This is a genomic window from Chelatococcus reniformis, assembly GCF_014640075.1.
In the GTDB taxonomy this organism is placed as follows: Bacteria; Pseudomonadota; Alphaproteobacteria; order Rhizobiales; family Beijerinckiaceae; genus Camelimonas; species Camelimonas reniformis.
Map to the genome: position 1 here is coordinate 334,614 of NZ_BMGG01000008.1, position 57,671 is coordinate 392,284.

Genomic DNA, 57,671 nt, shown 5'->3' on the forward strand with positions numbered 1-57,671 from the left:
GGCCACCGCCCGCCGATTGCGCGCCTATTTCACCAAGGAACGTGGCCTTGCCCCCGCTCAGCGCTCGATCGCCGCCTACTGGCGCCGTGGGCACGAGGGCGTGGACGTGCGGGACTGATCGCCTCGGCAGCAAGCGTTTTCGAGCGAAGTGGACGCCGGTTCGCGTGAAGAAAACGCGACTAAACAGATAGATAGAGCATTTCGGCGATTCGAAGAAGCGCGGAAATGCTCTTACCCGTCGTCGGATCAGGGCGCAGCGCGGTCGACTCTCTGTTTTGAATAATTCAAAATATAAAGCGGCAAACAACGCACTACATTCGTCTTTAGAGGCCAGCTCTTCGCAGAACTACTTGGCACCGCGCGGGCGATCTTCTATTGATGCCGACCCGGCTCGGTGCCTTGCCGGCAACCGAGGCGGATCGGAGCAACCCCGGAACACCAATGTCAGTACAGCCGCGTCCCTCGTCACTCCTGGAGGCCCAGGCCGCCATCCCGCTGGCCGACCCATCCGGCCTGCTGGTGAAGCTTTGCGACATGTTCGCCGAGCGCGGCGTGGTCACGGTGGCGGACGGCACGGCGACGATCGCCAGCCCGCTGGGCCAGGTCGAGCTCACCGTCGATGGGGACAACCTGCTGGCGCGGGCGATGTGCGCGGACGAGACCAAGCTCGCCATGACCAAGGGCGTGCTGGCCGAACGCGTGTTCGCGCTCGCCGGCGAGGAGAAACCGGTCTTCAGTTGGACCGGCCACCGGGCCGACAGCTCCGATCTCCCCCATCTGCGCGAGATGACGGTGCGCGGCGCCACGCAGGTGACGCCGCGCATGCGCCGGGTGGTGCTCGCCGGCGATGCCGCCCATTTCGCCCAGGGCGGGCTGCACGTGCGCATACTGGTGCCGCCACGGGGCCGCGCGCCGGTGCATCCGCGCGCCGGCGCCGATGGCCGCATCATCTGGCCCACGGGCGAGGACGTGCTCGCGCCGCGCGTCTACACCGTGCGCAGCATCGATACGGCGCGCGGCGAGATCGCCATCGACATGGTGCTGCACGAGGGCAGCGCGCCGGGCTCGGACTGGGCGGTGAACGCCGCCCCGGGTGATCGTGTCGGCCTGCTCGGCCCGACCGGCGCGTGGCTGGCGCCGGCCGACCGCTACCTCATCGCCGGCGACGAGACGGCCCTGCCCGCCATCGCCCGCATGCTGGAGGTCTTGCCCGCGGGCGCCGAGGCGGTGGTGCGCATCGAGGTCGCCGACGCCGCCGAGGAGCAGCCGCTGCCCACCGCGGCCACCATCGACCTCGCCTGGCTGCACCGCGGCGATGCCGCGGCGGGCACCACCGACCTCCTGGAGCGAGCGGTCCGCGCCATCCCGTGGCCGGATGCGGCGACGCGCGTCTACGTCTGGGCGGCGGCCGAACAGGCGGCGGCGCGCGGCCTGCGGGCCTATCTCGGCCAGGAGCGCGGCCTGCCGCCGGCACAGCGCTACGTCGGCGCCTACTGGCGCCGCGGTCACGACGGCGAGAGCTGACGGCGAGGGCTGGCCGTCCAGCTGCCCGGTCAGCCGCCGGCCGCCCGGTCGGTGCCGAAGCGGCGCCGGTAGTCGCCGGGCGTCAGGCCGGTCACGCGGATGAACACCTTGCGGAAGGATCCGGGATCGTCGTAGCCCACGTCCCAGGCGATCTGGGCGACCGGTTGGCGCGTGCCCTCCAGCAACTCGCGCGCCCGGCCGACGCGCAGGTGCTGCCAGTATTCGGTGGGCCTGAGGCCGGTGGCCCGGCGGAAGCGGCGCAGGAACGTGCGCTCCTCCAGCCCCGCCTTCGCTGCCATGGCGTGGGTGGTGACGCCGCGCGCGCCGGCCCGCTGGAGCCAATGCTGCACCTGCAGCACCGCCGCATCGCCATGGGCGAGGCGCGGTGCGAAGGCGCTATAGGCGCGCTGCTGGCGGCCCGGGGGATCGACGAGCAGGAAGCGGGCGGTCTCCATCATCGCCGCCGGCCCGAGCAGGCGCTCGACCAGCTTGAGGCCGAGGTCGGTCCACGCCATCAGCCCACCGGCAGTGATGATGTCACCGTCGTCGATGAGCAGCTTGTCGACATCCACCCGCACGGCGCGGAAGCGCGCCGCCAGATCGTCGGCGCAGACCCAATGGGTGGTCGCGGTGCGCCCGTCGAGCAAGCCCGTCTCGGCCAGCAGGAAGGCCCCGGCGCACACCGAGGCCAGCGTCGTGCCCGCGCCATGCCGCACCCGCAGGAAATCGATCAGCCCGGCAAACGCCGGGCCCGAGGGCGCCTCGCCCAGGCTCGGCGGCAGGATGACCACGGCCGGCTCGCCACCGGCGCCCGGCAAGGTATCGAAGATGCGCGCGACGGGGCCGTCCGCCGCCCCGCAACCGAGGTGGCTCACGCGCAGCAGCGGGCCGCCGGCGCCCAGGCGCGCGCGGGCCAGCCGGTCGGCGACGGCGAACAGGTCGGTGAGGCCGTGCACCGCCGCGAGCTGCGCCTGCGGGTAGACCACCAGCCCGATCTCCGGGGGCGGCGATGACGCGGTCATTGTCGCTTCCGCCTTTGTCAGTTTTGCCCCGTTCTTTGTCGGCTCCGCCGATCCCCACCGTGCCCGCTACCGGCTAGATCTGCAACGGAAGGCCGGGAGGCCTTCGATCCCACGCGAGGAGCCCGCCGTGAGCAACCGTGCACTCATCATCGTCGACCTCCAGAACGACTATTTCCCGGGCGGCAAGTTCACGCTCTCCGGCATCGATGCGGCGGCGGCGAACGCCGGCCGCCTGCTGGAAGCCTGGCGCGCCTCGGGCGAGCCGGTGGTCCACGTCCGCCACGAATTTCCGGTTCCCGAGGCGCCCTTCTTCGCGCCCGGCTCGGAGGGCGCCCGCATCAACGCGGCCGTGGCGACCCGCGAGGGCGAGCCGGTGGTGCTCAAGCACCAGGTCAACGCCTTCCGTGACACCGACCTCAAGGACATCCTCGACGGCAAGGGCGTCGAGGACGTCGTCATCGTCGGCGCCATGAGCCACATGTGCATCGATGCCGCCACCCGCGCCGCCGCCGACCTCGGCTACAAGGCGACGGTCGTCCACGACGCGGTCGCCACCCGGGACCTGGAGTTCAACGGCACCGTGGTGCCGGCCGCGCAGGTGCACGCCGCCCTCATGGCCTCGCTCGGCTTCGCCTATGCGGCCGTGCGCTCGACCGACGAGCTGCTCGCCGAGGGTGCGGCGGCCGTCGCCTGATCTCGTCAGGGGGCGCCGCTCAGCAGCCGTGCCTCGGCCCTGGCGAGCGCCGTGACGAAGTCGATCACGGCGCGCATGGCCGGCTGGTCGACGAGATCCGGGTGGGCCAGCAGACGGATCTCGGCCAGCGCGTAGAGCTTGGTCGGCGCCACCCGCACCAGATCGGGATAGGTGTCGCCGACGAAGCAGGACAGGGCGGCGATGCCAAGCCCGGCGCGCGCCGCCGCGAGCATGTCGGCCTGGGAGGAGCAGCGCAGGGCGACCGCGGCCGGCCCGGTGACCCGATCGCTCCACCGCGCCAGCCCCGGATTCGCCGCCAGGCCGGCGAAGCCGATGACGCGGTGATGCTGCCAATCCTCCCGCCCCTCCGGGAGCGGTCCGCGGCGGCCATAGTCGCGGGAGGCATAGAGGCCGGCGCCGAGCCGCGCGATCTTGCGGCCGATCAGATTCTCGCCGCCGCTTTCCAGCCGCAGCACGAGGTCCGCCTCCCGTTTCAGGACGCTCACCGGGAAGGGATGGGTGACGAGCTCGAGCTCGATCGCCGGATACTGCTGGAGGAAGCCGCGCAAGCGCGGCATCAGCCAGTGGCTCGCGAGCGTCGGCCCGATGGAGAGCCGCACCCGGCCGCTGGGCCGCGCCCCGCCGGCAGCCATGTCCGCCTGGGCCCGCAGCGCAGCGGTTGCCATGGCCTCGGCGTGGCCGCGGAAGCGGTGGCCGGCGTCCGTCAGCTCGAGGCCGGCCCGCGAGCGGGCGAACAGGCGGACACCCAGATGCGCCTCCAGGGCTGCGATCTGGCGCCCCACCGTGGGGTGGCTGCTGCCCAATTCGCGGGCGGCGCCGAGATAGCTGCCGGCCTCCGCCACGGCGACGAAGGTGCGGCAGAGGTTCCAGTCGAGGGCGTTCATGCCTGTTTGAGCCATTGTGCAAAATTGAACATAGGCGCACGGCGATCAAGCCCTATGCTGGTGCCGCGGGCGAGGCCCGTCCCGCGCACGGGCCGCCCATCCAGGATTCATCGATGCCAGCCACCGCCCCCCTCGCCGACCGGCTCGAGCTGCCGGTCGTCGGCTCGCCTCTCTTCATCGTATCCGGGCCGGAGCTCGTCATCGCCCAGTGCAAGGCAGGCGTCGTCGGCTCGTTCCCGGCGCTCAACGCGCGGCCGGTGCACGTGCTCGACGAGTGGCTCACCCGCATCCGCGGCGAGCTCGGCGACTACGCGGCCCGCCATCCCGAGAAGAAGGTGGCGCCGTTCGCGGTCAACCAGATCTGCCACGCCTCCAACGACCGGCTGATGCAGGACATGGAGCTCTGCGTGAAGCACGAGGTGCCGATCATCATCACCTCGCTGCGGCCGCCGGCGGAGATCGTCGAGGCGGCGCACTCCTACGGCGGCGTGGTGTTCCACGACGTCATCAACGTGAAGCACGCCCGCAAGGCGGCCGAGCAGGGCGTCGACGGCCTCATCCTGGTCTGCGCCGGCGCCGGCGGCCACGCCGGCACCCTGTCGCCCTTCGCGCTGGTGCGCGAGGTGAAGCAGTGGTTCGGCGGCACGGTGCTGCTGTCGGGCGCCATCTCCGACGGCTGGGGCATCGCCGGCGCGCTGGCGCTGGGCGCCGACCTCGCCTACATGGGCACCCGCTTCGTCGCCACGGCGGAAGCCAACGCCGATGCGGCCTACAAGCAGGCGCTGATGGACTACGCTGCCCACCACATCGTCTACACGAACCTGTTCACCGGCGTGCACGGCAACTATCTCGGCCCGTCGATCGCCGCCGCCGGGCTCGACCCGGACAACCTGCCGGTGGCCGACAAGACCAAGATGAACTTCGGCTCGGGCGGCAACATGAAGTCCAAGGCCTGGCGCGACATCTGGGGCTGCGGCCAGGGCATCGGGCAGATCACCGACGCCCCGGCGGTGGCCGAGCTGGTGGAGCGGCTGAAGCGCGAGTTCGCCGAGGCGTGCGACGGCTTCACCCGCCGGGCCGGCCGCGCAGCGTAAGGGCAAGACTGCTGCGCAGGAGACCGGCGGCGCACCTCGCCCGCCAGCCGGGCGTGGGCCGCAGCCCGGCTGGCGGTAGCCGATCACCGACACAAAAGCAAGACAACCGGAGGGACTGATGAACATCCAAGCGCGGCGCCTCGGCGCCGCCGCCCTGGTCGCGGTCGGCACCGCGGGCGCAGCCGTGGCCGAGCCCACCTTCAAGGGCGAGATCCGCATCGGCCAGACGCTGCCCTACAGCGGCCCGCTGTCGGGCTTCGGCATCATCGGCCAGGCGGAGGCCGCCTATTTCAAGATGCTCAACGACAAGGGCGGCATCAACGGCCGCAAGATCGTGTTCATCAGCCTCGACGACCACTATTCGCCGCCCAAGACGGTGGAGCAGACGCGCAAGCTGGTGGAGCAGGAGAACGTTGCGCTGGTGTTCGGCTCGCTCGGCACGGCGACCAACAATGCCGTGCACCGCTACCTCAACGGCAAGAAGGTGCCGCAGCTCTTCATCCTCAGCGGCGCCAGCAAGTGGGCGGACCCGGAGAGCTATCCGTGGACCATGCCCGGCATGGCGATCTACGCTTCGGAAGGCGCGATCTACGCCAAATACATCCTGGACACCAAGCCGGATGCCAAGATCGCCATCCTGTCGCAGAACGACGACCTCGGCCGCGACTATCTGGCGGGCTTCAAGCGCGGCCTCGGCAGCAGGGCCGACAGCTTGATCGTCGCCCAGGCCACCTACGAGAGCACGGACCCCACCATCAATTCGCAGCTGGCGGCGCTGAAGGCCTCCGGCGCCGACGTGGTGTTCGGCATCACCGTGGGCAAGTTCACCACCCAGTTCATCAAGGGGCTCGCCGACCTCGGCTGGAAGCCGGACATGGTCTTCGTGCCGACATCGGCCTCGTCGCTCACCTTCCTGAAGCCGGCGGGCCTGGACAATGCCGTGGGCCTGCTGTCCGCCAGCGCGCAGAAGGACGTCAACGAGAAGCAATGGGCCGACGATCAAGGCATCAAGGACTTCCAGACCTTCATGAAGGACTACATGCCCGGGGCCGACATCACCAACTCGAACTACGCCGCCGGCTACCTCTACGCCTCGATGCTGGCCGAGGTGCTCAAGGCCTGCGGCGAGGACCTGAGCAGCGCCAACATCATGAGGCAGGCCGCGGCGATGAAGGACGTATCGCTGCCGTTGCTGCTGCCCGGCGTGCTGATCGCCACCGGGCCGGATGATTACCTCCCTTTCCAGCAGATGCAGCTGCGCCGCTTCGACGGCACCAACTGGGTGGGCCAGGGCGGGCTCCTCGACGATAAGTAGGCGGGGCCGCAGCGCCAGCGTCTGCAAGGCTTCGCGCGACGGAAGCCATCCCCTCGGCGTCATGGCCGGGCTTGACCCGGCCATCCATCCGCTGAAAACGCACCAGAGGACCGGCCCTGGCGGAATATAGACTTGACTGTTCGGACTGACAACTTACGCAAATCGATGGATGGCCGGGTCAAGCCCGGCCATGACGCGGGGTGACGGAGGATAGTCTATGAATTCGGTTGCCACCGGCAGCTCAGCGAACCCTGAACTCCCGCAAGAGCCAAGCCCATGATCATCGCCGGCGACCGCACCCTCGACTATGCCGCCCTGGAGGCGCGCGTGGCGCAGGCCGCCAGCGGCTTCGCCGCGCTCGGGCTCGGGCCGGGCGCGCCGGTGGCGCTGATGCTGCGCAACGACTTCGCCTTCTTCGAAGCATCCGCGGCCGCATCCGCCCTCGGCGCCCCGTCGGTACCGCTCAACTGGCACCTCAAGGCCGAGGAGGTGGCCTATATCCTCGCCGACAGCGGCGCCCGCGCGCTCATCTGCCATGCCGACCTGCTGCCGCAGATCCGCGCCGGCGTGCCGGCGGCGCTTCCCCTGCTGATCGTGCCGACGCCGCCCGAGATCGCCGCGGCCTTCGGGATCGACGCAGCGCTGACCCGCGTGCCCGATGGCCTCGCGGCGTGGGACGCCTGGCGCGACGGCCAGCCGGCGCGGGCGGACGCGCCGCTGCGCGCCTCGGCGATCATCTACACCTCCGGCACCACGGGAAAGCCCAAGGGCGTGGTGCGCCAGCCGATGCGGCCGGAGCAGGCCGCCGCCGCCGAGCGCGTCGGCGCCATCACCTACGGGATCGAGCCGGGCCAGGGCCAGGTCGTGCTGCTCAACGGGCCCATGTATCACTCGGCGCCCAACAGCTACGGCAACCTCGCGGCGCGGCAGCATTGCACCATCGTGCTCCAGCCGCGCTTCGACCCCGAGGACCTGCTGCGGCTGATCGAACGCCACCGGGTGACCCACATCCACATGGTGCCGACCATGTTCGTGCGGCTGCTGCGGCTCCCGGACGAGGTCAAGAGCCGCTACGACCTTTCGTCGCTGCGCTTCGTGGTGCACGGTGCCGCCCCCTGCCCGCCGGCGGTGAAGCGCGCCATGATCGAGTGGTGGGGCCCGGTCATCCACGAATACTTCGGCTCCACCGAGACCGGCATCCCGGTGTGGCACTCGGCGGCGGAGGCGCTGGCCAAGCCCGGCACCGTCGGCCGCGCCATCGAGGGCGGCATCGTCAGGATCTTCGGCCCCGGCGGCGAAGCGCTCGGCCCGAACGAGACCGGCGAGATCTTCATGCGCCAGACCGCCATCTCCGACTTCGACTACCATCATAAGCCCGATGCGCGCACCGACGCCGGCCGCGACGGCCTGATCAGCGTCGGCGACGTGGGCTACCTGGACGAGGACGGCTATCTCTTCCTGCGCGACCGCAAGCGCGACATGGTGATCTCGGGCGGCGTCAACATCTACCCGATCGAGATCGAGAACGCCCTGATCACCATGCCCGGCGTGCGCGACTGCGCCGTGTTCGGCATTCCCGACGAGGAGTTCGGCGAGCAGCTCTGCGCCGCGATCGAGGCTGAGCCGGGGGTGACGCTGGCCGCCGCCGGGGTGCAGGCCTACCTGCGCGAGCGCCTTGCCAACTACAAGGTGCCGAAGGTGATCGCCTTCCACGAGGCGTTGCCGCGCGAGGCCACCGGCAAGATCTTCAAGCGCAAGCTGCGCGAGGCCTACTGGCCCCCGGGCCGCTGACCGCGGCGGCCGCACGGCCCCGGCGGATTGGTTAGATTTTCTTGACACTCTGACAAGGAACGCGTGCCTTATCGGAACAATGCGCCCCTTCTATCTTCGTGGTGACCGCCAGCCGGCGATCAAGGGATCGACCACGGAGACGCTCATGTCCCCCGCCACAGCCGCCCTCACGGCCCGGGCCCCTCGCGGCAGCGACGAATCGATCACGGGGAAGGCGCCGGCCTCGGCGGTGTCGTTCCATGGCCTCGCCATGTGCGCCGCCGCCGTCGCGTGGCTGCTCGGCGCGGCGCCGGCCACCGCGCAGACGATGGATGAGCGCCTGGAGCGCGGCGATCAGGTGGTGCGGAGCCTGAACAACGGCAGGCCGCAACCCACCCTGGAGCGCATGCGGCAGGAATTTCCGTTCCTCGCCGAGGCGACCCAAGGCTACGCGCTCGGCGACGTCTGGTCCCGCCCGGGCCTCGATGGCCGCACGCGCCAGTTGGCCGCCGTCGCCGTGTTCGCGGCCATGGGCGAGACGGCTCTCATGAAGGTCCATGCCGGCTATGCGCTCAACATCGGCGTGCCGGAGGAGCAGCTGAAGGAAATCATCTACATGGTGACGGTTCCCGCGGGCTTTCCCCGGGCGATCGCCGCATCGCAGGCGCTGGCCGACCTGTTCGTCGAGCGCCGCGGCGCCGGGAGCGGGCAGCCCCGATGAGCCCTGCCGCGAAACGGCTGGCGAAGCCCGTCCTTGCCGCACTCCTCGCCGGGGCGAGCCTCATGCCCGTACAGGAAGGTCTCGCCCGGATGAACACCGACCGCGCACCCGCACAATCGGCGGCGCAGACCCATCCGTATGCGGGCATGTGGGTCACCGCCGACGGCCATGTCCGCCATAACCTGCTTGCCGACGGCCGCTATGACGAGGCGCGCGGACGGCGCGAGAGCGCCTACCAGGGGCGCTACGAGGTGCGGGGTGACGAGATCTTCTACTGGGACGATACCGGCTTCACCGCCGACGGGCGATTCATTGACGGCGTGCTGCACCACGGCGGCATGATCCTTCATCGGCGGGAGTAGCATCGGGACCGGTCGGAAGGCGGTGGCGTGCCGCGCCGCCGATCGCCCAGGTGTTGACGTTCAACAGGTTTGGGTGCGTCCGCGAGGTCGGATGAGCCTTGCCGGATCGTGAAACGGGCCTTGCCCGCATGCGGGACCACCCGCGCCGCGCGCGCCGGGCACGGCCGTCCAAAACCTCCCATTAACGACGACGCATTATCCCTGAGACGAAGGTTGCCGGCCGGTGCCGGTCAGTGGGGTCATGCTCGCTCATGTCGTCTTGGAATCGTCCTCCCTATCCGCTCGCCTCCGTCTTCGTGCCCGCGGCCAGTTCCGGCTCCGAGGCCCGCGTCACCGTTTCGACCTGGATGGACGCCCGCCTGGCCCAGACCTGGTTCAGCCCCTTCAGCGTCGACAAGAACACGCGCTTCACCCGCACGCCCGACGTCTTCATGCGGCCCCCGGTGCCGGAGCCGGAGGCCCTTCCGCCGCCGCCGGCGCGGATCGAGCCCGCCCACGCCGAGGAAGCCGCGGACACCGCGCCGGATGAAGCCGACGCGTTCGAGGACGACGACGTCGTGCTGCTGGCCGACGACGAGATCGAGGAAGCCTTCGCCGCACTCGCCGCCGCGGACGAGCGCTTCGGCTTCGACGAGGACACCGCCGCGGCGGCGCGCGCCGCGGAGCCGGACGCCGGAGCCCCCCCGATGACCGCCGAGGAAGGCGCCGCGCCGGACGAGCCTGCGCCGGCCGCCGCGGCGATGCTGGCCGGCCTGCTCGGACGGTTGCGGACCGAGCCGGCCGAGGAGGACGCCGCCGTGGACGCGGAGACCCGCGCGGGGCTCGACGAGGCGTGGGCGGACGAACTGCTCGAAGAGGCCGCCGCGGCTGCTGCGGACGATGGCCTCGTGGAATGGTTCGACGAGCTGTTCGGCGATCCGGCGCACGACCTGCCGGTGGCGCCGAGCGTGGCGCGCGCCGAAGAGCCCGCCGCCCAGCCGGCCGAGGCCGCGACCGTGACCGAGGAGCCTGTCGCGGTCCGGCTCGCCGGGCTGCCGCCGGCGATCCGGCGCCTGGGCAGCGTCATCATGCTCGCACCGGCCGTGCCGCCGGTCGCCGCCCCCGAGCAGGACCTGATCGCGCCGCCGGCGCAGGAGGAGCCCGATGTCGAGGCGGCCGCCCTGGAGGGCGAGGCCGCCGTATGCGGGGCCGAGGCGGAGGAGGAGCTGGACGCCGCCGTGGACGCCGCGGGCCTGATCGAGGCCGCCAGGATTGTCGAGAGCCTGTCGGACGACGCAGACGACGAGGACCGGGCCGAGGCGGCGTTCGACAGCCTGCCTGCGGTCGACGACGCGGCGGCCTGGGTGGAGGACGAGGACGAGGAGGCGGCGGAGCCCGATCAGGACGCGGCGCCGACGGCCGCTCCCTTCGCCATCGCCATCGCCTCCCCGGTGCGCGCCTCCTTCGGCTGGCCGGTCTTTGCCGTTCCGGCCGCCCTGCCCGCCGAGTGGCCTGCGGCCGCCGGCGAAGACGATGGGGCCGCGGCGCTCGAGGCGGCGGACGACGCCTGCGCCCACAACGACTCCATCGACGACGACTTCATCGCCGACGACTTGACGAGCAGCGACTTTACGACCGACGGCTCGGACGACGCCGACGAGCAGGACGAGGAACCCGGCTACCGGCTGCCGCCGCTCACGCTGCTGACCGAGCCGCCGGAGCTGGAACCCGCCTTCGAGATGTCGGAGGAGTTTCTCGACCGCAACTCCGCCACCCTCCAGCAGACGCTGTGGGACTTCGGCGTGCGCGGCGAGGTGATCGACGCCAACCCCGGCCCGGTGGTGACGCTCTACGAGTTCGAGCCGGCGCCGGGCACCAAATCGAGCCGCGTCATCGGCCTCTCCGCCGACATCGCCCGCTCCATGAGCGCCATCTCCACCCGCGTCGCGGTGGTGGAAGGCCGCAACGTCATCGGCATCGAGCTGCCCAACCAGCGGCGCGAGACCGTGTGGCTGCGCGAGCTGCTGGCCAGTCACGCCTTCACCGACGCCAGCGGCCGCCTCGGCATCTGCCTGGGCAAGACCATCGGCGGGGAGCCGGTCATCGTCGACCTCGCCCGCATGCCGCACCTCCTGGTCGCCGGCACCACCGGCTCGGGCAAGTCGGTCGCCATCAACACCATGATCCTGTCGCTGCTCTACCGGCTGTCGCCGGAGCAGTGCCGCCTGATCATGATCGATCCCAAGATGCTGGAGCTGTCGGTCTACGAGGGCATCCCGCACCTTTTGACCCCGGTCGTCACCGACCCCAAGAAGGCGATCATCGCCCTGCAATGGGCGGTGCGCGAAATGGAAGAGCGCTACCGCAAGATGTCGCGCCTCAAGGTGCGCAACATCGAGGGCTTCAACGCCCGCGTCGCCGAGGCGCGCCGCACCGGCGAGGTCATCACCACGATCGTCGACACCGGCTTCGACAAGGAGACCGGCGAGATCCTGCGCGAGGAGGTGACGCTCGACCTCACCTCGCTGCCCTACATCGTCATCATCGTCGACGAGATGGCCGACCTGATGATGGTCGCCGGCAAGGACATCGAGGGGGCCATCCAGCGCCTCGCCCAGATGGCCCGCGCCGCCGGCATCCATCTGGTGATGGCGACCCAGCGTCCTTCGGTCGACGTCATCACCGGTACCATCAAGGCCAACTTCCCGACCCGCATCTCCTTCCAGGTGACGTCGAAGATCGACAGCCGCACCATCCTGGGCGAGATGGGCGCCGAGACGCTGCTCGGCCAGGGCGACATGCTCTATATGGCCAGCGGCGGCCGCATCACCCGCGTGCACGGCCCCTTCGTCTCCGACAACGAGGTGGAGAAGGTGGTGGCGCACCTGAAGGCGCAGGGGCGCCCCGAATACCTGGAGGCGGTCACCTCGGAGGATGGCGAGGAGGAGGTCGAGGACGACACCGCGGTCTTCGACAAGAGCCCGCTCGCGGCCGAGGACGGGGCCGATCACTACGAGCAGGCGGTCGCCGTCGTGCTGCGCGACCGCAAGGCCTCCACCTCCTACATCCAGCGGCGGCTGCAGATCGGCTACAACCGCGCCGCCAGCCTGATGGAGCGCATGGAAAACGAGGGCATCGTCGGGCCGGCCAACCACGCCGGCAAGCGGGAGATCCTGGCGAACCGGGCGGGGTGAGCCCGGCCATGGGTGACGTCGGATTGCGCCTACTGGGGCCGGCCTTTGCGCCGTGCCCCCATGAGCGGCGGGCATATCCACAGCGAGAGCGCCGCACCCGGCCCTATACCATGGGCTAGCTGCTCACCAGCGCGCGGCGCTCTAGGGAGATGGGTGGTTGCGGCACCGGCCGCCGCCAGCGGCTACCCGGAGCCAACATGACCACCGAGGCGTTCGGCACGCTCCTCGCCCACCCGCTCGCCCAGCTCAACCTGGTCGGGATCGCCGGTATCGTCGTCTGGCATCTCATCCCGAGCACCCGGGCGACGACGCGGCTCGTCGTACAGATCCTGTTCTTCGCCGTGATGACGGCGATCCTCGTCGCCCACGGCGTGGCGCCGCACCACTTCGAAGGCTTCGGCGCCGGCGACGGAACCGAGCTCGCGCTGATTTCGGCCAAGCTCTTGTGGTGGCTGCATCTGGCCTGGGCCATCATCGGCTTCGTGCGGCTCTATCTCGTCATCGAGGGCCATCCGCGCGAAGCGCGGCTGCTGCAGGACCTGGTCGTCGCCGTGATCTATCTCGGCGTGGCGCTGTCGGCCCTCGCCTTCGTCTTCGGCGTGCCGGTGGCGACGCTGGTCGCGACCTCCGGCGTCGTCGCCGTGATCCTGGGCCTTGCCCTGCAAAGCACCTTGAGCGACGTGTTCTCGGGCATCGCGCTGACGCTCGGCCGACCCTACCGCCTGGGAGACTGGATCCGCCTCAACGACGGCACCGAGGGCCGCGTGGTGGAGAGCACCTGGCGCTCGACCCAGATCCAGACCTCGTCCCACAACATCGTGGTCCTCCCCAACAGCCTCCTGGCCAAGGTGGGCCTCTCCAACTACAGCCGGCCCGACGGCACCCACGCCCAGCGCGTCACCGTGCGCATCGCGCCGACGCGCATGCCCGCGGTGGTGGCCGAGGTGATGCGCACCGCGCTGGCGAGCTGCAGCTCCATCCTGCGCGAGCCGCCGCCCGGCGTCTCGCTCAAGGGGGTGGATGCCCTCGCCATCGAGCTGGAGCTTGAATACCGCGTCGAGTCCCTGGCGCAGCGGACCGCGGCGCGCAACGAGCTGCTCGATCTGGTCTATCGCCACTGCAAGGCGTCCGGGCTGCTGCTGGCGCTGCCGCGCGAGGCGACGGTGATGGTGAGCGAGCTGCCCGGCGAAGGTACCGCCCGGCCGCCGCGCGTGACCCCGCTCGAACTGATCCAGGCCATTCCCGTGTTCGCCGCCCTGACCGGCGAGGAGAAGGCGGCGCTTGCGGAAGAGACGAGCACGCGCGCCGTGCGCCCCGACGAGGTGATCGCCGAGCCGGGCGACGTTCTGCCCGCCCTGATGATGGTGCGCCACGGCATCATCGTCGTTCGCGACGGCGAGCGCGAGGTCGGCCGCCTGGCACCGGGCGACTTCTTCGGCGAGACGGGATTGCTCGCCGGCCTGGGCGAGCCCCACACCTTGCAGGCGCTGACCCGCGTCACCCTCTACGAGATCGACCAGGCGGCCCTCGCCCCCCTGCTCGAAACCCGTCCTGCTCTGGCCGAGGACCTGGCGACGGCGCTGGCGGCACGGGCCCGGGCGGGCCTGCTCGCGGAGGACCGCCACCCCCACCACCCCCGCAGCGTCGCCGCCTTCCTCAGGGCGGTCCACGGGGTATTCGGGGCGCGGAGCGTGGCGCGGTGACGGGCGTCGCCCGGCCGCCGCCGGCGCGGGCGGGACGGCCGGCTAAAGCGTTTTCGAGCGAAGTGGACGCCGGTTCGCGTGAAGAAAACGCGGTAAAACAAATAGATAGTGCATTTCGGCGATTCGAGGAAACGCGGAAATGCTCTACCGCTGATCCCAGCCGCCGATCGGCAGCGCTACGTTCGCGGCCGGGCGGGCGGACGAAGGGGTCTCCCCCGCCAGGCGCAGCGTGCGCTCGAGCAGAACCTCGTAGATCGGGCGCCCGCCCAGCGCGTCCGCGACCAGATTGGCCAGCATGCAGGTGACGAGCGTCGGCAGCAGCATCGTATAGGCGCCGGTGAGCTCCGCGATCAGCACCACGCCGACCAGCGGAGCCCGGATCGTCGACGAGAACAGGCCGCCCATGGCGGCGACGGCGAGCGCGCTCGGCGCGCCGGCGGGCAGCGGCGCCACCAGCTCCAGGCAGAGCGCGAACAGCAGCCCGAGCGCCGTCGCCAGGGCCAGGATCGGCGCGAAGATGCCGCCGGGCACGCCGGTCGCGTAGCTCGCCAGGGTCATGACGAAGCGGACCAGCACGACGATCGCGATCGTCGCCAGCGGCAGATTCTCCCGCACCAGCGTGAGCGCCAGCATGTCGCCGCCCTGCGTCGCCTCCGGCTGCACGACGAGGAGCACGCCGATCGCGCACCCCACGACCGCCGGCAGGAGATAGAACGACGTGCGCCGCCCCAGCGCGAGCGCCATGTCCAGCGCCCAGATGAGGCAGCGGTTGAACACGACGCCGGCCACCCCCAGCAAGAGCCCCAGCAGCACGAAGGCCGGCAGGAACGAGAGCTGAAGGTCGGGCACCGTCATGGCCATGAACGGGCGGCTTCCGGCGAGGAGCTCGAGGACCACGACGCTGACGACGGAGGCGATCATGACCCCCGTGTAGGTCTTCAGCGAATAGGGGAACTGCCGGCGCGTCTCCTCGATCACGAACAGCACGGAGGCGAGCGGCGCGCTGAACGCCGCGGCAAGGCCGGCGGCGGCCCCGGCGGCGAGCAGACCGCGGCTCTCCATGGTCGGCAGCTTGAAGCCCTGCGCCGCGGCCTGGGCCACCGACGCGCCCATGTGGATGGTCGGGCCCTCGCGGCCGAGCACCAGCCCGGAGCCGAGCGACAGCAGCCCGCCGACGAACTTGACCGGCAGCACGCGGGACCAGCGGATGGTCCGCCGCCCCTCCATGGCCCCTTCGACCTCCTGCACGCCGGAGCCGCCGGCCTCGGGGACGAAGGTGCGCACCAGCCAGACGGCGGCGAGCACGAGCGCCGCGGAAACGGCGGCGGTCAGCAGGAGAAAATGCGGCCCGTCGAGCCCGACATGGGCCCGCAACACGGCCGGCCACGTGAGGGCCCGGTCGACCGCCAGGTGCAGCGCGGTGCCGATGAGCCCCGTAGCCACGCCGACGAGGATCGCGGCGAGGTAGTAGAGCGCCTTGTCCGCAAAGCCCGACGGTGTCTCGCCGGCCGCCTTCAAGGCCGCCCCTCCCGGCCCGCCCATCGCGCAGGATGGCTCAGGCGGCCTGTCCGCGCCGGAGGCCGGGCGGCCGCAAGCCGCCGGACGGTGCCGCTCGCCAGCCGATCGGCAGCGCACGCGGGACAGCTCCGACCACCCAAAAGCCAGGCGGATGGCCGGGGCGCCCCCACGTGCATCACTGCGCCGTTTGCAGGGCGGCGCTCACGGCGTTGGCGATCCACGTATCCGGCGTCACGCCGACCGCCTGCGCCTTGGCATTGACCTTGTTCGCGACGCTCGGCGCCAGCGGCACGGTGAGCAGGATCGCTTCGGCATCCGGGGGCGCATAGACGATGCCGGACACCCGCATGGCGTAGCGCTGCACCTTCGTCGCCTTCTGCGCCGCGGTGAGCGCACCGTCGTCCGCGACCACGGGGCAATAAGCGGAAACGAGGCTGTCGACGATGACCGCGTCGCGGACCTTGCGCTGGCGCAGCGCGGAGACCGCATTGTTCAGGTTGTCCGCGTCGTTCAGCGCCTCGCCGCGCGGCAGCAGGGGCTTCAGGTCGGCGGCCAGCGCATCGCCGCCCTCGAGCTGCCGGAACGCACATGCGAAGCCGGCGCTGGCCGCCTGCGCCGGACCCGCCAGCAGGCCACCGAACAGGACCAGAGTGAATGCGCGGATAACGTGCTTGTGCATGCCCTTGACTCGCTCCCCGACGGATACGCCGCCCAGGGAGGCCATATCAGATCGTCCCTGGTCATCAAAGCAGGGCGCGGCACCGAAAGAGCTTCGACGCCCGTAGCGACGATCACCGATGCGGCACCGCCGACCCGGCCGGTGCCATGATCCGCATGGCTTTGCCGAGGCCCGCGCGACATGCGACGGCCAGACCCGCGCGGGCGTTGCCCGCTTTGGTGCCCGGCGCGCCCCGCGCAGCGAAGACCGAGCTTGCCAGCCGCGGCGTGGGACGGCAATCTCAGCCCCGCAAGACGCTCAGCGGGTGTGCGCCGGCATTGCCTCGTTGGGCGACAGGACATGGGAACGGCCAAATCATGATCATGGACGGTGGGACTGCCGATGCTGGAAGGGCAGATGAGGCAGCTTCGCGCGGGCTCCCGGCGGGGGGTCTCGACCGGCGGTCGTTTCTGTTCGGCTCCGCCGCCAGTCTCGGCGCGCTGGGGCTCGCCGGTTGCGTGACGCCCGACGGCATGAGCCGCGCCGAAGCGGCGCTGCATTACGCGCCGATGCCGAACGAGAAATTCCCGATCCCGGCGGTCGATGTCAGCAAGGTCGATCCGAAGTATTTTCGCAAGACGGTGCGCTACGACAGCAAGGAAGCGCCCGGCACGATTATCGTCGATCCCAGCAATTACTATGTCTACCGCATCGAAGGCGAGGGCAACGCCACCCGCTATGGCGCCAATGTCGGCCGCGCCGGCTTCCTGTGGAGCGGTGACGCCTATGTCGGGCGCAAGGCCGAATGGGCGATCTGGACACCGCCCAAGGAGATGATCGCGCGCCAGCCCGAGGCGGCCAAATACGCCCGCGGCATGCCGCCCGGCCTCGACAACCCGCTCGGCGCCCGCACGCTCTATCTCTACCAGAACGGCGCCTACACGCTCTACACGATCTACGCCACCAGCGACCCCGAATCGATCGGCACCGGCGTGACCAGCGGCTGCACCGGCCTCCTCAGCCAGGACATGATCGACCTCTATAACCAAACGCCGGTCAAGACGAAGGTGGTCGTGCTGCCGGCATAGGCTGCCGCGCCGGCCCCCGGGTGCGGGCGCTGCCGGTGCGGGCAGCGCAATGAACAGGCCCGCTTTTAGAGAGCCCGGGCGATTGTGCGGGTGGCGATCCCCGGAAGGCCGGCGACCGAGCCATCATCGTCACGCAAGACCTCGACGATGGGCGACGCCGGCCTCCAGATTGTTGACGAGGGTGCCGTGGAGCCCCCAGCGCGCAGGCTGGTCATGCGGCCCGTCCGCATCGCGGCATCTGTCAGGCCCCCGCCCATCATAGGTCTGGGGACCTATCGGGGTGGAAAATGGAGCGTCCCGACCTTGCCCGGCATTGGCTTGTCCTCCTGACGTGCTAGTAGAAGCCAGCGACGGAACGAGGAGGATTTGGCATGCCCGCGACGGAAGATGATACCGGCGAGTACACCTACGAAGAACGCGAAGCAGTCGCCATCTTCGACGACGAACGCTCGCTGAACAGTGCCGTCGACGAACTCGTGCAGTCCGGGCTCACCCAGGCCGACATGAGCCTGTTGGGCCATGCCGATCGCCTGGCGGGCAAAACATCTGTCGAACTGGCCGATAGCGCCGATGCGCCGCGCGCCGACTTCATTTCGCGCGAATCGCGCACGGAAGGGCTCGCCGCGCTGACCGCGGCACCGGCGCTCCTCGCCGGCCTGGGCGTCGCGGCGGTCGTCGGGACCGGCGGCGCCGCCCTCATTCCAACGATCGCGGCCAGCTTCGGCAGCATGGCCGCGGGTGGCGGGCTGGGCCTGGTGCTGGCGCGCGTCTTCGGCCGCCGCCATGCCAACCGGATCCAGGACGCGATCCTGCGCGGCGGCCTCGTGCTGTGGGTCCACGCGCCGGACCCCGCCAAGGATACGCTGATCCTCGGCATTCTGACCAAGCATGGCGGCCGGGACATCCATACCCACGTCGTGACCCGATCCTGGGGTATCGACGACGTGCCGCTGCACGACTTCCAGCCCGACCCGATGCTGAAGAGCTGAGGCCGCGGCGCGCTCCGGTCGGGTTGAACGGCCCGGTCGGAGAGGGGCGCTAGGTCGAATGATTGGGCGCGATGAGAAGCGATAGTCGCGCGCGGCAGATGCTACGCCCCGTGGAGGGCCCGAGCGGCCGACAAGTCGCTCAACGTCCTACGGCGCCACAGCCGTTCTCCTGTCACGAATAGGCCTCTTGCCGCGCAGCAAGTCCGAAATGCGCCGGGAGCGGACGTTGGGTGCATGCCGGAGAGCAGACCTGCGCTTCGCGTACGTCTCTGGTCTCATAGCGCCTGGCTAGTCTCTAAGCGCCAACATCTCTATGGTTCATCTGAGAGAGATGCGACATACCTCGACGTATGTGTTCGAATCCCACCCGCCCGCCGAACACCGCCGATCACCGCACTAAATGATCCATTTCTTATTTTAAAATCAAGCGGATAGCCTTACAAGAACGCGGCCATGAAATTAATGGTTCTCGCATCCTTCACCAGCGGTATAGCCCACCGAAAATAACCGCCGATTGCACTCTACAGCACGACTTTCTCTCAGGGGCATAGGTCGTCATGATTGATCGCGGTGGCATCCGGCTATCGTCAATCCGCGTTTGCACGAGCTATGATCGATATAACGGCGGTGGTCGATGCGGTCGCTTCTACGCAAAGTGCGGCGAGTTGTTGGGTTGCAGTTCGGCGGTGCTGTAGGTTTAGCGCCAAGGCCAGCGATGCGCGTGCGTGTGCCCTGACTTCCTTGTTGCTCGCGCCGGGAAATACGTGGGCGATATATCCTTCGAGCATCCGATTGGCATCAGTTTCGCTCGGCCGAATACCATCCAATGACTCGTGTATTGCGGGATTAAAAACGGCCTGTGCTAACGAAATGATGATCTCGCGACATAGTAGGCCGATCGCTTGACAGTCCTCTTCGGCTGATGTGGTTTCAAGTCGCGTGCGTGCCTTGGACAGGGCGCGATCAACGCGCTCCCAACCGGTTGGTTCGCGTGGCTCGGATGGCAACGACGATCGATTCGAAATTGCATCGATTGCAGGGCCAAATAGCTGACGAACATAGAACCGCCGATCTTTATATTGCGGCAGGTCTGCGCTCCAATGGCGATACCAATCCCATAGGTCGTCATGAGGGTTTTCATATCGGACACCTTCAGGGATGGCTTGTCGGATACGGATTTCGCGCGCCTGATAATAGTCATCGACTTCCTGAATGCGAGCACCGCCAGTCGCGACATCAATCATCATGCCCCGATGGATCAGCAATTCGGCTAACAGTGCGGCAGCGCCTCCGATCGTGGCATCGGTCGCCCTGATAACAATATCGTCTGGCGCTCTCTTCTTCGGATAGGCACTTGCAATGGCCTCAGCGATACGCTTGCGGTCTTGCGGAGGTAGCTTGTTCAACGCTTCGCCGATAGGCATCGGCGCATCAACGATTGCCTCGTCGACCAGATCGGTGAAAAAGCCATTATCAACTTCGGACTCGGCTAAGGTTGCTTGGCAATGCTTCAAGAGCATTGCCAAGTCGAACCGTTGCAGGCTTTCAAGGAATTTGCACGCCGTTGTATTCGCCATAGCTCAGCCGATCAGCACTTCAATCTCCTTCGCCTCGACAAGGGCCGTGATCTCTGAATAGAGGTCAACGTTTTGCCCAGGTGCAGAGATTGATATGATCAATGCATAGCGTGCCCTATCCGTCATGCGTTTTTGCCCTGTATGGGACTTCCACCAACCTCCAACGGGATAGACCGCGATCGCGTCATGCGAGGCGAGGTCGGCCGCATAGCCACGCCAAAGGTCACAATGCAGCGATCCGGCCTGCACTGCTTTAGGGCCGAGCAGCCAATAGCTCTGTTCACCTTCGGCTTCGGTGCCATCCTTCTCCTGGCTAGCAGAAATACGGCTGCGGAAATGCGCATCTGTTTCGTCGCGCTTCTTCATATCGAAGCGGAGCCCGAAGGACCGATAAGTGTCCGGGCGTGTGGCGGCCTTGCCGGTAAGGTTCGGTTCGACGAAGTAGGAAAGCGTCACTTTCATCGTGACGATTTCGTTTTCGAGTTGCTCCAATGCTGTCTTGGGCCAAGGCAGATCGTAGAAGTGCATCTCGTTGAACACGCCAGCGCCCGCCGCGCCGATCGCATAGGGCTGAATCTCCGCTTGCGCGATCATGGTAGCGTCGTTTCGCGCGGACATGATCGCCCGAGTAATGTCCGGCACGCCGTAGCCGACCTCGCGAAGCATTTCCTGCACCTTCGCTTTGGTGGCGTTTTTCCCCGTCTTCCAATGGGCGCCGCGTCCAATAAATTGCTTGCGGATAGGCTCCGGCCAGCGGGCGGAATCAACTGTGAGCGCGCGATGTGTCTCCGGCCAGAGATCGGATAGCGAGGTTTGCAGCCGCCCAACGAAGTTACCGGCCATGCCGACAGCCGCGCTGGTTGCCCAGAACGGCACCAAAGGTTCCGCCACGACATCCGAGCCCGGCGCTAGAAGCGAGACGGCAGGATGCCAATCGCAAAAGCCGGTAGCGTCCGAGAGCATGTTCCCGGCCTCGAACAGGACTTCCGGCTTGATCGGCGTCAGGTCGTCCGGAAGCGACTGCGATCCCCGGCTGAATGGGCTGCGATGATTCGCCGGAACGACGGGGCTGAAAGCGGGCGGCGGTGCCGGAGATTGCTCCTTGCCGGTGATGCCGCCGACAGTCAGGGCGTTCCAACTTTGGGATGGGTCTTCCAGTGGTTGGGATGGCAGCACGTCCACTGTCATGCCCTCCAACACGTTTCCGGTCGCAACGACCATCAGGCGCTTCGGCCGCTCCGATGCTGGTGTTCCTTCTGCCACTTCACCGGGCATGGCGCCGGCGGCAATCTGATCGAGGGCTCCGCTCCAGGTCGATGGCCGGCTTGGCGGGAAATCGGTGGTCGAGATTGCGAGACAAAAGCTGCGCAGAACATCCGACTGTTCGATCTCTACCATGCTGACAGCGCCCTGCGTGACAACGCCATAGCTCGGCGGTTTAGTGGGCGGGAAACCTTGCGGCGGCAGGAGTTTCATGGATTCGACGCCATGGGTCAGTTGAACGGGTTGGGCTCCGTTCATCAGCGGTTCGAGATCACCATAGAGGACGAGACCAGCCAGGGGCGTTCCATGACCGCCATTGGGGTGATGGTCATCCGCGCCCCATGCCGCGTCGTAGGCCCAGGCACCGCGAAGGCCAGGGGCAATCAGAGGATGGGCGGCGGCTACACCGGTATCGAGAGTGCAAACGACCGGAGCCTTCTCGGGCGGAACTCCGACACGCGCCGCCAACTCGCCCACCCAATCCTGCTGGTCCAAACCGCCGCCACCATCAAGAAAAATCTCGATCGTGCCGGTCGCTCGACGAATTTCCATGACGGCACCGGGAATGCGCGCTGCGAAAGCAGCAACACTCCCGGCGGCGGCATGCAGGAAGATCACCGTGGTATCGGGAAAGAGCAAACGATCCGCGTGAAAGTCGATATTTGCGTTCTGCGCGGCGACAGCGACACGATCCGCGAGCGCGACCGGCTGGCGCACCCATAGCTCCCACCACACGACAGCCGGCGCGGCCAAGTCCACGTCGCCGGTGAAGAGCGCAGTCGTATCAATGGCGTGCACTTCCTCGATCGCCTCAAAACGGTCGGCATCCGGCCTGCGTTGGTTCCCTGGATCGCGGCCATAATTTTCGATCCGCGCACGCAGGAAGTCGCGCGCATCATCCGGCACGAAGAGAAGCGCGCTCTCCGTGCGGTCATCGTTTCTTTTGGAGCGCAGGACGACGACATCTTGCGTGGGAAATTCAAGATTGGTCGGCACCTTCACGGCCTTGGTGCGTGAGCCCTCTGCCGGTGGCACCGTCTCGACCTCGACGATTGTGCCGCGTTTCAACCCTTGAATAGGCAACCGTGGATCAGCGCCGACGGCCGGCTGAGCGCCAAGCGCCTGCGCCAGTTGATCGACTAGATACTCAGCATGAGCGGCATAGTCGTTGCGCAGCGGCTTTCGCTGCTGGTCGCGTGAAGGGAATGTGTAGGCCGCTTCTTCACGGAAAACGTCGATTTTGATGTGGGGACGGCTTCTTTCGTCGTAGTTTTCTCGCTCCGCCATATGACCCTGCTTGATTCATTCGTATTCCATTCGATCCGGTCGGCGGAGCCTGCCTAACGGCTGGGCGAACGACGAAACTTGCCTTTGAGCGATTGGCGATTCTCCAATGCATCGCGTAATGCTTCCGGTGAAACCTTCGACGCTCCCTCAAGGATAGCGTCCTTGACGACAGCATCAGCGGCCCGCACCAACTCTCCCTGACTCAGACCTTCGAGAGCCTTTTCAAGCTCAAGCCAAGACTTGGTTGTGAACTTGAACTTTCCCAACCGCCGCTCGATGATCGCGCGGGCGGATGCTGTGTCGGGCAGCTTGTATTCGATCACTTCGTCAAAGCGGCGAGCCAGAGCCTCATCGAGGATTTCAACATGGTTCGTCGCCGCCAAAACGAGGCTATCGGTGGAGTTGGGTTCCTCCATGAAAGCCAAGACAGAGTTCAGCACGCGACGTATCTCGCCGACATCATTGGGATCGCCCCGGCGAGCGCCGATCGCGTCGAACTCGTCGAGTAGGTAAACGCCGCGCGTTTGGGCTATCTGGTCAAAGAGAAGACGGAGTTTGCCAGCGGTCTCCCCAAGGAAGCGGCTGAATAGGGCCTCTAGGCGCACCGTGAAGAGCGGAAGATGCAGTTCGCCAGCCAGCGCCGAGGCCGTCATGGTCTTGCCGGTTCCGGGTGGGCCGACGAGCAGCATATGGGTCGCAGGCGTCTGTCCATGTTCGCGCAGGGTCACGCGCTCCTGCTGCTGACGAACAATACGCACAAGGCGTTTGGCGATGTCGTCGGACAGCACCATGCTCGACAGCTTGACCTTTGGGTAGGAGCTTTCGACAAGCCCCTGCAACTCGCCGCGTGGACGGGCAAGTGGAATGGGCGTCTGACCGCCGGCTGGTTTGCCAAGTCGGCGCTGGTCTCTGGCCTTTTGGACGAGCCGCTTGAGCTTCTCTGCGTCGTCGGAGCGCCCCTGCCGAGCTTCTTGCGCTGCGATCTGCAAGGCGATCGACAGGAGCTGGTCTTCGTCCCCGTCGATGTGCGAATTCAGGAGTGCGAGAATATGCTTAGTGGACATGCTCGCCTCCTTTTTCCGATTCGGCCTCGCTGCGCTGTCGAATGTGTTGAGCACATTTGGATAAATTCTGCCATCTGGACACTAGCTGAGCAGCCTCCGAAATGCCATCGATTTCCTGATCGAACCCCGTCTTCCCCGCGCAACGCTCGTGGACGCCCGGCTCGTCCGAGCTATCCTATTTTAGAGGGCTATAGCGTAGACGTAGTTCTCCGTTTCATCGCTCTCGGCCCGCCGGACGGGATTCGAACTGCAACTATGTGGTTCGAACGTGCGCTGAAGTCTGCTAGCATTGCGTCACTCTCGCTGGGCCGTCAGCACACCCCGAAGCGGACGTTCCCAAAGGCCGCTAAGGGTCAAAAGCCGCCCCACGCCCAGGCCTCCCTCACCCCATCACCCTCGCAAAAAACCCCGCCACCTCCCCTCGCGCGCCCAACGGCAGCACATCCGCCACATACTGGTCCGGCCGCACGATCACGACACAGCCCGCCGCCCGATCAATAGCCCGCATGGCGAAGATGTCGCCGGCCGCGGCATCCGCGCAGAACGCCTTCTCGTAATCGATCAATCCATGGCGGCCCTTGCGCGGCAACAGCAGCGGCGGCAGCGCGCTCAAGGGGATGTCGCGGTGGCCGCGCTGGTAGACGGCGCGCACGTCGATGACGGCGTCGCTGTCGGCGCCGGCGGGGGTGTGGCGGCGCAGGGGCGAGTCCGCGGCGTCAGCGAGGAAGGCGCAGAGCGCCCGCACGCAGCAGGCGGGATCGGCCGGGTCCTTGTCGTCGGCGAAGAGGAAGAGGCGCCAGCGGCCGTCGGCCTTCACGGTGTGGCCGAGCTGCATGGGCCGGGCGTCGGCGAGGCGGATCACCGGGGCGGAGTGGAAGCGCATGCCGATGGGGAAGCCCGGGGCGAGGTGCTGGTGGCGCGGCGTCGCGGTGATCGCCGACGGCACGTAGCAGGTCGCCGTGCCGGCGGTGAAGCGGGCCTGCCTCACGAAGTAGCTCTGGAACTCGGCGGGATCGATGCCGTCGCCGCCGGCCGCGCCGCGGCGCTTGGGGGCGGCGCTGAACATCCGGGCGAAGGCGCGGTCGAAGTCGATGAGTTCCTGGGCGATGGCGCGGCGCTCGGCCGAATAGGTGGCGAGCAGGCCGGGGGCGCTCTGACCGCGCAGCACGGCGGCGAGCTTCCAGCCCAGGTTGAAGGCATCCTGCATGGAAACGTTCATGCCCTGGCCGGCCTTGGGGCTGTGGGTGTGGCAGGCATCGCCCGCAATGAACACCCGCGGCGCGCCTCCCTCCTCCGCCCTGTCGTCGAAGCGCGGGCACAGCCGCTGGCCGATCTCGTAGACCGACCACCACGCCACCTCCTTCACCTCCAGCGCATAGGGCCGGATGATGCGCTGGGCCGTCGCGATCAGCCCCTCGACGGTGATGGCGCGCGCGGCGATGCGCTCGCCGGCCTCGAGCCTGTCGAGCTCGATATAGAGCCGCACGAGATAGCCGCCCTCGCGCGGGATGACGAGCATGCTCCCGTCGCCCGCCGAATGGATCGCGGCCTTGAGGCGAATGTCGGGAAAGTCGGTGACGGCGAGCACGTCCATCACGCCCCAGGCCTGGTTGGCGGAATCGCCGTGCAGGGGGTGACCCAGCGCCGCGCGCACGGCGCTGCGGGCGCCGTCGCAGCCCACGACGTAGCGGGCCCGCACCGTCTCCATCGCGAGGTGGCCGGCGCCGTCCGGCCGTTCGAGCCGCACCGTCACGGGATGGCTCGCCGCGGCGCCGCCGGCCTCGGGCGCCGCCACCGTGAGGTCGAGCACGCGGTGGCCGTAGTGCGGCACCAGCCGGGTCGGCGCGTTGCGCATCACGTCGAGGTAGAAGTCGTGCACCCGCGCCTGGTTGAGGATGACGTGGGGGAATTCCGAGAGCCCGTCCTCGGTGTCCTGCACCTTGCCGCCGCGCGTGATGTGCTCGGGCGTCGCCTCGTCCGGCTGCCAGAAGGAGGTCTCGTTGACGAAATAAGCCTCGTTCAGCACCCGCTCGCTGAAGCCGAAGGCCTCGAACATCTCCATGGTGCGGCAGGCGACCCCGTCGGCCTGGCCGAGGCGCAGCGGGCCGCTCTTCTGTTCGACGATGCGGGGTGGTGATGTCGGGGAAGGCCGCGAGCTGGGCGGCGAGCGTCAGGCCCGCGGGGCCGCAGCCGACGATCAGCACGTCGACTTCGGTGGGCAGCGCCTCCCCCGGCTGCATGGCGCCGGGCGCGGGCGCGGCCACATGCGGGTCGCCGGGCCGGAAGCCGTCGAGATGAAACTGCATGGGCGCCTCCCCGAATGCATGCCCCGTTGCCGGGAGCATGGCCCGTTGCGGCGGCGCCGTCATCATCCCGGTGGGGAACCAGCTTGCTGGTTCGCACGTCTTGCGTCCATGGAAGGGCGCTGACTGCCCGACCGCTCACCTCGTTGGGAGGAGAAGGCTGGACGCGGCACGCGGAACGACAGCTCGAGCCCTCCGCGATCCGCATCGGTCAAGTTGCCGATGACTGCGCGGGAGATCATCTGGCCCGTGCTCAGGACTGCGCATCCCGCGCTGGTGCCCAGGTCGCCTGCGGGGATTTCTGATCGACGATCGCGCGCAGCACCCCGGCGAACGCCGTGGCCGCAGGCGTGACCGGCCGATAGGAGAGTGTTGCGATCGACCATAGGATTGCCGGACCAAGGACCCGGATGAAGCGAACGCTGCCCGGATCGAAGGTTCCCTTTGCGCACTCGGAGAAGATGCTGAGCCCCACGCCCCCCCGTACGAGCTCGGTGACGGCCCAGAGATTGGCCTCGACGGCAGTTTTCAGCCGCATGCCTTCCCGCATGAACTCCGCGCTCAACAGGTCGTGGACGAACGTTGGGGCGGGTGCGAGCATGAGCGGAAGCTCGGCAAGCTCTTTGATGGACACGCTGTCGGGAACGCCTTCAAGCAATTGGTGCGCACCGAACAACCCGACATCGTCCGCGAGCAGCGGAGTCGTGTCGAGGCCGCGCTGGCCTCGGCGGCTGGCGATGACGCCAATGTCGAGATAGCGCTCGACGAGCCGCTCGTAGCATTCCTCGCCCGGCAAGATCGATACGTTCAGGCGAACGGCGGGGTAGCGCGCGCGATAGACCTTGATCGCTTCGCTAGTGATGTAGCCGCCCATGGAAGGCGGCATGCCGACCGCGAGTGTGCCAACCGGCTCGCTGCGAGCGTCGGCGAGCTCGTGCGGCACCTCATCGATCGACTTGAGGATATCCTGTGCCCGCAGACGGAACCGGTCCCCCGCCGCCGATAACCTCACACCTCGGGCATGACGGTGGAACAGCCTGGCGCCGAGCTGCCGCTCGAGTTCGGCCATCTCACGACTGAGGACGGGCTGGGCGACGCGTAGCTGCAACGCTGCACGGGTGAAGCTTCCGGCCTCGGCAATCAGCAGAAAATGGCGCCAGGAACGCAGATTGACCGGCCCCTCCAATTCGCGCCTCCCGTGAACCGCTGCGAGCGGACCGGCATTCTAGCAGAGGCCCCCTCAAGATATAGCTCCAGCGCTATGGATGAAATACGATTTACGCTCCTGGCGGAATGGCTGGCAGCCGCATACCGTCACCCCACTCAAGAAGGGAGGAACTCGTGGACGGCTTCCTCGCCGGTGTGACCGTCGGCGGAACATCGACCGATCGCGTGCGTGCGTGCGACCCATGACGGCAAGGCACGACAGAAAGAGTGCGGCCGGGGAGCGACGCGCGCCGATAACTAACTCCGTTTCCCCGTTAGGCACACGATAGATGTGGCTTTCCGGCAAACCCAAGCCCGTCCGCAGTCCTTCATGCAGAGTAAGTAGCAGGGCCGCACATCCCGGTGCTGTCGATCTTCTTTATCACGATGCTGATTGTCTATTTCTAGATTATCCGTTTCTCTTGGTGCCGGAAACCGTCTATTGCCTGTTTGATGGGTCACCAATCCTTGGATCGAGCGGGAGGCGGACACCCCGCTGCGATATCAATCTAGATGACGGATCTCACTACGAACGCCAAGTCCACGATAGAATGGAAAGTCAATACACAACATTTTTGGAGCGGCTGGGAGGTATTAATGCTGGAAAAACTCGATGAGAGCTCGCATCTCACAGCAAATCAATGGAAGCTCGTTTCGGCCGCCGCATTTGGCATCATGCTCGAGTTTCTCGACTATTTTTTAATTGGCTTCATCCTGACCTTCGTCGTGGGACCCTGGAAGCTGACGTTCGGCGAATCATCGGTCGTGCTGCTGTCCTCGGGCATTGGGGCGATGCTCGGCGCCGTCTACTTTGGATGGCTAGCCGACCGCATTGGGCGGCGAAAAGTCTTCCTGCTGACCATTGGCATATTCACCATCAGCACAGGTGCCCTCATCTTCACGCCGGACGAAAAAGACGCGGGTTTGTTATACCTCACGGCGTTCAGATTCTTGATCGGCTTTGGGGCGGGCGGCTTGTATTGTGTCGACCTGCCGATGGTGCAGGAGTTCATGCCTGCCCGTAAGCGTGGAATTATCGCCGGCCTCGTCACTGCGGGCGTCCCGGTGGGCTTTCTCATCGGCGCCGGACTTGTCGCATTCGTCGCACCGATGATCGGCTGGCGCGGGCTGATGGGCGTTTGCGTCATACTTAGCCTGGTTACTCTCCTCATCCGCAGTTGGATCCCCGAATCGCCTCGTTGGCTGCTTAAGCAAGGGGAGCCTTGGAAAGCGCGAGAGTCGGTCGCCTGGGCTCTGCAGGTCGAGCCGACGCGGCTTCCGCTTACATCCGATATCGTCGCAGCCGGAGCTCACGCCAGGTTCGCCGACCTGCTTCGATATCCAAGAAGCCTCGCGCTCTCGTGGATCACCAATCTTGGTGGCCAAACCGGTTATTATGGGCTGGCATTGTGGTCGCCCACCCTGATCGTGAAGTTTCTAAACGTCAGGCCAGATCAGGCCGCCTTCTACATGATCTTTGTCATGTTGGCTGCACTCGCGGGTCGCATTGCTCTTTCGATCTTGTCCGAGCGTATCGGCAGGCGCATGGCAGGCACGATATGCAGCGCGGCGGCCGTGGTCACGTTGCTGGCGGCGGCGCTCGCCGGAGATACCGTGGCGGGAAGCACCGGCGTATTTCTGCTGATCCTGATGGGGGCCTATTTCTTCGGCGAGGGGCTGTTCGCCATTGTCGGGCCCTACTCTGCAGAGGTTTGGCCCTCCTCCCTCCGCACCACGGGTATGGGTTCGGCCTACGGATTCGGCGGCCTCGGCAAGATCGTTGGTCCGCTTGGATTGGCTCTCGTCGTCGGGGCGTCGGTGACGCCCAGCGCGTCCAACGTCTCGCTCCTGACAGCGTTCTCGTACTTTGCCAGCTGGTATGCGCTGGCCGGCTTGGCCTTCCTGCTGATCGGCATCGAGACAAAGGGCCAATCGATCGAGGCGATTGAACATCGCCTCGGCCGCCACGAAGGCACCGACCCCGTCGGTGTCGGCGGGTCTGGCGAGGGCCATGGCGGCACCGCCCGAGCGACACAACGGCAGTGAGCCGCTTCCCCGGCTCATCGACGGCAGACACCAACCCCGCCAATAGAACGGAGTAGAGGCATGACCATCAACCCAAGCATCGCCGCCATCGACGAGGCGACTGAGAAGCTCTCGAATTGGAAACGCTGGGGCGACAGCGACGAGATCGGCACGCTCAACCTAGTCTCGCCCGACGATATCGTCGCGGCCGCTAGGCTCGTCCGCAAGGGCAAGGCCTTCGCTATGGGCCTGCCCCTCGACAAGAATGGACCGCAAAAGGGCACTTTCGACGGGCCGCCTCGTTGGAATCCAATCCACACTATGCTTGCGACCGGCACCGACGGTCTCGCCGGTCGCTACGACGAGAAGCCGAAAATCCGATACGCCGATGATGCGATCAATATGCCGATCCAGTGTGCCACACACTGGGACGCCCTCGGTCACGTCTTCTACGGTGATACGATGTACAACGGTTACTCGGCCGCACTCGTCGATTCGCAGGGCGTACATAGGAACGGCATCGAGCATACGCGCAACAAGATGATCGGTCGCGGTGTGCTGCTCGACGTCGCCCGTTACAAGGGTGTCGACTCGCTCGACAACGGCTATGCGATCAACAATGCCGATCTCGATGCGACGGCGGAAATGCAGGGCGTTGAGGTCCGCAAGGGCGATTTTGTGATGGTCCGCACTGGCCATATGGAGCGCGTCCGTAAGGAGGGCGACTGGGGCACCTATGCCGGTGGCGACGCGCCCGGCGTGGCCTTCGAGAATTGCTACTGGTGTCACAGGAAAGACATCGCAGCGATCTGCACCGACACCTGGGGAGCCGAGGTTCGCCCGAACGGCACGACCGAAACCGCCCAGCCCTGGCACCAGGTCGTGATTCCAGCCATGGGCCTGACCATGGGCGAGATGTTCGATCTCTCGGCGCTAGCGACCGATTGTGCAGAGGATGGCGTCTACGAGTTCTTCTTCTGCGCGCCCCCCCTCATCATCACGGGTGGTACCGGCTCGCCAATCAATCCTCAGGCGATCAAGTAACGCGGAGAAAGAGATGCCCAAGACAAGCGAAAGGCCGGTCGTGCTCGTGACCGGCGGCGGGACGGGCGTCGGCGCCGCCGCTGTCATCCAGCTCGCCAAGCGTGGGTACAATGCCGTAGTGAACTACAGTCGCAGCCGCGCGGAAGCGGAGGCAACAGCCGGCGTCGCCGCCGGGCACGGCGCGGACGCGATCGCGCTTCAGGGCAACGTGGCCGAGAATGCCGATTGCTGCCGCATAGTTGAAGCGACGGTCGAGCGGTTCGGACGGCTCGACGCCGTCGTGAACAGCGCCGGCGCGACCCAGTTCGTCCCGATCCACGAGTTGGGCAAACAGAATGCCGAGGACTTCCAGCGCGTTTACGGTGTCAATGTCATTGGCACATATCAGATGGTTCGCGCCGCCGCCCCCTATCTTAAGCAGAGCGGTAGCGGCGCGATCGTCAACATCTCCTCGATTGCTGGCACGAACGGTAACGGTAGCTCCATTGCCTATGTGGCGTCGAAAGGCGCCCTCAACACGCTCACCTTGACGCTCGCCCGCCTGCTCTCGCCAGAAGTGCGGGTCAATTGTGTCCTTCCGGGGCTCATCGACACCCGGTGGTTGCCTGATGGCCTCGGCGTAGAGACCTTCGAAACGGTGAAGCGCAACTTCGCCAGCATGTCGGCATTGGACGATGTCTGCTCCGCCGAGGACATCGCCGATGCCGTGACCTTTCTGGTAGCCGACGCCTTGAAGATGACTGGGCAATTCCTGACAGTCGACGCCGGCTTCGTACTCGGCCGCCCGGCCCGCGTCTCCAAATAAGTTCAATCGGAGCAAGCGCGAAGCTATGCGATTTGGCGACTTGTGGTTCTGAAGGCAGCGCAGCCGGATCAGATTCAACCGGCATGTCGGAACAAGCTGCGGCAAAACGCTCGTCGAGGCGGGCCGTCATCTTTGATCTGCGGCACAAGTCTGCGGTGCGCTCCGGTTCGATCTGGCGCGGTCTGAAGTCTTAGGCACGCGCTCGTGTTCTGCGGTTGCGACAGCGAGCATTGGACTGTACGCGAGGTAAAGAGTGTGGACGTGCTGCCGCCCATTACGCGCAAGGAGCATTGAACGATAGAGCTTCTTCTTGCCCTACCGAGTGCCGATGCCTGGATGGCGCTGACATTGAGGCAGGCGATGGGCGCGTAGACGTCACACCCCCACAAGGTTGAAGCAGCCGCCGGCGAGACGGTTGCGCATAGTCATTGTAGGAGAATGCAATGCTGTTTCCGGCTACACGTCGTGAGACTCGGTACGGAGAACGGATCGTACGCTGCTTCAGCGACCGCCCGGCCAATATGAACGACGTATTTGTCAGCGCGGCGCAGAGGGCGCCGGACAGGGTAGCCCTCGTCTGTGGCGACCTCCGCGTCACCTACCGCGAACTCGACGCAAAGGTCGAGCGCATCGCGCGAAACCTGGTGCATGCAGGCTTGAAGAAAGGCGATCGGCTGGCACTGCTTCTCGGAAACGGCGTGGAGTTCGTCTATGCCATGCTGGCGGCAACGCGGGCCGGGCTGATCTCCGTGCCGATGAACATACGCCAGAAACTCCCTGAGGTAGAGTTCGTACTCAAGCAATGTGGGACTTCGGGCATAATATACGATGCCGAGTACGAGGCAAATGTACCGACCCGGGAAACCGTTCCTACTCTCCGACATATCTATGCTGTGGGCGAGGGGCGGGGCAAATCCTTCACAAGCCTGTACGCGGACAGCGAGCCGGCACCTTTCCCTGGCGTTACCGAAGAAGACACGTTCTGCCTGCTCTATACGTCCGGCACCACGGGCAAGCCGAAAGGCGCCATGCTGACCCACGTCAGCACAATCCATTCGCTGTTGCATTATCAAGGCGGCTTCGAACTGGCCGACGGCGCGACCGCCTTGCTGGCGGTGCCGGCCTCGCATGTGACCGGGCTAGTCGGAATCATCCTGACCGCGATCCGGGTGGCGGGAACAACTGTGATTCAGAGGGATTTCAAGGCTCGACAATTCATCGAACTAGCCTCACAGGAGAAGATTAATTTTACCATTGCCGTGCCAGCGATCTACAATCTTCTACTTCTGGATCCGGACTTCACGACCTTTGATTTATCGGCCTGGCGGGTTGCTGGTTTCGGAGGAGCTCCGATGCCCCGGGCGACGATCGAAAGGCTGGCCAACGCAGTGCCCAATCTGATTCTGTGCAACGTGTACGGCTCGACCGAGACCAGCTCTCCGGTGACGATGATGCCGCTTGGAGACATCAACAAGGCGCCGAATTCTGTCGGCAAGGTTCTGCCGTGTGCCGACATTATAGTAGTCGACGACGAAGGAAGGGAAGTTCCTCCGGGTCAGAGCGGTGAGCTCTTGATCGGCGGAGCAGTCGTGGTGCCAAGTTACTGGGACAATCCCGCCGGAGCGAAGGCCGGCTTCGCCATGGGATATTGGGTGTCGGGTGATATCGGATCCAAAGATGCGGAAGGCTTTGTGTATGTCTTCGACCGGAAGAAAGACATGATCAACCGCGCGGGCTTCAAGGTCTATTGCATCGAGGTTGAAAGCACGCTCGCTCAGATACCGGGGCTCGTCGAGAGCGCCGTCGTGGGCAAACCCGACCCAGTGCTCGGCGAGCGCGTTCACGCCTTCCTCTACGGTGAGCGGACGCTCGGCAACGAAACTGCGATCAAGCAGTTCTGTAGCGAGCGGCTCTCCGACTACAAAGTGCCGGACAGCGTGACCTTCCTCAAGGAGCCCCTGCCCCGCAATGCCAACGGCAAGGTGATCAAGAGCGAGTTACGGGCCCTGATCGCGGATTGAGGTGCATCAGGGAACGCGGAGCCGCGGCATCTCGGCACATCCGAGCAGCGATCCTCCGCAACTACCGCGCGCTCCGACCTTGAACGTGCTGGAGTATGGTGCTGTAGGCCAGCGGCGCCGCCAGCGTCCCTCCGATTTCATCTTCCAACCAACTGACGAGCGAAGTCCCACGCTTTCCCGCAGGCTTGGTGGCCCTCAAGGGCGGTCGATCATCCGCTCGCCACTGCATCTGGCAGCTTACCGGAGCCGGATCGCGGCAAGTTAAAAGTGAGAGCCGAGAGCGGGGAGAGGGTGACCCGGCCGCATCGGCGCGCCGACGCGGCCGGGAAGGCGGCCTTACAGGTCGGTGACGCGCTCCGGGTCGGCCGAGGCGAGTGCGGCGGCGCGCTCTGCCTTTGGCGGGTAGATCCACACGGTGTTGATCTCCTGCTTGGTCTTCTTCGCCTCAGTGCCGGTCATCTCCACCTTGCGGTCCCAGCCGCGGGTGAACAGCGCGCCGGCTTCCCCCAGGTCGAGGCAGGTGACGTAGGCCTTCTGGTGATAGGGCTTGGTGGGCTCGCCCAGGAGCTCGGCGGCGGCGTTGTTGCCGGCGAAGGCGCCCATGCGCGTCGCGTGCTGGCACGACATCAGCGCGTAGTTGCCGACATCGTCGCAGGCCGCCCGGGCGGCATCGCCGGTGGCGAAGACGCCGGCGACGGATGGAACGCGCAGGTCCCGGTCGACCAGCAGCCGGCCGAACTTGTCGCGCTCGGCCGGGATCTGCTCGGTCAGCGGCGCGGCGCGGATGCCCGCGGCCCACACCACCGTCGCGGCGTCGATGTGCTCGCCGCTGCTCAGCGTCACGCCGGCTTGGTCGAGGCCGGCGACGCCGACGCCGAGGCGGGTCTCCACCCCGAGCTGGCGCAGGGCCGCCTCGATGACCGGCCGCGGGCCCTCGCCCATGTCGGGCGCGATGCCCTCGCTGCGGTCGACGATGATGACGCGCGGCTTGGCCGCGGCGCCGAGCACGGCGCGCAGGCGCGCCGGCATCTCCGTCGCCGCCTCGATGCCGGTGAAGCCGCCGCCGGCCACCACGACGGTGTCGCGCGCCGCCGTGGCCGGCCGAGCCGCGAGGTCGGTCAGATGCCGGTCGAGCGCGATGGCGTCGGCGAGCGAATCCACGCTGAAGCCGAATTCGGCGAGGCCCGGCACGTTGGGGCGGAACAGCTGGCTGCCGGTGGCCACCACCAGGCGATCGTAGGCGAGCGTCCTGCGCTTGCCGTCGCCGGTCGCGACCTCCACCGCGCGCTGCTTGGTGTCGACCGTCTCGGCCCGGCCCTGCACGTAGACGACATCGATCGCCTTGAGCACGTCGAGGAGCGGGGCCGTCAAGGTCTCGGGCTTGGGCTCGTAGAGCCGCGGGCGGACCACCAGGGTCGGCTCCGGTGCCACCAGCACGATCTCGAGGTCCTTGGGGGTGGCGCCCCGGATGTCGCGCAGGCGGGCGGACGACAGGGCGGCATACATGGCGGCAAAGCCGGCGCCGATGATGACGATGCGCATGGGATCTACTCCTGTGAGATGGGTTGTGGGAATTCGATTTCCGGCTGCCGCGACGGCGGGAGGCCCGGAGAACGCAGAAGAGAGGACGCGGACGCACGCTCCTCGAGCAGATGTCGCCACCTGACCGAATGTATTTGTTATATTTCTACTTCACTTCACTTCACTTTGCGGGGCAGCGGCGCGGCCGCCCTGCTGCTAGTGCATTTCCGCGTTTCCTCGAATCGCCGAAATGCTCTATCTGTTTGATTTGTCGCGGTTTCTTCACGCGAACCGGCGTCCACTTCGCTCGAAAACCCTCTAAGCGACGAGTTTCAAGACGAGTTGAGCGCCTTGGGTCGCCATCGCGCTCAGGACGATGAGCGAGAGCGGGATGACGAGGTGGAGCGGTGCCCTGGCCATCCCTAATCGGCCACGAAGGCGGCCAGCGCGCCGTTGACGATGTCGGCATGGGTGGTGCCCATGCCGTGCGGCAGCTTCTCGAAGATCTTGAGCGTGCCGTTCCTGACCAGCTTGGCGGACAGCACCGCGGAGTCGGCGACGGGCACGATCTGATCGTCGTCGCCGTGCAGGATGAGCGTGGGCACGGTGATGGCCTTCAGGTCGTCGGTGAAGTCCGTCTCGGAGAACGCCTTGATGCCGTCGTAGTGCGCCTTGGCGCCGCCCATCATGCCCTGGCGCCACCAGTTCCAGATGACCGCCTGCGACGCCTGGGCCCCCGGGCGGTTGTAGCCGTAGAAAGGGCCGCTGGCGAAATCGAGGTAGAACTGCGCCCGGTTGGCCGCAAGCGCACTGCGCAGGCCGTCGAACACGGTGACGGGCAGGCCGCCGGGGTTGGCCGCCGTCTTCAGCATCAGCGGCGGCACGGCGCCGATCAGCACCAGCTTGGCGACGCGGCCCTGGCCGTGCCGGGCGACATAGCGCGCAGCCTCGCCGCCGCCGGTGGAATGCCCGATGTGGATGGCATTGCGCAGGTCGAGGTGCTCGGCCACCGCGGCGGCGTCGGCGGCGTAGTGGTCCATGTCGTGGCCCTCGCTCACCTGGCTGGAGCGGCCATGGCCCCGGCGGTCGTGCGCAATGACGCGGTAGCCCTTGCCGACGAAGTGGAGCATCTGCGTGTCCCAGTCGTCGGAGCTCAGCGGCCAGCCGTGGTGGAAGACGATGGGCTGCGCGCCCTTCGGCCCCCAATCCTTGTAGAAGATGCGGACGCCGTCCTTGGTCGTGACCCTGTTCATGCGATCGGTCCTTTGCGCCGCGCGCCTTGGTTGCTTCGCCTCTTCGCTCGCGGCGGACGAAGAGCGAAAGATGGCCGGGAGAGTCGCGACGAGCCCGGCCGCGAGAACAAATCGACGCGATGTATTCGCGAAGGACGCATCTGAATTGATCGGGACCATCACTTGCTCCGTCGTGCCCTTGATCTGGATTGAACGGTACCGTGTCCGGCCGGCCGCTGCGCCATCGCGATTGCGGCGATTGCAGCGCGCTTGCGGCTACCGCACGCGCCGGCGCCAATCGCGCGGGGCTTCCCCGGTCAGCCGCCGGAAGGCTGCGGCGAAGGCCGTCTGCGAGGCATAGCCGAGCGCCGCCGCGATCTGCGCGACCGGCACATCGGTGTCGCGCAGCATCGCCATCGCCTGCTCGAGCCGGCGCTGGCGCAGCCACACGTGGGGCGAGAGCCCGGTGCTGTCCTTGAAGGCCCGGCAGAAATGGAAGCGCGACAGGCCGGCATCCGCCGCGAGCGCTGCGAGCGAGACGTCCGCGTCGTGATCGGAGCGCAGCCGCTCAATGGCCCGGCGCAGCGCGGTCGGCGACAGGCCGCCCAGGGCCGGCTGGAGCACGGCCTGCGAGCCGGCATGCGCGGCGAGGAGGCGCGTGGCGAGGAGCTCCGTCACCTGCTGCCGGAACAGGGCGTCCAGCGCCTCGCTGCCGTCCAGCACATCGCCGGCGCTCAGCAGCAGCCGCGCCGTGGTGGGGTCGGGATAGCCGGTTCGCTCCAGCAGCTCGCTCGGCGTCCCCCGCTCCGCCTCGCCGGCGATGCGCGCCAGCGTCGCTTGCGGCAGATAGAGCTGCAGGACGTCGACGGTCCCCGCAATGTCCCAGCGGGCGCTCGTCCCCGCCGGGATGATCGTCACCACGCCGATCCGCGCCGTACCGACGGCGACCGATCGCCCCGCCCGCCGCTCCAGGCGCTGCATGGCGCCCGTGTAGGTCATGATCACGTGATGCGTCATAGGCTCGACGATGTCGTGCAGGGCGCCGTGCTGCCACTGAGCGATCGCGCCGCTGGACGGGTCGGCAGCCATGCGCAGGGGCGCGGTCTTGAGGACGCGGGCCATCTCCACATCGGCGGGGCGCAGCCCGTCGCCCGGCGCCCGATCCTCGCGCCGGACCAAGGCGCGGTCCGCCGGCAGGTCCTGCGGCCAGGCATTGCAAAGGATCGGCTTAACCATCGAAGTGGGCTCGCGTTCGGGAGAACGTGTTCACGCCTCGCAGGCCCGTCCCTAGCCGCTGAGGCGGGGAGCCGTTGACCGTGTGCTGATGATAATGGCTGGAAGAGCCGATCTCTCGTATCGGTCGGCACGTCTAATCTGTCGCGTCGAGCGGATAGAGCGACCTGTACTCTGGGCTAGTATCGGATCAGGGAAAGCCGGTTGGACGGATCATCCGCTGCCGGCCGGGAGCCGGGACGGGCCCTGGCGGGCTGGACCGATGCGACCGTCAGCAGCCGATCGCGGCCGGCACCGGCAGGGTGAAGCGGAAATGGGCGCCGCCGTCGGGACGGTTTGCGCCCGCGATGCTGCCGCCGTGCGCGGCGATGATTGACTGGCAGATGGCGAGGCCGATGCCGATGCCGCTGTCCTTGGTGCTGAAGAAACTGTCGAAGATATGCTCCAGATGCGCCGCGGCGACGCCCGGCCCGTTGTCGAGGGCGGAGAAGACCACGGCCCCCTTGTCGTCGATCGACGTGCGGATATCGATCCGGCGCGCCGACTGCCCGGTCTGCGCGATGGCCTGCACGCTGTTGACCAGGAGGTTGATGATCACCTGCTGCAGCTGGATCCGGTCGCCCATCACGCGCGGCAGCCCGGGGCCGAACGCCTTCGACAGGGCGATCGCTTTGGAATCGATGTCGTGGCGGATGAAGAGCAGCGCCTCTTCGGCCACCTCGTTGAGATCGATGAGACGCTTCTCCGGCTCGTGCTTCGCCGCCATGCCGCGGATGCGGTGGATGATATCGCTGGCCCGGCGCGCGCTGGTGACCATCCGCGCCGTCAGCTGCGTGACCTTCTCCGTGTTCGGCTCGGGCCGGGCCAGCCAGCGCAGGCTCGTCTCGCCGTTGGTGACGATGGCGGCCAGCGGCTGATTGATCTCGTGTGCGATCGATGTCGCAAGCTCGCCCAGGGTGGCGATGCGCCCGGCATGCGCGAAGTTGGTCTGCAACTGGCGAAGCTGTTCTTCCGTATTCAGCCGCTCGCTGATGTCCTGCATCGTGATGAAGGTGGTATCGAGCTGCTCGGGCCGCACCGGGTAGGTGACGGTGAACAGGACGTCGATCACGGTGCCGTCGAAGGCGAGGATCTTCGTCTCCTCGATCAGGTTCCGTCGTCCCTCGAAGTGCGCGATCATGACCCGCCGCGCGAGCCCCGGGGTGGCCTCGAACAGGTAGCGAACCGGCCTGACGAGATCGGCGGCGTTGGCGGCCCGAAACAGCGACACCGCGTCCCGGTTGGCCTCGGTCACGCGCACCGCGTCCTTGGCCGCCTCCACGAGGCCTGGATTTTCGTCGAGGTGCGCGGCGATATCGCGGATGCCGTCCGCCTTCAACTGGTCGAAGACCTCGCCGGCACGGCGGGAGTCGACCTGCCACAGCGCCGTCGGAAGATACTGTATGAGCTGGCGGTAGCGCTCTTCGCTGGCCTGCAATTCCCACGAGGTGCGATCGTCCGGCGCCGCACCGCTGAGCGTCACGAAGACGGTGCCCGGCGGCCTCGGCTCGCCCGCATGCCAGACGCGGATCAGCGGGTCGCGGATCGCGCCGCTCGAGACGACCTTGCGGGTCTCGAGCCGGGCGCGGTCGGTCGCGACGCTGGCAAGCAGCGTTGCCAGGACCGCCCGGCTCTCCGCCGGCCAGAATGCGCCGACGGACTGGCCCAGCATCTGCTCGAGGCCGGCATGGGCGCCGAACATCCGCACCGCGCGATCGTTGACGGCCGTGATGCGGGCAGCCGCCAGCAGCTCGTCCATCCAGTGCGGGTGCGGCCCGGCCTCTGCGGGCGGATCCGGTCCATCGAGGCGGCCGATCGTTTGGAGCAGAGGCTGCGCGGCCGACAGATCCAGCTCCCAGCAGGCGGCGAGCGAGCCTTGCAGCTCGGCATCCATGCGCAGGCCGGCCGCCTGCGACGGCTCGCCGACATCGCGCCCGTATTCGACGATGTCCAGCAGCGCGCCGGCCGCACCGCGCCTGACGATCTGCCGCACGGCAACGGCCACCTCCCGTCCGGCCAACGTGCGGCGCCGGACGACGCCCTCCCATCGGCCTTCCCGCAGCAGGGCGCGGTGGTGGTCCGCATCGAGGGGGTCGCGGGCACAGACGGCCGAGATGTCCTGGCCGATGACGGCCATCGCCGGCCAGCCGTAGAGCCCCTCGGAGGCGGCATTCCAATAGCGAACGATCCCGCCCTCGTCACACACGATCACGCTGTCCGACGCGAGGTCGGACAGTTCCATTCCCGGCGGCGCGGCGAAGGGGCGTTGGCGCACGCCCGTCCTGCTCAAGTCGCCGGGACTAGCCATCGAAGAGCGTCCCCTGGCCGCCGCCGAGACCGCCGACATCTCTCAGGGCGGCCTTCAGGTGGTTACACAATTCGTCGCTGCTGACCGGCTTGGTCAGATAGGCCTGGGCGCCGCTGCTCATGGCACGGGTTCGGGTCGTCGTATTCCTGTCTGCGGTGACGATGATGACCGGGATCGAGGAGCCCAGCCTGCGCAGGTGCTCCAAAAGGTCGAGCCCGCTATGACCGGGCATGCTCACGTCGGCAATCAGGCAATCGAACCTGCCCGGGACGTAGTCCGCCATGAAGGCCTCCGCTCGATCAAACGTCCGACATGGTAGATCCAGCACCAGAAGGAGATCGGAGAGGGCCTCTCGCACAGCTTCGTCGTCATCGACGATTGCGACTATGGGCGCTTTGGACAAGCGAATGACTCTCGCTGGCGTGGCCGGATGGCCACCCTCTCATCTGACCCAGAGCCGGCCGGATCGTAACCATCCTTTGGTCTAGTGTGGGGCATCCGTCAGCGGCGTTCCGCCCGCGTGCGGCCTTCGGCCTTGGAGGACGTGAGCGCGGCCGTCACGCCCATGGCCGCGGCGACGAATCCAGTGTTCGGGCGGCCCCCTTCTCTCGAACCTCCACAGGCAACAATTCCCAGATGCGGATCAGTTGGCCGACGGACGTTGCTTGCATCTTCTTCGTTACATTACCGCGGTGCAGCTTGACGGTGACCTCGCTGATGCCCAGGTCGAAGGCGATCTGCTTGTTGAGGCGGCCTCGCGCTACTTCGCGCAGCACTTCCCGCTCGCGCGGTGTCAGCCTGGCGTAGTGGTCGATATGCTGCTTGGTGAGCCGGGCAGCCTGTCGTTGCGCGATATCCCTCTCGATGCCCGCCGCAACCGCATCGAGCAGCGTCTGATCCCGGACGGGCTTCGTGAGAAAGTCGATGGCGCCGGCCTTCATCGCCTGCACCGTCATGGCGATGTCGCCGTGGCCGGTGAGAAAGATGATCGGCTTGGGGTTGCCGTTCGCGGCCAGATATTGCTGCAGGTCGAGCCCGCTGGCGCCCGGCATGCGCACGTCGAGGATGAGGCAGCCCGGCCGCTCCGGCAGCTCCGCCTGCAACAGGTCCTGGGTCGAGCCGAAGCAGCATGCGTCGATGCCCACCGACAGCAGGAGCTCCCGCAGCGCCGACCGCACCTCGTCGTCATCGTCGACGATCAGCACGAGCGGGCAATCGGCGGCCTTGTCGACGACGATGCCCATGGGAAAAGAATGTGGCAAAGCCAATGGAGCGGCGAGTGCGGCTCTGGCAACCATTGCCCGACCTCCTTTGACCTTTTCTCCTTGACGGTCCAACATCACGTTCGCCGAAGACTTGGAAGCACCGAGCGGGGTCGGTACATGGCGACACCCGGGGTTTGAGCGGTCGTTGCGTTCTAGGCGCGAGGCGGCCCGGCGTCTTTCCTGAAACCAGCGTGCTTTGCCCGATCCTGCTGCAAGCTCGGCTTTGCCGAGGCGGGGAACGGCGCGCAGGTCCAAGCGGCCCGCGGACGGCGCAGGCGCCTGGACGACTGCCGGCCCAACCAGAGCCACTTCACGCGGGTGTTTTCGTCGATCGTCGGCGTCAGCCCCGGCGTATGGCGGCGCGAACGGCATGCTGCCGCCGACCGCGAGACCTGATCCGGCCGAGCCCTCCGGGAAAGCCGCGTCTGGACGGCGGCGCGCCGATGCCCGATAATGAGCGGCGTTCGCGAGCCCGCGGTGGCGCCAGCCCAATCGATCTCCAGCCCACTCCATTTGATGAGACCGACGCAGACCATGGCTCAGGCGGGCGTCTATGGACCGAGGCTCGGGCGCGGCTTGAAGCTGAAGGCCGCGCCAGCCCTGATCACGCGGTCCCTGCACAGCGCCGAACTGGCGGTCACCGAGACCCGGAATGACGAGCCGGAGCCGGGTCTGTCCGGCTCCCTCCCTGCCGAGGATGCCTATCTCGTCAGCCTCAAGTTCCGCGACTACCCCGATTGCGAATGCTGGGAGCGCGGCCGCTTCGTCAACAAGGCGGACGTGCGCGCCGGCGCCACCTATCTGTATGACCTGAAGCGCGATCCGCGCTATGTGATGGACAAGCCGTTCCACTCGATCTTCTTCTATCTGCCGCGCACCGCGCTCGACGGCATCGCCGAGCAATCCGGCGCGCCGCGCGTGGGCGAGCTCGCCTACGAGCCGGGCATCGGCCACGACGACGCGGTCGTCCGTCACCTCGGCGCCTCGCTGCTGGAGGGCTTGCAGCGGCCGGGCGAGGCCAACCAGCTCTTCATCGACCACATGATGCTGGCCTTCACCGCCCACATCGTGCAGGCCTATGGCGGGTTGCGGCCGCTCACCTCGGCCCCGCGCGGCGGCCTCGCCCCGTGGCAGGCGAAGCGCGCCTGCGAGCGGCTGGAGGCCGACCTCGGCGGCAAGCTGTCGTTGCAGCGGATTGCGGCCGAGTTCGACCTCTCGGTCAGCCACTTTTCGCGCGCGTTCCGGAAGTCGACCGGCCTGCCTCCCCACCAGTGGCTGCTCCACCAGCGCGTGAAGGCCGCCAAGCAGCTGATGACGGTGCGCGAGCTCCCGCTGTCGGAGATCGCCATCGCGGCGGGGTTCGCCAATCAAAGCCACATGACGCGGGTGTTCTCCTCCATCGTCGGCATCAGCCCCGGCGCGTGGCGCCGTGACACGCCGGGCGGCGCCCGGAACGAGGAGGCCTGACCGGGAGCGGCTGCTCAGATCGGCTGGCTCCATCCGATCGGGAGGCGTGCCGGGGACACGGCGCAGGCGCGGCGCGCCGCAAAGATCTCGTCCGCCGGCAGGCCGATGCCCTCCGCGAGCGTGGCCGGATCGAACGGGAGGGCGCCGCGCGCGCACTCCACCTCCATGCCGGTGACGACGAGCGTGCCGAGCCGGATCGCCTCGCGGTCGTCCTCCTCCGGCCAGCGGGCGGTCACGTCCAGGATGGGGTCGCCCGGACGGCCGGGCAGCGCCATCACGCTGAAGCGCACGTCGCCCGCAGCGATGCGCCATGCAAGGTCGTCGAGCAGGACGGCGGCGGTCGTGGCACTCTCCTCCGCTCCCCTGCCGGCCTCGCCGCCGACCGGCACGATCTTGAACTTGATGAAGCGCGTCTCGCCCGTCGCGCTGGTGGCGGGAAAGGCATGAACGCCCCAGTAGACCGTGCCCGCATAGCTCGGCGGCGGGGGGGTGTCGGCGATGCAGTCGCTCTGATGCAGCGTCTCCGGATGGGCGGCGCAAAAGGCCCCGATGGCCTCCGGATCCGGCCTGCCCCCGGCGCGGGGACGGCGCGCCTCGATAAACCCCAGCATCTGCTCGAGCGTGCGGGCATAGTGCACCGGCGCGCTTTGGGCGACGATGTCGGACCGATGGGCATCGGCGCCGAGGCTGAAGCTGAAGCCGCGCAGCTTGCCGGCGGCCGCCCCGTTGGCGTCGCCGCCGCCGACCGAGAAGCGAGCCAGGATCCGCGACGGCCTGGTGAAGCTCCGTGATTTCGTGATGTCCCCGGCGTGATCCGAGGGGGCATAGGTGCCGCGAACGCATCGACCTCTGGCGAAGCTCGCGCCCGCCGTCGACGGATCACCGGCGACCGCCCGAAGGGCATCGACGATGGCTGCGGGCGTGGCGGCTCCGAACCGGGACATGGCGAACCTTCGCGTGAACACTAGAGCATTTCCGCGCTTCTTCGAATCGCCGAAATGCTCTATTTGTTTGTTTGTCGCGTTTTCTTCACGCGAACCGGCGTCCACTTCGCTCGAAAACGCTCTGGGCGCGCGTTCCGGCGCGCCCGCGGCCGGTGGGGCACCAGCCGCAAGCGCGCCCGATTCAAAATGTTGGAGCCTCTCCTGCGCTGCCGCCACGGGTAGGCGCCGGGCCCGCCGGCGTCTTTCCCAAAGCGGGCGCGGCTTGTCCGAACCTGCTCCAAACCACCGGCGAAGGCCGCCCCCGGGCCATCCGGGGCCCGTGTGGTGAGCCGGCAGACGCTGGCGCACCTGCCATTGTGGGACATCCCTTCACGTCAGGTGCCAAGCGGCCGTCGTGCTGACGGGCGCCAAGGCTTGGTGGGGCTCGCACGCACAGGGCGATCCGGGTGTCGCGCGAGTCGCCGGCCCGCCGTCCACCTAGACCTGTGGCCTAGGCGCATGAGCCCGTCGTACGGTGGTGCCGCCCCCCTGACCCGACGCAATGTGGCGCATCTCGTTCAAGACGAAGCGGAAAGGACGACGCGCCATGTCTGCGCTAAACGACAAGATCGTCATCGTCACCGGCGGAAGCTCCGGCATCGGTCGCGCCACGGCGCTGAGCTTCGCCGAGCGAGGCGCCAAGGTGCTGATCACCGGACGCCGCGCCGCGCCGCTCGAGGCCGTGGCCGCGCTGCACCCCCATATCGTCGCCGTGGTTGCCGACGCCGCGGCGCCGGGCGATGCGGCGCGCACCGTCGCCAAGGCCATCACCTCGTGGGGCGGCCTGGATGTGCTGGTCAACAATGCCGGCGCGGGCGCCATCCTGCCCCTCGCCAGCGCGACGGCCGAGCAGATCACGGCGATCCTTGCAGTCAACGTGCTCGGCCCGAGCCTGCTCGCCGCGGAGGCGCTGCCCCATCTGGCCCGCACCAAGGGAACGATCGTCAACGTTTCGAGCACGTTCGGCCACCGGCCGGCGGCCGGGCTGTCCCACTACGCGGCCAGCAAGGCTGCACTCGAGCAGCTGACGCGCTGCTGGGCGCTGGAGCTGGCGCCGCAGGGCATCCGCGTCAATGCCGTTGCGCCGGGACCGACCGAGTCGGGGGCTCTGACCGGCATGATGGGCCTCTCGCTCCAGGATGCGGCCGCCGTCCAGGACCAGGAGCGTGAGCGCATACCGCTCAAGCGACGGGGAAACCCGGACGATGTGGCGCGGTGGATCGTCGAGCTCGCCGAACCGGCCTCCAATTGGGTGACCGGCCAGGTGATCGCCGTCGATGGCGGCCTCGGCCTCACCTAGCCGGCCGCACCGGCCCGCCTGCGGGAGCCCTTGTCGATGAAGCGCCACCTCGCCGCCATCCTCGCTGCCGACGTGGTCGGCTACAGCCGGCTGATGGAGCAGGACGAGGCGGGCACGTTCGCCAGGCTGCGCGCGCTGCGCACGGAGCTCTTCGAGCCTCAGATCGCCAGGCATCACGGCCGCATCTTCAAGGTCATGGGCGACGGCCTGCTGGCCGAGTTCCTCAGCGTCGTCGACGCCGTCGCATGCGCGGTCGCGCTCCAGAGCGGCCTCGCCGCCCGCAACCTCGGCATCGACGACGGGCGGCGCATCGACGTGCGGGTCGGCATCAACCTCGACGACGTGATCGCCGAGGGCGACGACCGGCATGGCGAGGGCGTGAACATCGCGGCGCGCTTGCAGGAGCTCGCCGAGCCCGGCGGGATCGCCGTGTCGCGCACCGTCGCCGAGCACGTCGAGCGCAAGCTCCAGGTGAGGTTCGAGGGGCGCGGTAAGCACCAGCTCAAGAACATCGCGGAGCCGGTCTACGTCTACCGCATCCGCTCGCCCGCGCGTGCCGACACCGGATGCGGGCTGCCGCGAGAGGCTGCCTCGCTGCCCACGAGGCCGGCGGTGGCCGTCCTCGCCTTCGACAACATGAGCGGCGACCCGGCGCAACAATACTTCAGCGACGGCATCACCGAAGACATCATCACCGCCTTGTCCCGCGTGAAGTGGTTCCTGGTCATCGCCCGCAACTCGAGCTTCACCTACAGGGACCGATCGGTCGACGTGAAGCAGGTGGCGCGCGAGCTCGGGGTGCACTACGTGCTCGAGGGCAGCGTGCGCAAGGCGGGCGAGCGCGTGCGCATCACCGGCCAGCTCATCCAGGCCGATACCGGCGCACACATCTGGGCCGACCGTTTCGACGGCGAACTTTCGGACGTCTTCGACCTCCAGGACCAGATCACCGCGAGCGTCGTCGCCGCCATCGAGCCGTCCTTGCGGCGAGCCGAGATCGATCGGGCGCGCCGCAAGCCGACGGAGCGGCTCGACGCCCATGACTGGTATCTGCGGGCGCTGCCGCCCTTCTACACCCTGACCCGCGAGGGCGTCGACGAAGCGATCGCGCTGCTCGACCGGGCCATCGGCATCGACCCGCACTTCGCGCTGGCCAAGGCGCTGGCGGCGCGCTGTCATGCCTGGCGCGACCCGCTGGGCTGGGCAACGGCGCCCGCCGAGCGGGCGACCGCCGTCCGGCTCGGCCGCGAGGCGCTCCGCGAGGGCGCCGACGATCCATCGGTGCTGTGGATGGTCGGCTTTGCCATGTGGCAGCTGCGCGTCGATTTCGACGGCGCCCTCGAGCTCTACGACAGGTCGCTCGCGCTGAACCCCAATTGCCCGCAGGCGTTGACCCTGCGGGGCTGGGCGCTGGCAACCACGGGACGCCTGGACGAGGCGACCGCCGCACTGTCGTCCGCGCTGCGTCTCAGCCCCTTCGACCCCGAGACGTTCTTTACGATGTCGGCCCTGGGCTGGACCTGTCTCATGGCTGAGCGCTTCGACGAAGCCCTCGAATGGACCTCCCGGGCCCTGCGAGCGCGGCCCACCTTCGCCCCAGCCCTGCGCTTCCATGCGGTTGCGCTGGCCGAAGTCGGCCGATTGAACGAAGCGCGCGACGCGGTCGCGCGCCTCCTTGTGCTGGAGCCCGGCCTGACCGCGTCGAGCCTCCGCCGCCGGGCGCCGGTGCCAGACGCGAGGCTGATGGGCATCTACCTGGAGGGCCTGCGCCGGGCGGGGCTGCCGGATTGACGGCTTCGAAGCCGGGGCGGCGGACGGGCGGCGCCGCGCACGGCGATCATTGCCACCTCGGCAGGCCTCCTCCGTCGTGCCGCTCCGCCTCAGTCCTCGAAGCCGACGAACACCGCCGCCTCGTCCACCGACTTGCGGCGCGAGACGACCGCGTTGGCCGGGAAGCTGTCGTCGGGGTAGCCCATGGCAATGCAGATCATGATCACCTGATCGTCCGGGATACCCGCATGCTCGCGCACCACGGGCGACTGCATGATGCCCTGGCTGTTGATGACGCAGCCCAGGCCCCGGGCCCAGGCGGCATTGACCAGGGCATTGGCGACCGCGCCGCAATCGAAGGGGGCGACGTCGCTGCCGTGGATCGACCGGTCGTAGGTGACGACGATCGACACCGGTGCGTCGAACTGGCGGAAGCCGCGCAGCACCCAGTCCGTGCGCTTGTCCTTGTCGTGCCGCTCGATGCCCATGGCAGCGAACAGCTGCTTGGCGATCTCGATCTGGCGCTCCCGGTGCGTGCCGCCATATTCGCCATGGGTGCGGAACTCGCGCGAATGCGGCACGCCCGCCAGGTTGCGCTCGGTGTTGCCGACGCGGATGCGGTCGAGCGGCGCGCCGGTGAGCACATAGAAGTTCCAGGGCTGCGTGTTCAGCGACGACGGCGCGCGCATGGCTGTCTCGATCACCTCCCGGATCACCGCCTTGGGCACGGGATCGGGCTTGTAGCCGCGGATGCTGCGGCGGCCATGGACGACTTCATCGAAGGTCGGGGCGGAGCTGGCGGATGTGGTCATGGGCGCTTGTCCTCTCCAGGCCGCGGCGTCGCGGTCGGGCCGGCGCCAGGCGGTTCGGACGCTGTGTAGCTCATGCGCGGCGTGGGGTTAAGCGCATCCGGCGGGCCGTCCCGGTGCCGGCCGCCGATGCCGAGATAGCTGGCGGCGACGCGTGGATCGCGCGCCAGCTCGGCCGCCGGGCCCTCCAGCGCCACGCGGCCGAGTTCCAGCACGTAGGCGCGGTCGGCGACAGCGAGCGCGGCGCGGGCGTTCTGCTCGACCAGGAGGATCGCGACGCCGCGTTCGCGCAGCTCGGCGACGATACGGAAGACGTCGCGCACGATCAGCGGCGCCAGGCCCAGGCTGGGCTCGTCGAGCATGAGCAGGCGCGGCCGGCCCATGAGCGCGCGGGCCAGCGCCAGCATCTGCCGCTCGCCGCCCGAGAGGGTGGCGGCCAGCTGGCTGCGCCGCTCGGCGAGGCGCGGGAATAGGGCGAACATCTCGTCCTGCGAGGCCCTGCGCTCATCGGCGCCGTGGCGGAACGCGCCGAGCGCCAGGTTGTCGGCGACCGTCATGGAGCCGAACAGCGCCCGGTGCTCCGGCACCAGGCAAAGGCCGCGGCCGACACGCTCGCCGATGGCAAAGGGCGCGACGGCCTCGCCAGCGAAGCGGACGGCGCCGCGCGACGGCAGGATGCCCATGATCGCCGAGAGCAGCGTGGTCTTGCCGGCGCCGTTGCGGCCGATGACGGTGACGATCTCGCCCGCGCCGACGGCGATCGAGACGTCACTCACCGCCTCGACCTGGCCGTAGGCGACCGAGAGCCCCCTGACCTCCAGGAGCAGTGGCGTGGTCATGCGTCGGCTCCGAGGTAGGCCTCCAGCACGGCCGGATCGGCCTGCACGTCGGCGGGCCTGCCGTGGGCGATCTCGCGGCCGAAATCCATGACGAACACGCGGTCGGCGAGGCCCATGACGAAGTCCATGTCGTGCTCCACCAGGAGCACCGCCATGCCGTCGCAGCGCAGCCGGTCGATGAGGCCGGCGAGCTCCTGCTTCTCCTCGAAGCGCAGCCCGGCGGCGGGTTCGTCGAGCAGCAGCAGGCAGGGATCGGCCGCGACGGCGCGGGCGATCTCCAGCAGCCGCTGCTGGCCGAGCGGCAGGCTGCCGGCCCGGTCGTCGCAGCGGGCGGCGAGCCCCACCCGCGCCAGTTGCCGGCGCGCCTCGGCGAGCAGCTGCGCCTCCTCGCGGCGGTCGAGGCGAAGCATGGCGGCGACGAGGCCCTTGCGGCCCCTGAGGTGGGCGCCGATGGCCGCGTTCTCCAGCACCGTCAGCTCGGGCAGCAGGCGCACGTGCTGGAAGGTGCGTGCCAGGCCGTGCCGCGCCATCGCCCGCGGGCTCGAGCCGGCGGCGAGCTGGCCGCGGAAGACGATGGTGCCCGCCGTCGGCCGGTCGACGCCGGAGAGCTGGTTGAACAGGGTCGACTTGCCGGCCCCGTTCGGCCCGATCACCGCCAGCACCTCGCCGGCGCGCACGGAGAGGCTGACGTCGTCGTTGGCGAGGAGGCCGCCGAAGCGGCGTGTGATGCCACGCGCGTCCAGGATCACCTCGCCCGGCCGGGGCTTGGCGCGCATCGGCAGGGGGGCTGCCGTATCGCCTGCCGCAGGCGATGGGGGGCGCGGCCGGCGCGCGCGGCGGGCGGCGCGGCGCACGGCGCTGGCGATGCCGTCGGGCATGTGCTGCATCAGCACGATGACGAGCAGGCCGAAGACGACGGCCTCGAAGTTGCCGGTGCGGCCCGCGAGATGCGGCAGCAGGTCTTGCAGCCATTCCTTGCTGAGGATGAACACGGCGGCGCCGACGACGGCACCCCAGATGGAGGCGGCACCGCCGATCAGCGCCATGAACAGGTATTCGATGCCGGCGCCGAGACTGAAGGGCGCCGGGCTGACGAAGCGCTGGGTGTAGGCGTAGAGCCAGCCGGCGATCGCCGCGAAGGCGGCCGCGATGAGGAACGCGGCCATCTTGGCGCGGACCACGTCGATGCCCATGGAGCGCGCCATGAGCTGGCCGCCCTTCAGCGCCCGGATGGCGCGGCCCTGACGGGAATCGAGCAGGTTGGCGGTGACGAGCAGGGCCGCAAGCAGCACGGCCCAGATCAGCCATAGCAGCCGCCCGCCGCTGTCGAAGCGCACGCCGAACAGGCTGAGCACCGGGATGCCGGACAGGCCGGTGTAGCCGCCCAGGCTGTCCGCGGTGCCGAACAGGAAGGCGATGGCGAGCCCCCAGGCGATGGTGCCGAGCGGCAGGTAGTGGCCGGCGAGGCGAAAGGTGACGGCGCCGAGCACGACGGCGACGGCGAGGGCCAGCGCCAGCCCGAGCGCCAGGCCGCCCCAGGGCGAGCCGCCGAGCCAGGCGAGCGCCGGTGGCAGCTCGACCACCGTGGCGAGGTAGGCGGCGGCGTAGGCGCCGATGCCGACGAAGGCCGCCTGGCCGAAGCTGGTGAGGCCGGCGATGCCGGTGAGCAGCACGAGCCCCAAGGTGACCAGCGCGGCGATGCCGATGTTGTTGGCGAGCGTGACCTGGAAGGGCGTCAGCAGCAGCGGCGCCACGCCGACGGCGGCGATCGCCGCGGCGGCAAGGCTCAGCCGCCTCACTCCTCGTCCTCCACGCCGGTGCGGGCAAGCGAGCGCCACAGCAGCACGGGGATGAGCAGGGTGAAGACGATGACCTCCTTGTAGGCCGAAGCCCAGAAGGTGGCGAAGGACTCCGCCTGGCCGACCACGAGCGCACCCAGCGCGGCGAGCGGATAGCTGGCGAGGCCGCCGATGAGAGCCCCGACGAAGCCCTTCAGGCTGATGATGAAGCCGGAGTCGAAATAGATGGTGATGATCGGCGCGATGAGGACGCCGGACAGCGCCCCGATGAAGGCGGCGACGGCGAGGCTGACCCGGCCGGCGAGGTCGGGCGAGATGCCGACCAGTTCGGCGCCCAGCCGGTCGACGGCGGTGGCGCGCAACGCCTTGCCGTAGAGGTGGCGCTCGAAGCCGACGTAGAGCAGCCCGACCAGCAGCGCCGACACGGCGACGACCCAGAGCGTCTGGCTCTGGATCAGCGCCGGGCCGACCGTGAACACCGCGTCGGAGAACGGCTCGGTGCGCGCGCCCTCCGGCCCGAAGATGAACAGCGCGATGCCGACGAGGGCGACATGGGCGGCAATCGAGATGACCAGCAGCACCAGCGCATGGGCCGCAGCCACCGGCTGGAAGCACACGCGGTAGAGGAGCGGGCCGAGCGGCACGATGAGCGCGATGGTGACCAGCGCCTGCACGGCGTGGCCCAGCGCTGCCAGCGGCAGCAGCATGGAGAGCGCGGTGGCCGCCGCCGCCCACGCGCAGAGCCACAGCGTCGGCCGGCTCACCGCCGGCCGTCGGCGCGCCCGGACGCTCGCGATGAGGTCCATGGCGACGGCCGCCAGGCAGAGCGCCCCCAGCAGCCAGCCGAGGCGCACCGGCCGGCCTTCCTGCATGGCCGCCATGGTCAGCGCCGCGAAGGAGACGAACTCGCCCTGCGGGATCAGCAGGATGCGGGTGACGGAGAAGACCAGCAGGATGGCGAGGGCGAGCAGGGCATAGACGGCACCGCTGGTGATGCCGCTCTGCCCGAGCAGCATGGCCACTTGCAGGTTCAAGCGCGCGGCTCCGGCGGAGGCTCCGCGTTGCCGCTCACTTCACCAGGGCCCACTTGCCGTCCTTGACGGTGATGATGTGCAGGCCACGCTGGTCGAAGCCGCTGTGGTCGGCGGGGCTCATGGTGTAGACGCCCTGGGTGCCCGGCAGCTCCCTGGTCTCCTCCAGCGCCGTGCGCAGGGCGGCGCGGAACTCGGCCGTGCCGGGCTTGCCGGCCTTCAGCGCCTCCGGAATGGCGCGCTCGAGCAGGAGCCCCGCATCGAAGACGTTGGCACCGAACGTCGCCGGCACCGTGCCATAGAGCTTTTTGTAGCGGGCGATGTAGTCGGCAGCGATGGGCTTGGAGACGTCGGTGCCGGGCAACTCGTCGATCACCAGCATGCCGCCGGCGGCGAGGATCGTGCCCTCCACCTTCTTGCCGCCGAGCTTGAGATAGTCGGGCAGCGCCGCGCCGTGGGTCTGGTAATATTTGCCGCGGTAGCCCAGATCGTACAGCGTCGTCTGCGGCAGCACCGAAGAGCTGCCGGGGGCGGCGATCAGCACCGCGTCGGGCTTGGCGGCGATGAGCTTGAGCCCCTGCGCGGTCAGCGCGGTATCCTGGCGCTGGAAGCGCTCGCTGGCGACGACCTGGATGCCTTTCTTGGCAGCGCCCTCGCTGAACACCTTGAGCCAGTTGTCACCGTAGGGGTCGGCGGTGCCGATGACACCCACGGTCTTGACGCCGGTCTCGGCCATCTGGTCGAGCAGCGCCGCCGCCACCAGGCCGTCGTTCTGGGTGGTCTTGAACACCCACTTCTTCTTGTCGTCCATGGGCAGGATGACGGCGGCCGTGCCGACCGGCGCCAGCATCGGCACGCCAGCCTCGGCGACGAAGGGGATCACGCCGAGCGCGTTGGGCGAGCCCGGGGGGCCGATGATAGCGTCGACCTTGTCCTCGGTGATCAGCTTCTTGAAGGCCGTGACCGAGGCGGTCGGATCGCTCGCGTCGTCATAGAGGATGTAGTCGATGGCCTGGCCGCCGGCCTTGGTCGGCAGCAGCGCCACCGTGTTCTTCTGCGGGATGCCGACCAGCGCGATCGGCCCCGAGGCGGAGGTGACGACGCCGACCTTGACGTTGAGCGGGGCCTGGGCCTGGACGGCAGTGGCCAAGAGCACGCTGGCGAGCAGCGACAGAACGAGGCGATGCGCGGACACGCGGGCTCTCCCTTGCGAAACGGACCCAAACAAAGCCGCTATAGTTTGCCGCTTGCCGCCGGTCCGACCAAGGGAAGTTTAGTCAAGAAGATGGATGGCCGGGTCAAGCCCGGTCATGACGCTGGAAGGAGCGCGCCCACCTTCATGCCGTCATGGCCGGGCTTGACCCGGCCATCCAGCCGCAAAGACCCCCCATACCTAGCGCGCCGACTTCGCCAGGAAGCTTTCGACGTTGGCGCGGAAGGCGGGGGTGGCCATGCAGCGCACCATCTGCTCCATCTCGGCGTCGAGCTGCGCGGCGAAGGGGGTGTTCGCCGACTGCTGGATCAGCGCCTTGGTGGCGGCAATGGCCGTCGGTGCGGTGCGAGCGACGCGCTCGGCGAGCGTGCGTGTCGCCGCCTCCAATTCGGCCGCCGGCACCACCTTGTTGACCAGGCCCGCCTGGAAGGCCTGTTCGGCGGTCAGCCCGTCCTCGGCCAGGAACAGGGCGAGCGCGCGGCGGGCGCCGATGCGCTCGACCACGCCGATCGAGCCGCCGCCGTCGGGCGAGACGCCGAGCTTGGCGTAGGCCGGCACGAACTTGGCGTTCTCAGCCGCGATGCAGAGGTCGCCCAGCAGCGCGAGCGAGAAGCCGGCGCCGGCGGCCGAGCCGTGCACGCTGGTGATGACCAGCCGCGGCCCTTCACGTAGCGCCACGAGGAAGCGGTGCAATTCGCCCAGGAGGTCGCGGACCATCGGCTCGAGCGCGTCGATGTTCGCCGCGAAGGTGCGGATGTCGCCGCCGGCGCAGAAGGTGGGGCCCGCACCACGCAGGATGACGACGCGCACGTCGTCCCTCGCCGCCAGCTCATCGCCGATGCCGGCCAGCGCCGCGGCGAGTGTCGCGTCGATGGCGTTGTAGGCTTCGGGCCGGTTGAGCGTGATGGTGGCGATCCGCCCGTCGATATCCAGCAAAGCAGCCGCAGGACCCGTCATATCAGCAGCCCTCCGCCGCAGACCACGACCTGGCCGCTAATGTAGTCGGATTCCGGCGAGCAGAACAGGTAGACGGCATTGGCCGCCTCCTCGGGCTTGCCGGCGCGGCCGAGCGGGATCATGCGCGCCATCGTATCGAGCATCTGCGACTGGACGCCGACCTTGATCTCGCGACCATCGACGTCGATGGTCTTCTGCGGCTGCTGCTGCTCGATCGCCTGGGTCAGCCGCGTCTCGATGAGGCCGAAGGCGACGCAATTGACGTTGACCTTGTAGCGCCCCCACTCCTTGCACATGGTCCGCGTCAGGCCGATGAGCGAGGCCTTGGCCGAGGAGTAGCTGGCCTGGCCGGCGTTGCCGTAGAGGCCCGCGATCGAGGAGATGTTGACCACCTTGCGGAACACCTCCTGGCCGGCCTCGGCCTCCTTGCGCGAGAACGCCCGGATCGGCTCGGAGGCTGCCCGCAGCAGGCGGAAGGGCGCCACCAGGTGCACGTCGACCATGGCCTGGAACATGTCGTCGGTCATTTTCTGGACCGTGGCGTCCCAGGTGTAGCCGGCGTTGTTGACGATGATGTCGAGGCCGCCGAAGGCCTCGATGCCGGCGTTGACGAAGCGGTCGGCGAAGCCCGCCTCGGTGACGCTGCCGTTGACGGCGATGGCCTTGCCGCCACCGTCCTTGATCTCGGCGGCGACCGCGTCGCCCGGCTCCGCATCGAGGTCGTTGACCACGACGCTGGCGCCCTCGGAGGCAAGCTTGAGGGCGATGGCGCGGCCGATGCCGCGCCCAGAGCCGGTGACCAGGGCAACCTTGCCCGTCAGCTTAGCCATGCGCCTTCTCCCAGCCATCGAGCCCCGCGGTCGCCTCGCCTTGCAGCTTCACCTCGCCGTTCTGGTCCTTGGCGATGAGCGCGATCCTGGCGCGCCGCTCGCCGCCCTCCTCGACGATGCCGGTCACTTCACCCTCGGCGGTAATCTCGGCGCCGACCTGCGTGATGGCGACGAAGCGCACGGTGTAGGAGCGCACCGCCGCCTGCGGCACGACGTTGGTGAGGGCGCGGCCGAGCCGCGACATCACCAGCATGCCGTGGGAGAACACGTCGGGGAAGCCGAACGCCTTGGCGAAGTCGCTGTCCACGTGGATCGGATTGTGGTCGCCGGAGGCGCCGCAATAGAGTGCCAGCGTGTGACGGGTGATGGGGCCGAAGCGCTCCTCGATGATGCGCTTGCCGACGAGCCCTTCGGCGGTGGCCTGGACGGACTCGCTCATTGGCCGGCTCCCGGATTGCGCACGACGGTGGTGCCGGTGAGGTCGGCGACGTGCTCGCCCGCCCCGTTCTCGACCCGCGTTTCCTGGGCGATGATGGTCATCGCCCCACCCTTCTTGTCGGCCATGTCGACGATGCGGGTGGTGAAGGTGAGCTCGTCGCCCACATAGACCGGCTTGTGGTAGCGAAAGCCCTGCTCGCCGTGCAGCAGCCGGCCGACGTCGACACCGAGGTCCTCGGTCAGCGCAAAGGGCCGCTCCGCGTCCATCATCTGCAGGCAGAACAGATAGGTGGGTGGGACCGGGATGTCGCGGAAGCCGGCGGCCTGAGCCGCCGCCTTGTCGTGATAGATGGCGCCCTCCTCGCCGATGGCCTTGAGGAAGAAGCGCAGGCGCTTGGGCTCCACCGTGGCGCGGGTCGCGGGCCGCGTCTGGCCGACGATCGATCTGTCGAGCATGGGATCAGGCCCTCTCGTAGAGTGTCACGACGCAGGCGCCGCCGAGACCCAGGTTGTGCTGCAGGGCGATGCGGGCGTTCTCGACCTGGCGGGGACCGCCCTGGCCGCGCAGCTGCCAGACCAGCTCGGCGCATTGGGCAAGGCCGGTGGCGCCGAGCGGATGGCCCTTGGACAGGAGGCCGCCGGAGGGATTGGTGACGACGCGGCCGCCATAGGTGTTGTCGCCGTCCCAGATGAACTTCTCGGCCGTCCCCTCCGGGGTCAGGCGCAAGCCTTCGTAGGTCAAGATCTCGTTGGCGGTGAAGCAGTCGTGCAGTTCGACCACGTCCACGTCCTCCGGCGCGATCCCGGAATCGGCGTAGACCTTGTCGGCCGCCGCCGCGGTGAGGTCGAAGCCCACCACCTTCATCATGCTCTTCTCGGTGAAGGTGGAGGGAAAGTCGGTTGTCATGGCCTGGGCCCGGATCGTCACGTCGGCCTTGAGGCCGCGACGCTTGGCGAACTCCTCCGACACCAGGATCGCCGCCGCGGCGCCGCACGTGGGCGGGCAGCACTGGAGGCGGGTGAGCGGCCCGTACATCGGGGTCGAGGCCATGACCTCCTCGACGGTGACCGGCTTGCGGAAGATCGCCTTGTCGTTGTGCTCGGCGTGGCGGCGGGCTTTCACCGAGATCTTGGCGAAGGTCTCCGTCTTGGCGCCGTAGCGCTTCTGATATTCGGCGCCGGCACCGCCGAACACCTTGATCGCCATCGGGGCGTCGATGTTCTGCGAACCCTCGTTGGCGATCTCGACGAAGCGCCCGAGCGGGCTCGGCCGGTCGTTGTAGATGTCACCGAGCGCTCCCGGCACCATCTGCTCGAAGCCGAGCGCGATGGCGCAGTCGACGATGCCCGCCTCGATCGCCTGGCGCGCCAGGTAGAGCGCGCTCGACCCGGTGGAGCAGTTGTTGTTGACGTTGATGACCGGTATGCCGGTCATGCCGACCCGGTAGAGCGCCGCCTGGCCGCTGGTGGAATCGCCGTAGACGAAGCCGACATAGGCCTGCTCGACGTCGGCGTAGGAGAGCCCCGCGTCCTCCAGCGCCATGCGGGCCGCCGTGGAGCCCATCTCGTCGTAGTTGGCACTGGTGCCCGGCTTGACGAAGGGGATCATGCCGACCCCCGCGACTTTGACCCGTTGAGCCATCTCGTCCTCCCTGCCTGCCGCGTCGGAGAGCTTTACAAACGCTTTCCGATCGGTCAGTCTTTCCATGACTCATCGGTAACTTTAGCGCCCAGGCGCGTCAAGAGGCAGGGATGCGAGGACGTTCCGGATCGGCCCACAAGCTGGCGCCGACGACCGACGCCGATTCACCGTGGCGGCCGTTCGAGGACCGCCGCCGCGACCGCGACGTGAAGCGCGACGCGGTGCTGCGGACCGCGGCGCAGCTGTTCCTCGAGCTCGGCTACGACCGCACCTCGCTGGCGGAGGTGGCCGAGCGGCTGAACATCACCAAGCCGGCACTCTACAACTACTTCGGCAGCAAGGAAGAGATTCTGGCCGAGTGCTACCGCCTGGGCCAGGAGATGAGCCAGGCGAGCCTCACTGCCATCGCCGCGATGCCGGGGACCGGCCTGGAGCGCGTGGGGGCGCTGATCCGCGACTACGCCGAGATCATGACGCGGGACTTCGGGCAGTGCCTGGTGCGCGTCGACGACCGGGTGCTGTCGCCCGACTCCCGGCGCCACGTGCGGGCCGGCAAGCGCTTGATCGACCAAGGCTTCCGCCGCTTCATCAGCGAGGGCGTGGCCGACGGCTCGATCCTGCCGTGCGACGTCAAGGTCGCCGCCTTCACCGTGGCCGGCGCGCTCAACTGGATCGGCCATTGGTACCGCCCCGGCGGCGAGCTCGAGCCGCAGCAACTGGGTGAGGAGTTCGCCCGGCGACTGACGATGGGGCTGGCCGCCGCACCGCAGCCGGAGCCCGCACCGGCCAGGCGGCGGCGCCGGCCGCCGGAGGCCGGTGACGAGCCCGGCGGAGCGGCGCCCAAGAAGAGGCGCAAAGCCCTCTGACCACCAAACCAGGGAGGAATTGATGAACATCACCCAAGGATTGCGGCGGGCGCTGCAGATGAAGGCCGGCGGCATCGCCGTGCTGGAGGGCGACAAGTCCTGGACCTGGGGCGAGGTGGGCGCGCGCGTGGCGCGCCTCGCCGGCGCCCTGCACGGGCTGGGCATCGGCGACGGCGACCGCGTCGCCGTGCTGGCAATGAACAGCGCGCGCTATCTGGAGCTCTACCTCGGCACCGCGTGGGCCGGCGGCGTCATCGTGCCGCTCAACATCCGCTGGAGCGTGCTGGAGAATACCGACGCCCTACAGGACAGCGGCGCCAAGGTCCTGTTCGTGGATCAAGCCTTCATGGAAGCGGGCCAGGCTCTCGCCCAGGCGTTGCCCGACGTGCGCCTCGTCTACGCCGACGACGGCACCGCGCCGGCCGGCATGGCCGACTACGAGGCGCTGCTGGCGGCAGCGACCCCGGTTGCCGATGCCATGCGCGGCCGCGACGACCTGGCCGGCATCTTCTACACCGGCGGCACCACCGGCCGGTCCAAGGGCGTGATGCTGAGCCACGGCAATCTGGTGACGGATTCCCTGCATGCGCTGGCGGAGGGGATGTTCAGCCCCACGGGCACCTACCTGCACGCCGCGCCCATGTTCCACCTGGCCAACGGGGCGGCCATGTACGCCATGCTGTTGGGCGCCGGCACCAATGTCATCGTCCGCGCCTTCAGCCCGGAGGCGGTGATGGACGCCATTGCGCGCCACCGCGTCACGCAGGTGCTGCTGGTGCCGACGATGGTCCAGATGCTGGTCGATCATCCCGCCATGGGCAGCCGCGACCTGTCGTCGCTCGAGCGCATCCTCTACGGCGCCTCGCCGATGTCCGAGGCGGTGCTCGACCGGACGGCCGCGGCCCTGCCGCACGTGGAGTTCATGCAGGCCTACGGCATGACCGAGCTGTCGCCGATTGCCACGTTGCTGCCGCCCGAGGAGCACGTGGCCGGCCGCG

The 57,671-nt window shown here is 68.0% G+C and carries 46 protein-coding genes and 2 pseudogenes (2 of these 48 cut by a window edge); 22 read left to right on the forward strand and 26 right to left on the reverse strand.

The features are described 5' to 3' along the window. Together IEW34_RS22270 and IEW34_RS22275 are read left to right on the forward strand one after the other, a co-directional pair. A protein-coding gene (locus IEW34_RS22270) for a siderophore-interacting protein (protein WP_188611526.1) crosses the window boundary here: on the forward strand, positions 1-118 show its end. Its footprint begins 974 nt before the window's first position; only the last 118 of its 1,092 coding nucleotides appear in the window; the start codon falls outside the window, past its left edge; it ends in the stop codon at positions 116-118. A gap of 323 nt (positions 119-441) precedes the next feature. After that, positions 442-1,524 carry a siderophore-interacting protein gene (locus tag IEW34_RS22275; protein ID WP_188611409.1) on the forward strand — a complete coding sequence of 361 codons (1,083 nt, stop codon included), beginning with the start codon at positions 442-444 and terminating at the stop codon, positions 1,522-1,524. Positions 1,525-1,553: 29 nt separating this feature from the next. Here IEW34_RS22275 and IEW34_RS22280 read toward each other — a convergent pair whose 3' ends face one another. Beyond that, positions 1,554-2,546 (reverse strand): GlxA family transcriptional regulator, encoded by a 993-nt coding sequence (locus tag IEW34_RS22280; RefSeq protein WP_188611410.1) that lies wholly within the window; start codon positions 2,544-2,546, stop codon positions 1,554-1,556. A 127-nt stretch (positions 2,547-2,673) separates the two neighbouring features. On the opposite strand from IEW34_RS22280, the gene IEW34_RS22285 reads away from it, so the two are divergent. Then, positions 2,674-3,240, forward strand: coding sequence for a cysteine hydrolase family protein (locus IEW34_RS22285; protein ID WP_188611411.1), 567 nt, complete (start codon positions 2,674-2,676; stop codon positions 3,238-3,240). A 5-nt stretch (positions 3,241-3,245) separates the two neighbouring features. Here IEW34_RS22285 and IEW34_RS22290 read toward each other — a convergent pair whose 3' ends face one another. After that, a complete protein-coding gene (locus IEW34_RS22290; RefSeq protein ID WP_188611412.1) occupies positions 3,246-4,145 on the reverse strand; it encodes a LysR family transcriptional regulator in 900 nt (299 codons plus the stop codon). A 113-nt stretch (positions 4,146-4,258) separates the two neighbouring features. Here IEW34_RS22290 and IEW34_RS22295 point away from each other — a divergent pair, with 113 nt between their 5' ends. The 7 genes from IEW34_RS22295 to IEW34_RS22325 all read left to right on the forward strand — a co-directional run bounded on the left by IEW34_RS22295 (position 4,259) and on the right by IEW34_RS22325 (position 14,283). Beyond that, entirely contained in the window at positions 4,259-5,239 is a 981-nt protein-coding gene (locus tag IEW34_RS22295; RefSeq protein ID WP_188611413.1) for an NAD(P)H-dependent flavin oxidoreductase, read from the forward strand. Between the two features lie 118 nt (positions 5,240-5,357). Beyond that, positions 5,358-6,554 (forward strand): ABC transporter substrate-binding protein, encoded by a 1,197-nt coding sequence (locus IEW34_RS22300; protein ID WP_188611414.1) that lies wholly within the window; start codon positions 5,358-5,360, stop codon positions 6,552-6,554. A gap of 276 nt (positions 6,555-6,830) precedes the next feature. Then, positions 6,831-8,345 (forward strand): acyl-CoA synthetase, encoded by a 1,515-nt coding sequence (locus IEW34_RS22305; RefSeq protein ID WP_188611415.1) that lies wholly within the window; start codon positions 6,831-6,833, stop codon positions 8,343-8,345. 250 nt (positions 8,346-8,595) lie between these two features. Continuing rightward, complete coding sequence (locus IEW34_RS22310) at positions 8,596-9,045, forward strand: carboxymuconolactone decarboxylase family protein (protein ID WP_188611527.1); 450 nt, start codon at positions 8,596-8,598, stop codon at positions 9,043-9,045. Positions 9,046-9,134: 89 nt separating this feature from the next. Beyond that, positions 9,135-9,407, forward strand: coding sequence for an Atu4866 domain-containing protein (locus IEW34_RS22315; RefSeq protein WP_244642155.1), 273 nt, complete (start codon positions 9,135-9,137; stop codon positions 9,405-9,407). Between the two features lie 251 nt (positions 9,408-9,658). Continuing rightward, complete coding sequence (locus tag IEW34_RS22320) at positions 9,659-12,580, forward strand: DNA translocase FtsK (RefSeq protein WP_244642139.1); 2,922 nt, start codon at positions 9,659-9,661, stop codon at positions 12,578-12,580. A 197-nt stretch (positions 12,581-12,777) separates the two neighbouring features. Continuing rightward, positions 12,778-14,283, forward strand: coding sequence for a mechanosensitive ion channel domain-containing protein (locus IEW34_RS22325; protein WP_188611417.1), 1,506 nt, complete (start codon positions 12,778-12,780; stop codon positions 14,281-14,283). A 144-nt stretch (positions 14,284-14,427) separates the two neighbouring features. Here IEW34_RS22325 and clcA read toward each other — a convergent pair whose 3' ends face one another. Both clcA and IEW34_RS22335 read right to left on the reverse strand, forming a co-directional pair. After that, positions 14,428-15,801, reverse strand: a complete 1,374-nt coding sequence (clcA, locus tag IEW34_RS22330) for a H(+)/Cl(-) exchange transporter ClcA (RefSeq protein ID WP_244642140.1) — start codon at positions 15,799-15,801, stop codon at positions 14,428-14,430. 175 nt (positions 15,802-15,976) lie between these two features. Beyond that, positions 15,977-16,480 (reverse strand): hypothetical protein, encoded by a 504-nt coding sequence (locus IEW34_RS22335; RefSeq protein ID WP_188611419.1) that lies wholly within the window; start codon positions 16,478-16,480, stop codon positions 15,977-15,979. A 356-nt stretch (positions 16,481-16,836) separates the two neighbouring features. Here IEW34_RS22335 and IEW34_RS22340 point away from each other — a divergent pair, with 356 nt between their 5' ends. Then, positions 16,837-17,547 (forward strand): L,D-transpeptidase, encoded by a 711-nt coding sequence (locus tag IEW34_RS22340; protein ID WP_188611420.1) that lies wholly within the window; start codon positions 16,837-16,839, stop codon positions 17,545-17,547. Between the two features lie 371 nt (positions 17,548-17,918). Next, positions 17,919-18,536 (forward strand): hypothetical protein, encoded by a 618-nt coding sequence (locus IEW34_RS22345; RefSeq protein ID WP_188611421.1) that lies wholly within the window; start codon positions 17,919-17,921, stop codon positions 18,534-18,536. Between the two features lie 587 nt (positions 18,537-19,123). On the opposite strand, the gene IEW34_RS22350 is transcribed toward IEW34_RS22345, so the two are convergent. The 5 genes and pseudogenes from IEW34_RS22350 to IEW34_RS22370 all read right to left on the reverse strand — a co-directional run bounded on the left by IEW34_RS22350 (position 19,124) and on the right by IEW34_RS22370 (position 27,216). Further along, positions 19,124-20,113 (reverse strand): hypothetical protein, encoded by a 990-nt coding sequence (locus tag IEW34_RS22350; RefSeq protein WP_188611422.1) that lies wholly within the window; start codon positions 20,111-20,113, stop codon positions 19,124-19,126. 3 nt (positions 20,114-20,116) lie between these two features. Beyond that, positions 20,117-22,663 (reverse strand): S8 family peptidase, encoded by a 2,547-nt coding sequence (locus tag IEW34_RS22355; protein WP_188611423.1) that lies wholly within the window; start codon positions 22,661-22,663, stop codon positions 20,117-20,119. 53 nt (positions 22,664-22,716) lie between these two features. Continuing rightward, positions 22,717-23,727, reverse strand: a complete 1,011-nt coding sequence (locus IEW34_RS22360) for an AAA family ATPase (protein WP_188611424.1) — start codon at positions 23,725-23,727, stop codon at positions 22,717-22,719. A 382-nt stretch (positions 23,728-24,109) separates the two neighbouring features. Beyond that, positions 24,110-26,033, reverse strand: a pseudogene (locus IEW34_RS22365) (FAD-binding monooxygenase). 250 nt (positions 26,034-26,283) lie between these two features. Then, complete coding sequence (locus tag IEW34_RS22370; protein WP_188611425.1) at positions 26,284-27,216, reverse strand: LysR family transcriptional regulator; 933 nt, start codon at positions 27,214-27,216, stop codon at positions 26,284-26,286. 533 nt (positions 27,217-27,749) lie between these two features. Here IEW34_RS22370 and IEW34_RS22375 point away from each other — a divergent pair. The 4 genes from IEW34_RS22375 to IEW34_RS22390 all read left to right on the forward strand — a co-directional run bounded on the left by IEW34_RS22375 (position 27,750) and on the right by IEW34_RS22390 (position 33,131). Beyond that, positions 27,750-29,282: an MFS transporter gene (locus IEW34_RS22375; RefSeq protein WP_244642141.1), complete on the forward strand. Its 1,533-nt coding sequence runs from the start codon at positions 27,750-27,752 to the stop codon at positions 29,280-29,282. Positions 29,283-29,342: 60 nt separating this feature from the next. Next, positions 29,343-30,305 carry a cyclase family protein gene (locus tag IEW34_RS22380; protein ID WP_188611426.1) on the forward strand — a complete coding sequence of 321 codons (963 nt, stop codon included), beginning with the start codon at positions 29,343-29,345 and terminating at the stop codon, positions 30,303-30,305. A gap of 13 nt (positions 30,306-30,318) precedes the next feature. Continuing rightward, positions 30,319-31,110 (forward strand): SDR family NAD(P)-dependent oxidoreductase, encoded by a 792-nt coding sequence (locus IEW34_RS22385; protein WP_188611427.1) that lies wholly within the window; start codon positions 30,319-30,321, stop codon positions 31,108-31,110. Between the two features lie 443 nt (positions 31,111-31,553). Continuing rightward, positions 31,554-33,131: a class I adenylate-forming enzyme family protein gene (locus tag IEW34_RS22390; protein WP_188611428.1), complete on the forward strand. Its 1,578-nt coding sequence runs from the start codon at positions 31,554-31,556 to the stop codon at positions 33,129-33,131. A 336-nt stretch (positions 33,132-33,467) separates the two neighbouring features. On the opposite strand, the gene IEW34_RS22395 is transcribed toward IEW34_RS22390, so the two are convergent. From IEW34_RS22395 to IEW34_RS22420, 6 genes are all read right to left on the reverse strand, one after another. After that, positions 33,468-34,673 carry an NAD(P)/FAD-dependent oxidoreductase gene (locus IEW34_RS22395; protein WP_188611429.1) on the reverse strand — a complete coding sequence of 402 codons (1,206 nt, stop codon included), beginning with the start codon at positions 34,671-34,673 and terminating at the stop codon, positions 33,468-33,470. Between the two features lie 401 nt (positions 34,674-35,074). Then, positions 35,075-35,905, reverse strand: a complete 831-nt coding sequence (locus IEW34_RS22400; RefSeq protein ID WP_188611430.1) for an alpha/beta fold hydrolase — start codon at positions 35,903-35,905, stop codon at positions 35,075-35,077. 255 nt (positions 35,906-36,160) lie between these two features. Next, positions 36,161-37,120, reverse strand: coding sequence for an AraC family transcriptional regulator (locus tag IEW34_RS22405; RefSeq protein ID WP_188611431.1), 960 nt, complete (start codon positions 37,118-37,120; stop codon positions 36,161-36,163). Between the two features lie 268 nt (positions 37,121-37,388). Beyond that, positions 37,389-39,431: a PAS domain-containing sensor histidine kinase gene (locus IEW34_RS22410; RefSeq protein ID WP_188611432.1), complete on the reverse strand. Its 2,043-nt coding sequence runs from the start codon at positions 39,429-39,431 to the stop codon at positions 37,389-37,391. Positions 39,432-39,456: 25 nt separating this feature from the next. Beyond that, positions 39,457-39,867, reverse strand: coding sequence for a response regulator transcription factor (locus IEW34_RS22415; RefSeq protein ID WP_188611433.1), 411 nt, complete (start codon positions 39,865-39,867; stop codon positions 39,457-39,459). A gap of 154 nt (positions 39,868-40,021) precedes the next feature. Then, complete coding sequence (locus tag IEW34_RS22420) at positions 40,022-40,708, reverse strand: response regulator transcription factor (protein ID WP_188611530.1); 687 nt, start codon at positions 40,706-40,708, stop codon at positions 40,022-40,024. Positions 40,709-41,026: 318 nt separating this feature from the next. On the opposite strand from IEW34_RS22420, the pseudogene IEW34_RS31140 reads away from it, so the two are divergent. Continuing rightward, positions 41,027-41,125, forward strand: a pseudogene (locus tag IEW34_RS31140) (AraC family transcriptional regulator); the annotation flags it as partial. Between the two features lie 138 nt (positions 41,126-41,263). Further along, positions 41,264-42,196 carry an AraC family transcriptional regulator gene (locus IEW34_RS22425; protein WP_188611434.1) on the forward strand — a complete coding sequence of 311 codons (933 nt, stop codon included), beginning with the start codon at positions 41,264-41,266 and terminating at the stop codon, positions 42,194-42,196. 14 nt (positions 42,197-42,210) lie between these two features. Here the strand turns inward: IEW34_RS22425 and IEW34_RS22430 are convergent, their stop codons facing one another. Beyond that, on the reverse strand, positions 42,211-43,140 hold the full coding sequence (locus tag IEW34_RS22430) for a catalase (RefSeq protein ID WP_188611435.1): 930 nt from the start codon (positions 43,138-43,140) through the stop codon (positions 42,211-42,213). 586 nt (positions 43,141-43,726) lie between these two features. Here IEW34_RS22430 and IEW34_RS22435 point away from each other — a divergent pair. After that, on the forward strand, positions 43,727-44,479 hold the full coding sequence (locus IEW34_RS22435) for an SDR family NAD(P)-dependent oxidoreductase (protein WP_188611436.1): 753 nt from the start codon (positions 43,727-43,729) through the stop codon (positions 44,477-44,479). 36 nt (positions 44,480-44,515) lie between these two features. Next, positions 44,516-46,270, forward strand: a complete 1,755-nt coding sequence (locus IEW34_RS22440) for an adenylate/guanylate cyclase domain-containing protein (protein ID WP_188611437.1) — start codon at positions 44,516-44,518, stop codon at positions 46,268-46,270. Positions 46,271-46,359: 89 nt separating this feature from the next. Here IEW34_RS22440 and IEW34_RS22445 read toward each other — a convergent pair whose 3' ends face one another. The 10 genes from IEW34_RS22445 to IEW34_RS22490 form a co-directional block, all read right to left on the reverse strand. Beyond that, positions 46,360-47,061: a nitroreductase gene (locus IEW34_RS22445; protein ID WP_188611438.1), complete on the reverse strand. Its 702-nt coding sequence runs from the start codon at positions 47,059-47,061 to the stop codon at positions 46,360-46,362. Continuing rightward, positions 47,058-47,897, reverse strand: coding sequence for an ABC transporter ATP-binding protein (locus tag IEW34_RS22450; protein ID WP_188611439.1), 840 nt, complete (start codon positions 47,895-47,897; stop codon positions 47,058-47,060). The genes IEW34_RS22445 and IEW34_RS22450 overlap by 4 nt, the downstream gene beginning before the upstream one ends. Then, positions 47,894-49,696: a branched-chain amino acid ABC transporter ATP-binding protein/permease gene (locus IEW34_RS22455; RefSeq protein ID WP_188611440.1), complete on the reverse strand. Its 1,803-nt coding sequence runs from the start codon at positions 49,694-49,696 to the stop codon at positions 47,894-47,896. The genes IEW34_RS22450 and IEW34_RS22455 overlap by 4 nt, the downstream gene beginning before the upstream one ends. Next, the gene (locus tag IEW34_RS22460; RefSeq protein WP_188611441.1) at positions 49,693-50,730 is read right to left on the reverse strand and encodes a branched-chain amino acid ABC transporter permease; all 1,038 of its coding nucleotides are present in this window, start codon (positions 50,728-50,730) and stop codon (positions 49,693-49,695) included. Before IEW34_RS22460 ends, IEW34_RS22455 begins: the two co-directional genes overlap by 4 nt. Before the next feature lie 34 nt (positions 50,731-50,764). Further along, entirely contained in the window at positions 50,765-51,922 is a 1,158-nt protein-coding gene (locus IEW34_RS22465; protein ID WP_188611442.1) for an ABC transporter substrate-binding protein, read from the reverse strand. 198 nt (positions 51,923-52,120) lie between these two features. After that, positions 52,121-52,897 (reverse strand): enoyl-CoA hydratase/isomerase family protein, encoded by a 777-nt coding sequence (locus tag IEW34_RS22470; RefSeq protein WP_188611443.1) that lies wholly within the window; start codon positions 52,895-52,897, stop codon positions 52,121-52,123. Further along, positions 52,894-53,727 (reverse strand): SDR family NAD(P)-dependent oxidoreductase, encoded by an 834-nt coding sequence (locus tag IEW34_RS22475; RefSeq protein WP_188611444.1) that lies wholly within the window; start codon positions 53,725-53,727, stop codon positions 52,894-52,896. The genes IEW34_RS22470 and IEW34_RS22475 overlap by 4 nt, the downstream gene beginning before the upstream one ends. After that, the gene (locus IEW34_RS22480; protein ID WP_188611445.1) at positions 53,720-54,166 is read right to left on the reverse strand and encodes a MaoC/PaaZ C-terminal domain-containing protein; all 447 of its coding nucleotides are present in this window, start codon (positions 54,164-54,166) and stop codon (positions 53,720-53,722) included. Before IEW34_RS22480 ends, IEW34_RS22475 begins: the two co-directional genes overlap by 8 nt. Further along, complete coding sequence (locus tag IEW34_RS22485; protein WP_188611446.1) at positions 54,163-54,621, reverse strand: MaoC family dehydratase N-terminal domain-containing protein; 459 nt, start codon at positions 54,619-54,621, stop codon at positions 54,163-54,165. The genes IEW34_RS22480 and IEW34_RS22485 overlap by 4 nt, the downstream gene beginning before the upstream one ends. Positions 54,622-54,625: 4 nt before the next feature. Next, the gene (locus IEW34_RS22490; protein ID WP_188611447.1) at positions 54,626-55,807 is read right to left on the reverse strand and encodes a lipid-transfer protein; all 1,182 of its coding nucleotides are present in this window, start codon (positions 55,805-55,807) and stop codon (positions 54,626-54,628) included. A gap of 110 nt (positions 55,808-55,917) precedes the next feature. Between IEW34_RS22490 and IEW34_RS22495 the strand changes: the two genes are divergently transcribed. Beyond that, positions 55,918-56,673, forward strand: a complete 756-nt coding sequence (locus IEW34_RS22495) for a TetR/AcrR family transcriptional regulator (protein WP_188611448.1) — start codon at positions 55,918-55,920, stop codon at positions 56,671-56,673. Between the two features lie 22 nt (positions 56,674-56,695). Next, positions 56,696-57,671, forward strand: the 5' portion of a protein-coding gene (locus tag IEW34_RS22500) for a long-chain-fatty-acid--CoA ligase (RefSeq protein WP_188611449.1). The gene runs 578 nt beyond the window's last position; 976 of the gene's 1,554 nt are visible here — the first part of the coding sequence; the start codon lies at positions 56,696-56,698; the stop codon falls past the right edge of the window.

What these genes read in the sequence shown, in the direction of transcription:
- IEW34_RS22275 (WP_188611409.1), top strand. Translation starts at nt 442, where the DNA reads ATGTCAGTACAGCCGCGTCCCTCGTCACTCCTGGAGGCCCAGGCCGCC.
- IEW34_RS22280 (WP_188611410.1), bottom strand. Translation starts at nt 2,546, where the DNA reads ATGACCGCGTCATCGCCGCCCCCGGAGATCGGGCTGGTGGTCTACCCG.
- IEW34_RS22290 (WP_188611412.1), bottom strand. Translation starts at nt 4,145, where the DNA reads ATGAACGCCCTCGACTGGAACCTCTGCCGCACCTTCGTCGCCGTGGCG.
- IEW34_RS22295 (WP_188611413.1), top strand. Translation starts at nt 4,259, where the DNA reads ATGCCAGCCACCGCCCCCCTCGCCGACCGGCTCGAGCTGCCGGTCGTC.
- IEW34_RS22300 (WP_188611414.1), top strand. Translation starts at nt 5,358, where the DNA reads ATGAACATCCAAGCGCGGCGCCTCGGCGCCGCCGCCCTGGTCGCGGTC.
- IEW34_RS22305 (WP_188611415.1), top strand. Translation starts at nt 6,831, where the DNA reads ATGATCATCGCCGGCGACCGCACCCTCGACTATGCCGCCCTGGAGGCG.
- IEW34_RS22310 (WP_188611527.1), top strand. Translation starts at nt 8,596, where the DNA reads ATGTGCGCCGCCGCCGTCGCGTGGCTGCTCGGCGCGGCGCCGGCCACC.
- IEW34_RS22315 (WP_244642155.1), top strand. Translation starts at nt 9,135, where the DNA reads ATGAACACCGACCGCGCACCCGCACAATCGGCGGCGCAGACCCATCCG.
- IEW34_RS22320 (WP_244642139.1), top strand. Translation starts at nt 9,659, where the DNA reads ATGTCGTCTTGGAATCGTCCTCCCTATCCGCTCGCCTCCGTCTTCGTG.
- IEW34_RS22325 (WP_188611417.1), top strand. Translation starts at nt 12,778, where the DNA reads ATGACCACCGAGGCGTTCGGCACGCTCCTCGCCCACCCGCTCGCCCAG.
- IEW34_RS22335 (WP_188611419.1), bottom strand. Translation starts at nt 16,480, where the DNA reads ATGCACAAGCACGTTATCCGCGCATTCACTCTGGTCCTGTTCGGTGGC.
- IEW34_RS22340 (WP_188611420.1), top strand. Translation starts at nt 16,837, where the DNA reads ATGATCATGGACGGTGGGACTGCCGATGCTGGAAGGGCAGATGAGGCA.
- IEW34_RS22345 (WP_188611421.1), top strand. Translation starts at nt 17,919, where the DNA reads ATGCCCGCGACGGAAGATGATACCGGCGAGTACACCTACGAAGAACGC.
- IEW34_RS22350 (WP_188611422.1), bottom strand. Translation starts at nt 20,113, where the DNA reads ATGGCGAATACAACGGCGTGCAAATTCCTTGAAAGCCTGCAACGGTTC.
- IEW34_RS22355 (WP_188611423.1), bottom strand. Translation starts at nt 22,663, where the DNA reads ATGGCGGAGCGAGAAAACTACGACGAAAGAAGCCGTCCCCACATCAAA.
- IEW34_RS22360 (WP_188611424.1), bottom strand. Translation starts at nt 23,727, where the DNA reads ATGTCCACTAAGCATATTCTCGCACTCCTGAATTCGCACATCGACGGG.
- IEW34_RS22375 (WP_244642141.1), top strand. Translation starts at nt 27,750, where the DNA reads ATGACGGATCTCACTACGAACGCCAAGTCCACGATAGAATGGAAAGTC.
- IEW34_RS22380 (WP_188611426.1), top strand. Translation starts at nt 29,343, where the DNA reads ATGACCATCAACCCAAGCATCGCCGCCATCGACGAGGCGACTGAGAAG.
- IEW34_RS22385 (WP_188611427.1), top strand. Translation starts at nt 30,319, where the DNA reads ATGCCCAAGACAAGCGAAAGGCCGGTCGTGCTCGTGACCGGCGGCGGG.
- IEW34_RS22390 (WP_188611428.1), top strand. Translation starts at nt 31,554, where the DNA reads ATGCTGTTTCCGGCTACACGTCGTGAGACTCGGTACGGAGAACGGATC.
- IEW34_RS22395 (WP_188611429.1), bottom strand. Translation starts at nt 34,673, where the DNA reads ATGCGCATCGTCATCATCGGCGCCGGCTTTGCCGCCATGTATGCCGCC.
- IEW34_RS22400 (WP_188611430.1), bottom strand. Translation starts at nt 35,905, where the DNA reads ATGAACAGGGTCACGACCAAGGACGGCGTCCGCATCTTCTACAAGGAT.
- IEW34_RS22405 (WP_188611431.1), bottom strand. Translation starts at nt 37,120, where the DNA reads ATGGTTAAGCCGATCCTTTGCAATGCCTGGCCGCAGGACCTGCCGGCG.
- IEW34_RS22420 (WP_188611530.1), bottom strand. Translation starts at nt 40,708, where the DNA reads ATGGGCATCGTCGTCGACAAGGCCGCCGATTGCCCGCTCGTGCTGATC.
- IEW34_RS22425 (WP_188611434.1), top strand. Translation starts at nt 41,264, where the DNA reads ATGGCTCAGGCGGGCGTCTATGGACCGAGGCTCGGGCGCGGCTTGAAG.
- IEW34_RS22430 (WP_188611435.1), bottom strand. Translation starts at nt 43,140, where the DNA reads ATGTCCCGGTTCGGAGCCGCCACGCCCGCAGCCATCGTCGATGCCCTT.
- IEW34_RS22435 (WP_188611436.1), top strand. Translation starts at nt 43,727, where the DNA reads ATGTCTGCGCTAAACGACAAGATCGTCATCGTCACCGGCGGAAGCTCC.
- IEW34_RS22440 (WP_188611437.1), top strand. Translation starts at nt 44,516, where the DNA reads ATGAAGCGCCACCTCGCCGCCATCCTCGCTGCCGACGTGGTCGGCTAC.
- IEW34_RS22445 (WP_188611438.1), bottom strand. Translation starts at nt 47,061, where the DNA reads ATGACCACATCCGCCAGCTCCGCCCCGACCTTCGATGAAGTCGTCCAT.
- IEW34_RS22450 (WP_188611439.1), bottom strand. Translation starts at nt 47,897, where the DNA reads ATGACCACGCCACTGCTCCTGGAGGTCAGGGGGCTCTCGGTCGCCTAC.
- IEW34_RS22470 (WP_188611443.1), bottom strand. Translation starts at nt 52,897, where the DNA reads ATGACGGGTCCTGCGGCTGCTTTGCTGGATATCGACGGGCGGATCGCC.
- IEW34_RS22475 (WP_188611444.1), bottom strand. Translation starts at nt 53,727, where the DNA reads ATGGCTAAGCTGACGGGCAAGGTTGCCCTGGTCACCGGCTCTGGGCGC.
- IEW34_RS22480 (WP_188611445.1), bottom strand. Translation starts at nt 54,166, where the DNA reads ATGAGCGAGTCCGTCCAGGCCACCGCCGAAGGGCTCGTCGGCAAGCGC.
- IEW34_RS22485 (WP_188611446.1), bottom strand. Translation starts at nt 54,621, where the DNA reads ATGCTCGACAGATCGATCGTCGGCCAGACGCGGCCCGCGACCCGCGCC.
- IEW34_RS22490 (WP_188611447.1), bottom strand. Translation starts at nt 55,807, where the DNA reads ATGGCTCAACGGGTCAAAGTCGCGGGGGTCGGCATGATCCCCTTCGTC.
- IEW34_RS22495 (WP_188611448.1), top strand. Translation starts at nt 55,918, where the DNA reads ATGCGAGGACGTTCCGGATCGGCCCACAAGCTGGCGCCGACGACCGAC.